A 57,671-nucleotide genomic window follows, 5' to 3' on the forward strand; every position below is an offset into this window, starting at 1 on the left:
CTCCCTAATATTGTTACTCAAGAAAGTAGATTCTATTGCCTTAATGACTTCCCACAAACCATTACTTTAACTGGTGGAATCATTGATGACCTACCAAGTAACTACTACTACCAATGGTCTTCTGGTCAAAATACCGCTGAAATTACAGTCAACCAACCTGGAACCTACACTGTTAGAGTTACCAATACTGATGGTTGCTTTAAAGACAGAACCATAGCTGTTCTTGCTTCTGATATTGCTACTATTACTGATATACAAATCACTGATGCTACCGCTAATAATATTATCTCTGTTTTTGTAGATGGTGAAGGTATTTATGAATATGCATTAGACGATGTCAATGGCCCTTATCAAGAAAGCAATATTTTCCAAAATGTAGACTACGGTTTCCATACTGTATACGTAAGAGACATTGAAAACGATTGTGGTATTGTAGATCAACTTGTGTCTGTTATTGGCTTCCCTAAGTTTTTCACACCTAATGGTGATACTTACAATTCGCATTGGAAAGTAAATGGCATCTCCGAACAATTTCAACCCGGTTCCCAAATATTAATCTTTGACCGCTATGGTAAACTAATTGCCGAAGTAGATCCTATTGGTCCTGGATGGGACGGAACTGTTAATGGCTATACTATGCCTGCTAGTGACTATTGGTTTGTAGTAACGCTACAAGACGGTAGAATCTTTAAAAGTCATTTCGCTCTTAAACGTTAAAAAATATTTTGTGTAAATTGTACGTTCAAAATCACATACAATGAGGTTTAGCAAAATTGCAATTCTTTTATTCATTTTCGCTTTTCCATATCCCTCAGTTGGTCAAGATATTTCGCTATTTCAACAGTTCAATGGTAGATATGATTATACTGCTATAGGGAATACAATGAATGTATTAGAAAATGGCACATTTGTACCATGCAATATATTGACCTCTTCATCGGCAGACCTATCACTTAATAATAATCAAAATATAATTGCAGCATACTTGTATTGGGCAGGTTCTGGTACTGGAGATCTTGATATTGAAATCAACGGTATTGCCGTATCTGCTAATAGGGTTTTCAGTGATGCTTTGGATGCAAATAGAGTCTTTTTTGCTGCTTTTGCAGATGTTACATCAATCATCCAAAACCAAGGAAACACGACATACACTATCTCTGAACTAGATCTTACAGGTGTTATCACACCATATTGTCCTAGTGGAACTAATTTTGCGGGTTGGGCAATAACCGTGATTTATGAAGATGCAAACTTACCATTAAATCAACTTAATGTTTATGATGGTTTGCAAAGTGTTCCTACCAACCTTACTGTAACTTTAGACAACCTTAATGTTCTAGATAACGATGGTGCCAAAATTGGTTTTGTGGCATGGGAAGGTGATGCTAGTTTAGCTGTTAATGAACAATTAACGATTAATGGAAATGTGATTGGAAACCCTCCATTAAATCCAAGCAACAATGCTTTTAATGGAACGAATAGTTTTACTGGAGCTTCAAATTTGTATAATATGGATATTGATGTATATGATATCCAAAATAATATAAATATTGGAGACACTTCAGCATCAATATCACTTACTTCGGGTCAAGATTTTGTGATGATCAACAATATCATCACAGTTTTGAATAGTCAATTACCTGATGCAACTATAGTTGTTGATGATTATATTTTAAACTGTGAAAACAGAAGCGTTACGCTAGATTACACTGTTTTCAATACCAATAGCACAGACCCATTACCTGCTGGAACTCCTATAGCTTTTTATACAGACGGAATACTATTAGATTCTGAAGCCACAGAAAATCAAATTCCTATTAATGGTTCTGAGAGTAATACCATAACACTTTCTATTCCTGAAATCATAGGTGATGGCTTTTCAATACTAATAGTTGTTGATGATGACGGTAATGGAAATGGTGTAGTTACAGAAACTAATGAAGACAATAATACGTTCGAAATTGATATTGAATTGTTAATTATTCCTCCAGTTACGTTTTTACCAAGCATATTATCATGTGACGAAGGTTTTAATTCGGCATCATTTGATCTAATTGATATATTAGAATCAAATATTGAGATTGCAATAGAGGAAGTAACATTCTATACATCTCTTACAGATCTTGAAAATGAAACAAACGAAATTCTAGACCCACAGAACTATTCAAATACTGTAGTGCCACAAACCATATATGTAAGATTAGATGATACTCCATGTTATTTCATTTATGCTTTTAATCTACTTATCGAAAACTGTCCACCTTACATCCCACAAGGATTTTCACCAAACAACGACAATATAAATGATTGGTTTAATATTCAAGGGCTCTATAATATTTTTGAAATGCATGAGTTAAAAATTTTCAACCGTTATGGTACGCTTATTTTTGAAGGAAATAATGAAAAGCCTTGGGATGGTTTGGTGAATCGTGGCTTAAATAATCATGGCAAATTAGTTCCTGTTGGCACTTATTATTATGTACTTCATTTTAATGACCCAAATTATGAATCAAGAATGGGTTGGGTTTATGTAAACTACTAACCATAAATACATTACAAACATCATTTTTAAGTAATTCATTTTACATCCATCTTTATTTTTATTTTCAAGTATAGTGCCTAAAAGGGCTCGATGAACTGTTTAACATTTGTAAGATATTTCTTAATTTTGTTAAAATTTAAATCCATTCGTCTTATTTTTTTGTCTTTTAGCACATCAAACTCTAATTTTCTTCTGAATTTAACCGCTTAGCAATCTTCAATCCCTCTTCATAATATTAAATTGTGAGTGGTAACTAACCTACTGAGTATGAAAAGATTTTTACACTGCCCCATTTTTATTGTTATAAATCTATTTTACTTTGCCAATGCGCAACAAGTGACTATAAACAATTCGTTTAATGCTCAACAACTTGTACAAGATAATCTTGTTGAAGGTTGTGTAGAATTAACTAATATTACATCATCAGTTAATGGCAATATTAACGGTTTTGCTAGTTATGGTGATTTTGAAAGAGGAAATTCAGATTTTCCTTTTGAAAATGGTATCGTATTATCAACAGGTAATGTATTTTCGGGCGGAAACGTACCAAATGGACAAATTCTAAATGAAGGTGAAACGAATTGGGGAACAGATCCAGATCTTGAAGCTGCTCTTGGCGTATCAAATTTATTGAATGCAACATCCATTGAGTTTGATTTTATTTCCATAACCAATCAAATTCAGTTTAATTATATTCTAGCCTCAGAAGAGTATTTTGGAAACTTTCCATGTCTTTACTCTGATGGATTTGCCTTTTTAATAAAACGAGCTGGAACTACAGACCCATATCAAAATATTGCATTGGTTCCTGGTACTACAATTCCAGTAAATACAAGTACTGTACATGACGAGATTGTAGGGTTTTGTCAAGCTGAGAATCCTGAATATTTTGATGGTTATAATGTAGGTGACACCAACTTTAATGGTCGAACCGAAGTATTAACTGCAACAGCAGTATTAATTCCTAATGTTCAATATCATATAAAATTAGTGATTGCAGATCAAACCGATGAAAATTATGATTCTGCAGTATTTATAGAAGGTAAAAGCTTTAATGCTGTAGTAGATTTAGGTGAAGATATTACAACCTGTGCCAGTGACATTACTCTTGATGCTGATGTACAGAACTCAACAGGAACCTACTCTTGGTACTACAACGGTACAGAAATCCTAGGAGAAACCTCTCCAACCCTTAACGTTAGTCAGTCGGGAAATTATACTGTTGTAGTCCAGATTCCTGTATCTGGAACCTTATGTCCTATAGAAGATAGTGTCAATGTAAGTTTAAGTGCTACACAACCTGCTGATGTAATTATAGATTATGAATTGTGTGATGCCATGAATGCGGATGGTATTGAACAATTTGATCTTACTTTTCATGACAATGAAGTCTTGAATGCTGTCCCAAATGGAAGTTACACCATAAGTTATCATTATTCAAACAATGACGCCATAAATAACGTCAATCCAATATCTGGACCAATAAATAATACCTCAAACCCACAGACTATTTATGTACGAATCGTTGATGTAGATAATGGATGTTTGGCGTATTCAAATTTCGATTTGATCGTCAACCCTTTACCAGTGCTTACTCAGCCCACAGATATAGAACAATGTGATGATGCTGATAGTGATGGTATTACAGCTATAGATTTAACTCAAAAAGATACTGAGATTATAAATGGACAACCTAATTTAGTAATAAGTTATCATTATACGCAAGCCGATGCAAATTCTGGTAACAATCCAATACCATCACCATATGTCAATACAAATCCAGTTGAACAATTATTTGTTCGTGCAATAAATACAGCTACAGGTTGTGTAAGTACGACAACACTTATAATTAGAGTGTATCCTAATCCAGATATTAATCTAGACCCTATTTATTTAGATGCTTGTGATCAAGATCAAGATGGTTTTGCTACATTCGACCTGACTTCAATCATTGGTGATGTGCTTAATGGCTTAACAGGTGTTACCGTGACTTTTCATGAAACTTATGATGATGCTTTATTGGGCGTTAATGCCATTACTGATCCAGCAAATTATGTAAATATTGTATTAAATATGCAAACCATCTACATTCGTGTAGAAGATGATGTGTCAGGTTGTTTCACGATAAGACCATTTGAAATACATACTAATTTACTGCTTACTGGAACAGCTATACAAGATTTTGCACTTTGTGATGTAGATAATGATGGTTCAGAAGCCTTTGATCTCAATTATATAGAAGGTGTTATTGTTAATGGTTTACCAGGTGTGAGTATTGAATTTTATTTAACTGCTAACGATAGAGATAACAACATCAATCCAATAAATAAAGCGATTCCATTTATACCCTCTACAACGCCTCAAACACTATATATTACATTAATTAGCGCAGACTGTACTGAAGTATCTGAAATAGAATTATCATTAGATCCAGTTGATAGTTTCACGCCTATTGGACCAATAGATTATTGTGATACAGATCAAGATGGATATACAGTTATAGATCTAACAGAATTTAATTCTAACATTACTAACGGTCAATTAGGCTATACAGTAACCTATCATGAAACGCAAACTGATGCAGAAAATGGTACAAATCCGTTACCAGATTTTTATACCAATGTAAACAATCCACAAACCATATATGTACGTGTCTCTTCAGACACAACAAATTGTGGTAGTGTAAACGATTTTGAAATTACAGTAATTCCAGCACCTTTTACAACTACTCCAAATGACATCTATATTTGTGATGATGATATGGATGCCGTTTCAACAGTAGACCTCGATGCAGTTGTACCTCAACTGGTTGGTGATCCAACAGACTTGAACATCACTTTTCATACGTCATTACTAAACGCTGAAATCAACGCCAATGCCATTCAAAACACAGCAAGTTATATTACTGGTACACAAACATTATATGCAAGAATCGAAAGTGCCATTACTAGCTGTTTCAGTACTGAAGAATTTACAGTTACAGTAAGTACATTACCTGTTTTATCACAAATCTCTAACTTCAGAAATTGTAATGCAGCGAATAATGGTATCGGCAGTTTCATTTTTAACACTAAAGACAATGAAATTCTGAATGGACAAAATGACAAAGATGTTCTGTATTTTACATCTCAAACAGATGCTGATAACCGAACAAATAGCATTGATAAGAACAACCCTTATCAGAATATATCAAATCCGCAAACCATATTTGTTAGAATAGAGAATATTGTAGATGAGAACTGTTTCCTAACATCTTCTTTTGAATTAGAGGTTGGTAATACACCTGAATTTAATGTCCCTGATAATATTTTTGTATGTGATGACGTGTCTAATGATGGTCAAGAATTCTTCGATTTATCTGCTAAGATTACAGAAATAGAACAAGGTATTCCAGATAATTTAAATATCACATTCCACACCTCTTTAGATGCAGCTCAAAATGACAATGCGCCATTACCGTTACAATATCTAAATACTTCAAATCCACAACAACTCTATGTAAGAATTGAAAATGGCACCTATTGTTATTCAATTACTGAGTTTGAAGTGAATGTGATTCAGGTACCTGAAGTGAACGCTACAACAGTAACGCTAACCGAATGTGATGTGGATTATGATGGTATCGTAAATTTTGATCTTACAGAATCGGAGTTTGAGATTCTAGATGTGCGTTTAGATAATATCTTTATTAGCTATCATGAATCGTTTGAAGATGCAGAGCAGAATACAAATATCATATCAGACCCTGAAAACTATTTAAATACATCGAACCCGCAAACGGTATATATCAAAATAAACAATGTTGTATCAAATTGTTATGTCATTATTCCAATTACATTAATTGTGAATTTACCACCTGAAATCAACGATTTTGGTTCAGTAGAAATATGTGATAATGATACAAATAGCTATAACCTTGGGCAGATTAATTCTATAATTACAGATAATAATATTGATGTTGTGTTTAGCTACCATGCTACTCTTGCCGACGCTCAAAATGATGTAAATCCATTAAATACAGATTATACTTATATTACTAATAATGACATTATTCATGCGCGTTTAGAATATGAAACGACACAATGTTTTACTACCTATTCATTTGAATTGATCGTAAATGAAAATCCAATAGCAAATATGCCACCAGATTTACATGATTGTGATGACATTTCTAATGATGCCAATGGTGAATTTGACCTTTCAATACAAACACCTATCATTTTAGGAAATCAAAATGCTATTGACTTTACTGTAACCTATCATGCAACACAAACTTCTGCAGCAGATGGAACTAACCCTCTTGATGAAGTTATTGATTTAGAACATCAACAACTAATACATGTAAGAGTAGAAAATAATACTACTGGTTGTTATTCATTAACATCGTTTGGAATAGTTATTCATCCTTATCCAGTATTGAATGAACCATTAGTAGAGTGTGATATCAATTATGATGAGATCACTACTATGGACTTAACTCAAAAAGAAGCGTTGATAGCTGCAAGTACAACAGGTGGTCTCGTATTTACATATTTTGAATCTGAAGCTGACCTTCTTGATAATACCAGTGTGATAGCCAACCCTACATTATATACCAATTATGAAAACCCACAAACAATTTTCATTAAGGTATATAATCAAACAGCAGATTGTTTCTCAATTGTACCTATGGAAGTCATCATTAACCTCCCTCCTGTTTTAAATGATCTAGATACCATTGAAATATGTGATAATAATACAAATAGTTTATTACTATCTAACATAAGTAACCTGTTGGTCGATGATACAGCTGGAATTCTGTTTAGCTATTTTACAACACTCAATGATGCTCAAAATGACACTAATAGTTTGACCAATAACTATACCTACACAAGTAATAGTGATACATTGTTCGTTAAAGTAAAATATGCCGCTACACAATGTGAAATTATTCATGAATTCCAAATCATAGTAAATGACAATCCTGTCTTAGATCCACCTCCTAGTCTAGAAATATGTGATGATGCATCTAATGACCAAACAGAAATTATAGATCTGAGTATTCATGACATCAATGTTTTAGGTAATTTGGATGCGGCAAATTATAACGTAAGTTATTATTATGATGCTGCCTCGGCAATTACTTCTACAAACCCTATAAGTAATGAAATTTCAGTAACACATAACCAAACCATCTATGCACGTGCTGAACATAATACATTCTCTTGTTTTGATGTGGTGTCATTTACCATTATTATTCATCCAAAAGTTAATTCTGTTCCAGAAATCATAGTTTGTGATGAAGATTACGACGGACTTACGAGCTCTAATCTTACCATTTTTGAAGCAGATATGCTAGCTCAAACTACAGGCACTAATGTGTTTACATATTTTGAATCTATTGCCGATTTAGAAGATAACTCAAACCAAATAGCTACACCAAACAATTACAGTAACTATGAAAACCCTCAAACTGTTTATATTAAAGTAGATAATTTATCAGCTAACTGTTACAGTGTGGTACCATTAGATATCATCGTAAATCTACCTCCTGAAATAAATACCATTTCTGCTGTAGAAATCTGTGATAATGACACTAATACTATTTTACTAAATGAAGTAACAACGCAACTTGTTGATGATTTAACAGATATATTAGTAAGTTACTATTTAACACAAACAGATGCTGAAAATAATACGAACAGTTTAGGAACAAACTATGCCTATACATCATTAAATGAAACCATATATGCAAAAGTTAAATATGCATCTACACAATGTGAAATTATTTATCCGTTTGAATTGATTATTAACGAAAACCCAGTATTGAGCACACCTCCAAATATGGAGTTTTGTGATGACGTATCCAACAACCAAACCGAAACCATAGATTTGTCTAATCACGATGCTATAGTACTTGACGGGTTAAATGCTTCAGAATATGAAGTAAGCTATCATATTGATAACAGTTCAGCAATATCTGGAACCAATGCTTTAGACAATTCAACTAGTGTCATACATGATCAAATTATTTATGCTAGAGTAACCCATATTTCTACTGGTTGCTATAGTGTAACTAATTTTGGTATAACGATTCATCCGCATGCATCAGCACTACAAGAACTTGTAGTTTGCGATAATGATTATGATGGCCTTACTACATTTGATCTTACCGTGTTTGAAGCACAAATGGATCTAGAGTTAACTGGAACAAATTCCTATACCTATTTTGAATCTATTGCTGATCTAGAAGACGATACCAATCAAATTTCAGCACCTGAAACATATAATAATTTTCAGAACCCTCAAACCGTATACATCAAAGTGAATAATACATCTGCTAATTGTTATAGTAGTGTTCCATTAGATATTTTTGTAAATATTCCACCCATTATCAACGATATCGAAATTGTTGAGATTTGTGATAACAACACCAATAGTATCTTATTAAATGAGGTTACTGCACAATTGATCGATGATGATACAGATACGCTTATAAGTTATTACCTATCTGAACAAGACGCTATAAACAATATAAATAGTTTAGGAACAAATTACAACTATCAATCAAATTCAGAGATCTTGTATGTAAAGGCAAAATTTGCAACTACTCAATGTGAAATTATTTACCCATTTGAATTAATTATATATGAAAATCCTATAGCCAATGAAGCGCCTACTTTAGAAGATTGTGATGATGATCAAGACAATGTCGGTGTCTTTAATTTAGGTGATCAAACCGATTTCGTATTAGGCAATCAAGACCCACAAAACCTTCAAGTTACATACCATTCAAGTTTTGATGATGCAGACAATGGTCTAAATAACCTCAACGAAATCCATACAGCCGAAAACGAAGATATTATATATGTACGTGTAGAAAATGTATTTACAGGCTGTTATGCCATCTCAGATTTCTTGATCTTGGTGCATCCACCACGCTCTTTGGCTAATATAGTAGACCAAGTTATTTGTTTAGAAGATTTACCATTAGTCGTTAGTGCCGAAAGTGGAAACAGTAACGATACTTACTTGTGGTCTACAGGTGAAACTACTCCAGAAATTACAATTACTGAAGTTGGCACCTATTCTGTTACGATCACTACACCATTTGGTTGTACATCTACAGCTGTTTTTTCAGTCACAGAATCTGAACAAGCAATAATTGAGTTTACTGAGGTAATAGATTTCTCAGACCCAAATAACGTTACAGTAACGGTTAGTGGTATAGGCGATTATGTATACATTTTAGATGATGGCGAACCTCAAATCTCAAATGTTTTCACAAACGTTCCTTTAGGGTATCATACAATTACCATAAGAGATGTTAATGGTTGTGCTGAAGTTACTAAAGAGATCTTAGTAATTGATATTCCTAAATTTTTTACACCAAACAATGATGGGTATTTCGATACTTGGCACATCGTTGGTGTAGAAACTTTACCTGGAACAATTGTTCATGTTTTTGATAGGTTTGGAAAACAACTAGATCGCTTAACTGCAGACTCTGATGGTTGGAATGGTACTTATAACGGCAAGTTATTACCTGCTAGTGACTACTGGTTTGTTGCAGATGTAAAGCGAGACAATATTGAGTTTCAAGTAAAAGGTCACTTTACATTAAGACGATAAAAACTAAACAACAACATTCAACAGCCTTAAATATTAATTTATTTAAGGTTGTTGAATTTAACTAAACTTAATAATAAAAGCCCCTAGCCTATGATTTATGTGATGATCTATTTATTTATTTTTAAGCCAAAAGAACGAAAATTAATCATTAAACGTGCTCAAGATATAATGCTTAGCAAAAAGCAAAAATGTTAATATTTTATGTATTTAATCGTAAATATTTGCATTTCATCTAAATCAGTTCTATATTCCCACCAAAATAAGGTCAAAAGCCATAGTCCCAAACCTTCATGAGCATAAATGTGCCATGAACTTAACCGCTTTAGAATGAAATTTTGCAAACAATCCCTCGCCTTAGTGTTGAGCTTATTTTGTAGCTTAATCTATGCGCAACAAATAAGTGTAAATGACACTTTCACAGCACAACAGCTTGTAGAAAACAATCTTATTCAAGGTTGTGTTGAAACTTCCAATATCAATTCTCCTGTTAATGGCTCTGTAAATGGTTTTAATAGCTTTGCCTATTTTGAACGCTCTGGATCAAATTTTCCATTTGAAAATGGTATTGTGCTTACTACTGGGAATTCGCTCTCAGGTGGTAACGTTCAAAACAATGAAGTTTTAAATGAAGGTGAACCGAACTGGGGAACAGATAGTGACTTAGAAACTGCTTTAGGTATTTCTGGGACTTTGAACGCAACTTCTATTGAGTTTGATTTTGTTTCGGTATCAAATCAAGTTCAGTTTAATTACATCTTAGCCTCTGAAGAGTATTTTGGTAATTTCCCATGTGAATATTCTGATGGTTTTGCGTTATTAATAAGAGAATCTGGTACAAATGATCCATACACAAATATTGCTGTACTACCTGGCACAGCTACTCCTGTGAATACAAATACCATTCATGATGAAATCGTAGGCTTTTGCGATGCTTCTAATGCACAATTCTTTGAAGGTTACAACTTAGGAGATACAAATTACAATGGTCGTACATCAGTAATGACAGCAACAGCAAACATAACGCCTAATGTACAATACCATATAAAATTCATCATTGCAGATCAAACAGATAATAATTATGATTCTGCTGTATTTATTGAAGGTAATAGCTTCAACGCAAATATAAATCTAGGCGAAGACATTCAAACCTGTGCTAGTACTGTGACATTAAATGCAGATACAGAGAATCCTTTGGCTACCTACTCATGGTTTTTAAACGATAACCTTATCAATGGAGAAATACAACCTACATTAGATATTTCACAATCAGGCACCTACCGAGTTGTAGCAGAAATTCCATTATCTAATTCTATTTGCGAAATTGAAGATACCATTAGCATTACCTTAAGTTCAACACAACCTTCTAACCCAATTACTGACTATGAACTTTGTGATGACGCAAGTGCAAATGAGGTTGAAACTTTTGACTTATCTACTAAAGATACTGAGGTGATTGCCTCAGTTCCTACATCAACGTACAGTATTTCTTATCACCTTACTTCTAATGATGCACAGAATGGTACAAATACAATCACAAATCCTATTCAAAACACATCAAATCCGCAACCCATTTTCGTTAGGATCGAAGATGCTATTAATGGTTGTCTTGCATTTTCTCAATTTGACTTAGTAGTGAATCCATTACCAATTATTACCAATCCAACCGATCTATTAGTATGTGATGATGTAAATGCTGACGGTTTTACCACTATCGATCTGTCGCAAAAAGATGACGAGATAACAAACGGACAAAGTAATCTGATAGTAACATATCACAACACACAAAACGATGCGAACTCTGGTTCAAATGCAATTCCGCAACCCTATGTTAATACTAATGCTATCGAACAACTATTTGTCAATATAATCAACCCTCAAACTGGTTGTTTTGTAACAACTACCTTAAACATTGAAGTGCTATCTAATCCAGTCATCAATACTAATGATCATTATATTGACGCATGTGATACCGATCATGATGGCTTCGCTACTTTTGACCTCACTTCGATTACTAATGATGTATTACAAGGCTTAACTGGAGTTACTGTTACATTCCATGAAACTCAACCAGATGCAGAATCTGGAACGAATCCTATAATAAATGATACAAGCTATGACAATGTTGTTTTTGAAGAACAAATCGTTTTTATAAGAGTTGAAGATGATACAACGGGTTGTGCTTCTGTAACACCAATAGAAATTCATAGCAATCTATTATTAACAGGAACTAATATTAGAGATTTTTCGCTATGCGATTTTGGAAATGATGGCATTCAACAATTTAATTTGAATAATGTAGCTGAGACTATAATAAACCTTTTAGAGGATGTAACTGTAACTTTCTATTTAAGTGAAAGTGATAGGGATAATGCCATAAATCCAATAGATATAGATATTCCTTTTGAACCAACTAGCAATCCACAAGAAGTATTTATCACACTTAACAGTCCTACATGTGAAGAGTATGCGTCATTCAACTTTATACTAAACTCAATTATCGAATTTCCACCAATAGATCCAGTTAGTGTTTGTGATACAGATGATGACGGTTTCACTCCTATTGATCTCTCTACATTTGATGATCAAATTACAGGTGGTCAAGCAGATTTTGTAGTTACTTACTTTGAAACTGAAGCAGATGCAAATTCAAATAGCAACCCTTTACCAACGATTTACACCAATATCTCTAACCCACAAACAATCTATACAACCGTACGTTACACAGTAACACAATGTGCAGACGTAACCTCGTTTGAAGTAACGGTATTACCAGCGCCTACGACAACTGCTGCCAGCGATATTATAATCTGTGACGATGACCAAGATGGCATCTCTACTATTGATCTTGAGGCTAAAGTTTCTGAAATTGTTCCAAATACAACAAATACATCAACGACATTTCATATTTCACAAGCCGATGTAGAAAGCAATTCTAATGCAATAACCAATACAAGTGCCTATGTAACTAGCACACAAACGATTTTTGTGCGTGTTGAAAATGCTCTAACAGGCTGTTTTGCTTCAGAAAATTTTGAAGTGATTGTAAATACACTACCTGTATTTAATTCCATAGAAAACTATAAGATATGTGAAAATCAAAGTGATGGTATTGGCGACTTTCTATTTTCTACAAAAGATACAGAGATACTTAACGGACAAACCGGTAAAGAAGTATTTTATTTTGAAAGTCAAGTAGATGCTCATAATAATACCAATGCGATTGATAAGACTACAGCATATCAAAATACATCTAATCCGCAAACAATCTTTGTTCGCGTAGAAAACACCTCTGATACGAGTTGTTATGACACGTCATCATTTATTATTGAAATAGGGACCAATCCTCAATTCAATATTCCAACAAATTGGTTTGTATGTGATGACATTGCTAATGATGGCAGTGAGCTTTTTGACCTGAATGAAAAAATAACCGAGATCTCACAGGGTTTTAATGATATAGAAGCTGTAAGGTTCTACACTTCACAAGCAGATGCAGAAAACAATGTTAATGAAATATCGCTTTTGTTTAATAATACCGTGAATCCGCAACAACTCTATGCAGTAATAGACAATGGAACCATTTGTAATTCTGTAACCAGTTTTGAACTTAATGTGATTCAATCACCAGATGTAAATCCGTCTGTACCTATTGAATTATGTGATACAAATTATGATGGAATTACTGTATTTGATATTACAGATGCAGAGTTTGACATTCTAGATGTAAGACAAAATAATATTACTGTCACCTATTTTGAAAATGAAGCAGACTTAGTCGCTAACATCAATGCAATACAAAACCCAAATTCATATACCAATTTGAGCAATCCTCAAACAGTTTTTATAAGAGTGACCAATACTATTTCAAATTGTTACCTTTCAATACCATTAGAGCTAATTGTAAACTTACCTCCTACTGTTAATGATTTTCAAACCTATGAAATTTGTGATAACTCAGCTAGTAATTTTAACCTGAGCACTATAGAATCTATAATTGTTGATGATGCTACCGATATTATCTTTAGTTATTATTCAACCCTAAATGATGCACAAACAAATACAAATAGTTTAGGAACCAATTATACATATCAAACAACTAACGATGTTGTTTTTGTAAGATTAGACGATAGCATAACCTCATGTTTTGCTATATATCCATTTGAATTAATCGTTAACCCATTACCGATTGCTAATCAACCACCAATATTAGAAGCTTGCGATGATAATAGTAATGATAGCATTGAAAGTTTTAATTTGTTCGCACAGAACAATCTTGTTTTAGGAACTCAAAATGCTACAGACTTTACAATAACCTATCACTCATCACAATTATCTGCAACTACTGGTATTGATACATTGCCTAATAATTATAATGGTTCAGATGGAGAAACCATATTTGTTAGAATAGAAAACAATACCACTGGATGCTTTAGTTTAACACAATTTAATTTACTTGTAAATCCATATCCAAATGAACCAAGTCCTATTGATAATTGCGATACAGATTATGATGGTTTAACAACTTTTGACTTAACTCAAGCAGAACCCGAATTGTTAGCAGTATCAAACCCAAACAATATTGTCTCTTATTTCAGTTCTATTGCAGATTTGGAAGCAAATATTAATGCAATTCAAAACCCTACGAGTTACACAAATACGGTAAATCCGCAAACAGTATATATAAAAGTTTATAATACCTCAGCAGATTGCTTTAGCTATGTGCCATTATTGCTTGACGCAAATTTACCACCAGCTATTAATCAGATAAATACATACGAAATCTGTGATAACACAGAAAACATTGTTGATTTAACTGAAATAAATTCTACATTACTTGTACAAACTGCAAATGTTATAGTAAGCTACTATGCCACACTACAAGATGCAGAAAACCAAACGAATATTTTAGCAAATGATTATAACTACCAAACGAATAATGATACTCTCTTTGCTCGTATAGAATTTTCAACAACACATTGCTATTATATTCACGAATTTAATCTACACGTAAACCCATTACCTATTGCTAATCAACCAAATGATATGATTAGCTGTGATGATGATTTTGATGGACTTTTCGAATTCAATCTCAATCAACAAACAACACAAATATTAGGCGGACAAGATCCAACAAATTTTACCGTAGGTTACTATCAAGACATAACATCTGCTGAATTAAATGAAAATCAATTAACAACCACTTATAGTGCTAGTAATGGAGAACTAATTTATGCTAGGATTGAAAATAACATAACTGCCTGTTATGCCATAACACAATTTACCACCATAGTCTATCCAAGACCTATTGTGAACATTGGAGATCAAGTATTATGTATTGATAATTTACCGCTTCTTGTAAGTGCAAATACAAATGAAATTGAAGACACATATCTTTGGTCTACAAATGAAACAACTCCAGAAATTGAGATCACAGAAATAGGAACATATTCTGTAACTGTGACTAGTCCGTTTGGTTGTGAGACAATAGAGATCTTTAATGTTACGGCTTCAGAAACAGCTACAATAGAAATTACTGAGTCTATAGATTTTTCAGATCCTAATAATATTACTGTGACCATTAGTGGTATTGGCAATTATCTTTATCAACTAGACAATGAAGACCCTCAATTTTCAAACGTTTTTCAAAACGTAAGTTTAGGCTATCATACCATTACAATAGTAGACTTGAATGGATGTGCCGAAATAACTAAAGAAATTGTAGTTATTGATGCTCCCAAATTTATGACACCTAATGGTGATGGTTATTTTGACACCTGGCACATTACTGGCGTTGAAACATTACCTGGCACAATAGTATATGTTTATGATCGATATGGTAAACTATTAAAGCAGCTAGATTCATCTTCAAATGGTTGGGATGGTACTTATAATGGACAACTGATGCCTGCAACTGACTATTGGTTCTTAGCTAAAGTTAGAAAAGATAATATTGCATTTGAAGTTAAAGGTCATTTTGCTTTAAGGCGATAGTGAAAAATAATTATCTCATAATACAGTTTAACCCATAAAAATTCCGTTAAACTTTAAAAATTACTGTTAATGAGTATTTTTTCCTACTTTAATAGATTATATATTTTATAATTCCCAAACTACCCTTTAGACTCGACCTGTTTTTATGACTAATTGTTATAGATGAAGGCAAACACTCTTTTGAGCTTTTTATTGATTTTAAGCTCTTATATTACTATAAATGCGCAACAAATTTCAACTGACAGTACTTCTGCCCTTGAAGCTTTGATACAAGCTAATTTAGGTCAAGGCTGTGTTGACATCTCTAATATTTCTTCAAATATTAATGGAGAAATTAACGGGATTTCAAGTTTTGGGGCTTTTGATCGTGATGACTCTAACTTTCCATTTCAAAATGGTATTGTACTTTCTACAGGCAATATTAATTCTGCAGGTAACTCTTTAAATACAAGTCCTTTGAATGAAGGGGAAGAAGATTGGCTTACCGATCCTGATCTGGAAAATGCTTTAGGTATTAGTGAAACTTTGAATGCAACATCAATAGAATTTGATTTTATTTCTGTTGCAAATCAAATTCAATTCAATTACTTGCTAGCTTCTGAAGAATACAATGCTAATTTCCCTTGTCAATACTCAGACGGTTTTGCTTTTTTGATTAGAGAAGCAGGCACTTCAAATCCGTATACAAACATTGCACTCATACCAGGTACTACTATTCCTGTGAATACAAATACAATTCATGATGAAATTGTTGGGTTTTGTCCAGCAGAGAATAATGCCTATTTCGAAGGTTATAATATTGGAGACACTAATTATAATGGAAGAACTACTGTACTAACTGCTACTGCTTCCATAGTGCCCAACGTACAATATCATATTAAACTAGTCATTGCAGATCAAAATGATGAAAACTATGACTCTGCAGTTTTTATTGAAGGCAATAGCTTTAATGCCACAGTAGATCTAGGTCCAGACATAGTCACTTGTGGGCAATCAGTTATGTTAAATGGTGATATAGATAATAGTTTAGCCAGTTATGAATGGTTTCAAAATGGTGTTCAAATTTCTGGAGCTACGGGAACGACATACGAAGTTACCGAATCTGGAACCTATAAAGTTGAAATTAGTATTCAGCTTAACAATACAGCTTGTGTGATCGAAGATGAAGTGATGGTTACGCTCAACTCTGAACAGTCTTCTGGTACGATTTCGGATTATTTACTTTGTGACGATATCTCGAACGATAATACAGAAATTTTCGATTTGACAACTAAAAACTCTGAAGTATTAATTTCTGTTCCTCCTTCTAATTATAATATAAGCTATCATCCAACTGAAAATGATGCTTTAAATAATACAAATACCATAACAAATCCGTATCAAAACACTACTAATCCTCAAATCATTTATATTAGAATTGAAGATATAGATAATGGCTGTCTAGCCTTTTCTACATTTAATTTAGTTGTCAATCAAGCTCCAAATATTAACGACCCTTCAGATTTAACTGTTTGTGACGACGATGTTTCTGATGGTTTCACATTAATAGATTTAAACCCAACAAGTATAGAAGTCACTGGAGGGAATCCTAATCAGTATGTAAGTTACCATTATAACCAACAAGATGCTAACTCAGGAACCAATCCTGTTTTTTCACCATATAGCAACACTAATTCTAGTGAAACTCTGTATATTAGAGTCTATGATGCTACTACTGGCTGTATCAATACAACTAGTGTAAATATTGCTGTTTTAGATAACCCGATCGTAAACCAAGATGATCAATGGATTAATGCTTGTGAACAAGATGTTGATGGTTTTGAGGAGTTTGACTTAACTTCAGTAATAGACTCCGTATTACAAGGACTTACAGGAGTAAGTGTCTCTTTTCATGAAACCTATGAAAATGCACAAACTGGTAATAATCCAATAGCAGACACAACCAATTATCAAAATATTATTCAAAACTTTCAAATTGTATACATAAGAGTTGTTGATGACACTACTGGTTGTTATACTATTGTTCCTTTGGAATTACACTCTAATATTATTCAAACAGGTTTTGATACCAGTAATTTTGAAGTTTGTGATGATGTATCAGAAGATGGAATAGAAGATTTTAATCTGAATGAAATAGAAATAAGATTAGTGAATGGATATGATGATTTTACCATCACGTTCTATGAAACCCAAGATGATCAAGATAATGAAACAAACCCATTAAATTCATCTCTTCCATATACAGTTAACTCAAGTCCTACTGTTATTTATGCCACTATTGTTAGTGATGTTTGCACTGAGTTTATTACGGTGAATTTAGTGATTAATCCTCCTATAGATATTCAAGGTCTAGGTACTGTTGATTATTGTGATGAGGATACAGATGGGTTTACTTCTATATTTTTAGAAACTTATAACACTTATGTAAGTACAGGTGTTAATGGTGCTAATGTGAGGTATTTTTCTACTGAACAAGACGCAATTAATAACGAAAATCTTTTACCACCATTTTATTACAATACTGTAAATCCAGTTACGGTTTATGTAAGAGTAACTAACTCAATAACTGGTTGTTTTGATATTGCACCCCTAGAAATAAATGTAACTACGGCTCCAGTTGTTACGCAACCTACAAATATCATCATTTGTGACGATGATCAAGATGGTATGTCTATTGTAGATCTTGAAACTCGTATTCCAGAAATGGTAACCAATACTAATGGCCTAGATTTTTCATTCTTTACAGATTATTGGGATGCTTTCAATGCTACAAATGAAATCATTGATCCTGAAAACTATAATACCACAACACAATACGTTTATACTAGAATTGAAGATAGTGCTACAGGTTGTTTTAGCCTTATTGGTTTTTATGTTTATGTAAATACACTTCCAGAATTCGTAGACATAACAAATTTTGAGAATTGTGAAGCAGATGGCAATCAAATTGCTGATTTCTTTTTTTACTTAAAAGATGCCGAAATATTAAATGGTCAACTAGGTAAAGAAGTTCTGTATTTTGAAACGGCTCAAGATGCGATAGACCGAACAAATGGTATTGATAAATACTCAGCATATCAAAACATATCAAGCCCACAGACCATCTACGTTCGTGTTGAGAATTTTACAGATATAGACTGTTATGGTACAGCGTCATTTGAATTAGAAGTTGGATCACTTCCACTCTATAATGACCCAACAGATATTTTTGTTTGTGATGATATTAGTAACGACGGAATTGAAACATTTGATTTAAATGAGAAGTTAATTGAGGTATCACTTGGAATCCCAGAGAACTTGACCGTCACATTTCATAATAGTTATTATGATGCAGATTTAGATTTAAACGAATTACCACTAAATTACACTAACATATCTAACCCACAACAACTTTTCATAAGGATTGAAAATGGCACCTATTGTCATGCAATTATTGATTTTGATATCAACATCATTCAGGTTCCAGAAGTGAATTATCCGTCAGACTTAATGCAGTGTGATGTTAATTACGATGGAATTGTAACTTTCGATCTAACAGAAGTTGAAGTTGAAATTCTTGATGTTAGACAAAATAATATAGATATTACCTATCATGAAACGCAACTTGGCGCAGATACCGATACAGAACTAATTGCAGATCCTGAAAATTATACAAATACAGCAAACCCTGAAATTGCTTATGTAAAGATCAATAATAACATATCTAATTGTTATGTTGTGTTGCCAATAAACATGGTTGTTAATTTGCCACCACCTGTCAATGATTTTCAAACTTATGAGATCTGCGATAATGAAAACAACAGTTTTGATCTATCTACTATAAATTCTGTTGTAACTAATGATACCAATGGAATTGTGTTTAGTTATTACAATTCTCAGACAGATGCAAACACCAATAATAATCCATTACCAATCAATTATACGTATTTAACCAATAGCGATACTATTTATATTCGCTTGGAAAATGCTACAACTGGCTGTTGGACGACATACAATTATAACCTCATCGTAAATCCATTGCCTATAGCTAATGCTCCAGCAACATTTTTAGCTTGTGACGATAGCTTAAATGATGGTGTCGAAAATATAGACCTAACATTGCAAAACAGTCAAGTATTAGGCATGCAAAGTGATTTACTTTTCAATGTAAGCTATCACATTGATGAAACATCAGCTAATAATAACGTTACAGCTTTACCAAATATGTATACAGCTAGTAATGGACAAGTAATTTACGTACGTATTGAAAACAATACTACAGGTTGTTATAGTATTACTTTTTTTGATGTATTAATCTATGAACATCCTCAACCTGCTGAAGCCATTGTTTTATGTGATGCTGATTACGATGAGACTACTATTTTTGATCTTACACAAGCAGCATCTGACTTATACCCAACACTGCCATCGTATATAACGTTGTCTTATTTTGAATCTCAATCCGATTTAGATGCAAATACTAATACTATCACTAATCCAAATTCTTATAGTAATCTTACTAACCCACAAACCCTATATATTAAAGTCTATAATACATTAGCAGATTGCTATGCGACAGTTCCGTTAGACCTTATCGTTAATTTACCACCTACTATTAATGAATTTGAAACCTATGAAATATGTGATAACTTAAGTAGTAGTTTTGACTTAAACGACATCGAATCGGTTATAGTAGATAATGATACAGATGTTATATTTAGTTACTATGAAACATTAAGCAATGCTCAAAACACAACAAATCCTTTAAATACAAATTACACCTATACGTCAACAAATGATATAATTTTTGTCCGAGTCGAATTTGGAACTACAGGATGTTTCTACATTTATCCTTTTGAACTTGTAATAAACCCTTTACCAATAGCTAATCAACCACCAGATTTACAGGTATGTGATGATACTTCTAATGATGCTGTTGAAGATTTCAATCTATTTTCTCAAACCAATTCAGTTTTAGGCAACCAAGATGCTAATGAATTTACTGTGACATACTATCTTACTGCTGCAGATTCAAATACTGCTACAAATGCAATCGTTAATTCATATAATGGGCAAAATGGACAAACCATATATGTTCGAATCGAAAATAACACTACAGGATGCTATAGTTTGACACAGTTCAATTTAATTGTAAATCAACATCCAGAAGTACCAAATGTGATTACGCTTTGTGATACAGATTATGATAGTAGAACAGCTTTTAATTTAACTCAAGCTGAGTCTGAACTATTTGACAGTATAAATCCGAATAATATCATAACTTATTTTGAATCGGTAGAAGATTTAGAAGCAGATACAAATAACATTCTCAACCCTGAGAATTACACCAATCTTTTTAGTCCACAAACAGTTTATATTAAAGTATATAATACTGTGGCAAACTGTTATAATTATGTTCCCTTAGTTTTAGATGTTAATTTACCACCAGCAATAAACGCCATAGATGTTTTTGAAATATGTGAAAACGAAAACGGTACAGCAACATTGTCTGACATTAATAATCAATTGCTAGTCCAAACAGCAAATGTTCTTGTATCCTATTACCCAACCGAAGGTGATGCCATCAATCAAACTAATGCTTTAGATAATAACTACGTCTACCAATCAAACAATGATACTGTTTTTGCTCGTATTGAATTTTCGACAACGCACTGTTATCATATACATGAATTTAACTTGAAAGTAAATCCACTACCAATAGCCAATCAACCTGATGATATTATTAACTGTGATGATGACTTTGATGGGACATTAACATTGGATTTAACAACTCAAAATTCAAGCATTTTAAATGGTCAGAATGCTAATGCATTTACCATTACTTATCATGATACTGAAGAATTTGCACAAGAAGGCATTAATGTACTAGAAAATCTATATGAGGCTACAAATGGAGACATTATCTATGTTCGTATTGAAAATAATATGACAGGCTGTTTTAGTTTAACTCAATTTACTATCATTATAAACCCAAAACCTATTGTAAATATTGGTAATCCTGTTATATGTTTAGATGATTTACCATTAATTATAAGTGCAAATACTAATAATCCTGGAGACACTTATTTATGGTCTACAAATGAAACCTCTCCGGAAATTGAAATAGTTGAAGTCGGCACCTACTCTATCACTATCACCACACCCAATGGATGTCAAACTACTGAATTCTTTACAGTTTCTGAATCTGAAGCTGCTACTATTGATGTTACTGAAAGTATAGATTTCTCTGATCCAAATAATGTAGTGGTTACGATAAGTGGCATTGGTAATTATCTATATCAATTAGATGATGGAGATCCTCAAATTTCAAACGTGTTCGAAAATGTATCCTTAGGGTATCACTTGCTTACAATTATTGACCTTAACGGTTGTGCAGAAGTGACTAAAGAAATAGTGGTCATTGATGCACCAAAATTTATGACACCAAATGGTGATGGTCGTTTTGATACTTGGCACATTACTGGTGTAGAAACCTTACCAGGAACCATTATTTATATTTTTGATCGTTACGGAAAACTATTGAAAACATTAACCTCTAACTCACCTGGCTGGAATGGTTTTTATAATGGCCATTTAATGCCAGCTTCAGACTATTGGTATTTGGCTAAAGTGAGAAAAGGTGATATTGCTTTTGAAGTTAAAGGTCATTTTTCATTGCGATTGTGATTCCAAGCTTTATAAGCTACCAGTTAGAAGAATTTAAAATTAAGAAATAAAAGATGTATATTTAGTTCTCTCCCTTAATAAGTATACGATTAATATCATTTCAAGTTTTTGAAACTTATCGTTGTCATCGATAAGGCTTCAAGTATTGTTTAAAACTAATTAATTCATAAACTATGAGTGTTTTTGTAAAGGATATTTACATCCAATTACCAGAGTATAAATTTTCGTATGATGATGCAAATTTTTCAAAATTTATTGGCAGAAAAGAAGAATTAGAACGCTTAAAACGTAGAATAAAGCCAGAATCAGACACCAATAATAAAAAAAGGGCATCATATAAAGGTGCTTATCTGATTACCGGATATCGTGGTATGGGTAAATCCACCTTGGTAAAAAAAGCAATTCATGAAGTAAATGAAGATTATGAGAATGAAACTGGCAAAAAAGAAAAATTAGTTAACGAAATAAATATTTATCTCTCGCAAGATCAACTTACAGATTATGATCTATTAAAACAGTTATTTATTAATCTAAATGCTGAAATTGAAACTATAATTAAACGCAAAAACCCTATAAAAGTTTCTACCCCTTTGGTAGCTCTTATTGTTCTTCTACTTCTTGTAGCTTTTATTAAGTATGGTCATAGTAACATTTATCCGTTGCTGTTTGAGTCATTTTCAATTAACATTGGAGCTACCAACATTGAAGGTGTTACTAATGAATTACTCATGTTTTTTGTCTTTTCAATCATATATACTACTAGTGTAATTTTAGCTAAGAAGGGTATTGAGTCTTTATATAATTGCTTTTATTATAAAAAGGATAGAAGACAATTGGTTCAGAAACTAAATCAAATTAATAGAAGAATCAATTCTGGTCTTGAGGTAAATAATAATTCTGGTAATTATGCATCATCAAATCAAGATTCGGGTTCTCCAATAGAACCTATATTAAATGCATTAAATACTAATAACAATACAGATAATCCATTTAAACAAACTTTTGAGAAACTTACTGCAAAAGAGCTAGAATTTGAAATATTGAAGATTTTAAAACTATATAAAGAGTATAATGGTAGCCAAAATAGACACTTATTATTTGTTATAGATGAGCTCGATAAACTTGAGCCTGAGTTTAATGAAGAAAGCATTGGTTTTTTTGAGTTAGGCAAATCAAAAATACAATCGAGAAGAGAAACCATTTCAAAGCTTTTAGCCAATTTAAAAAGTTTTATTCATGCTTCAGAGGCCAAGTTTATTTTTATAGGTGGCGCAGAAATGTATGATGCAAGTTTAGCAGATATTGCAGACCGAGAGTCTTTTTATGGAAGTATATTTCATGAAGTTATATATCTTAATAGCTTCTTTAGGGATTTTGTTAAAGAAAAGAGAGGACTCAGTCAAATGACAGAAAATTACTTGATTAGACTGTTACTTCCTAAACACTTTAATGAAAAACCAGAAACATGCACCCTAAAAAACTATTACCAATTCTTATCCAATAGCAATATTGAAAACAGAGATATTATTATATATCACCTTCATCGCTTTATTATTTATTTAACCTATAGAAGCAATGGTAGTCCTAAAAAACTTAAAGAATTTATTGAATACTATTTGGTAAAAGAAGGAGATACATCATCAAACTCAAAACCAAAGATCATTCTTGGAATTGATTCTAAAAAAAAGGATAAAAATATATTTTTAAATGCAAAGCAACTCCTTAAAGAAGAGGTCTTTTTACGGTTGGAGTATAGACAACAACATAAAATTGGTCTATTGGCTTCAATTGTACTTCCATATCTTATTAATAATGAGACGCATCTCAAAATATTCAATGATAAAAACCTCTATTTATCTGCTTTCCTTATTGATCATATATTAAAATTTCACAAGTCTGCTTTCTCATGGCGAGAACTAGAATTGCTACCAGATATCATAATGGGAAGTAAAGGTCCCAATTTGAGAAATACATTATCAGATCTTACAACATACTTATCTTCTAAACACATTAGAGAGACCACAAATGCTATGTTTGAATATAAATTTAGAAGCAGGTCTTCCATGGAATTGAAATACATCTCAAAAGTGTCTGATGAAAGTGCAGCAGCATTCAATTTCACATTTGATGAATCGTATCATCTAAAGTCTTTTTTCAAAAGAAAATTGAGACAAAAAATTGAAGCTTATAGTAAAGACAAATCATTTTCAAACGATTCATTTATTCACACCATCTCTAATTTAAATGCAACTATTGCAGATATACACTTTTATGATGAAGAATATGATTCTGCTATCCGTTATTATGCAGATTCTATTCAACCCATTAGAACCCTAAAACAACAAAATGCAATTCTTAATGCACACCAAAAAATCCTCTACATAAGAAATAGGCTTTTACTTTCATTATGTCTTGAAAAAATGAATAATTACAATTCGGCCTATTCAATTATAAGAAGTGTAATGCTAGACTCAAATCACTGGGTCTTTGGTTTTGATAACAAAGAAAATAATGAAAATAAAAACCCAAAAGAAAAGACATGGGAACAGCCATACAAACGTATGCAGCTATTTTTAAGACCTCACCTGTCGCTTTTGCTAATCATTGAAAAAAAGAGATCTGACGGGATTACAATAAGCAACCTGAGAAAAAATATAGACGAATACTCCTCCTTCATGGGACTAGTAAATCTCTTCCCTTTTAAACCCTTTAATAATGATTTGGAATATAGAGGTGCGTTTCCAGATCATATAGATGGAGATCATAAACGAATAGAAACACTATTAGCAGATTATTATCAAAATATTGGTTCGCTACTATTTTTTAAAAACAGAAATTACAAATCTTTACATGAGCTAGGCGCTTTTGGTGTATGGAATCAATTTTTAAAGATTGGTCCTCTCAAGTTTCCTAATCTAATGCAAACATCAATTGATAATTGGATGAAAGAAAGAAATTTTACTATAGGGGATAAAGATTTAGATGATGATAAAAAAATAAACTACCTGTGTCTTAGCAATATAAGAAAAATGATGGAAGAAGCTAATAATGGCAAAAAGAAAAGATTTTACTTTCCTTCCTTTAGTGCTTCATTTTATTACATCACTTCATTGAATCATATTGTAAATCCTTACATAGAGAATGTTGCATCAATCTTTATAAAAAGATATAAAAATTACCATGATACACCTTTTGTTATAGAAAGTTTGTTATTCAAGGATGAAACGCGCCATGTATTAAATGGTAAACAAAAAAAATTATTAGGACTAATAACCTCAAAATTGGCTGATACAATCTTAAGCTGTATTGGAAAAGTAAAAATTGATCAAAAGCAAGCTGACAAAATTAAAAATATTGACGTTATAGAAAAGCTTGATCGTATATTCTGGGGTTTTGTATATCTGAAAGAAGTCAAAGTAGAAACTAAAAACGGAACTAAGACCAAAGAAGAAATTTATAAGATTCCTTTCAATACTTTTTTTTCAATACAAAGTGTATTTTATTTATGTTTGCTTAGTAGTAGAGCCTACCTACTTGCTGGATTGTATTATGATGCCTTATTTAGTTTAAAAAAATGTCTGTACATCATTAAAACACATTTTAAAGAGTTAGGTGAAGATGGTACTACTACTAGTAATAAATACATTTTTGTTGAAAAATTCGCTTCGCTTATTGAAGAAAAATGCAAAAAAATAATTACAAAATTTCTTGAAGAAAGCTCTAACGAAGATCATTATAATTTTGATGATCTAACAAACTCAACTTTTTCGATTAAAGACGATATAAAAACTGTTGATACCGAAGAAATTGATTTCTTAATGAAAGAGATCACATTTAACATTAAAGAAGAAAGAAATGAAACTTTAAATATATATAACCAGATTGAAATTCTAAACCAAGAAAGTAATTTACTTAAGAATATATATACACGGATTCAAAAACTGAGGTACACAGCCTTTATTAGACATAAATTTATAGATCATGTTTTAAGTTTTAAAACCATATCAAAAATTGAGCTAACCAAAAAGAACCTGGTCGACAAAAAAATGAGTATCACCAAGTTAAAAGGAGATAAGGATATAGATAAGGTTTACAGTATTCAAGGTGTAGATCAGGACAACAAGCCTAACGAGATATATGTAACACCATCAATAATCAAAGAATTGATTAGGTCTGTTTGTGAATTAAACCTCTGTAACAAGAATTTAATAAACATTATTAAAACTTATGGCTACACCTATATTATGAGTTACTCATATATGGCTACATTATATAAAAACATATACGATTGTTGTGATAAAAACAATTCTTTACAAATCGCTTTGAATGAGGCATCCAATAATTCAGACGAAGAAAATAAGGAATTGTGCTATAAAAATCTTTTTCCAGAATATAAAGAGTTCTGGTCTTTCAAAAACATGGAATCATATCGAATAAAAGCTATCGATTTTTTCTACAAAAGTATAGGGTTACATTCTGAAGGTTCTGAATACAGAGCCATTATAAAAGACATGTATATTTTAGAAGACGATTTTAATGACTCACTAGTTCATTTTTGTGCAGCTTTAGAACGAAGTGTTATCAATACCGGAATTATTGAAAAAAAATTACAAGACATAGAAAGCAACAATTCATAAATGACTTATATTAACACTTTTTTGGTAATATAAAACTGAGCTATGCGTATCTTTGCACTCGGAAAAATTGCAAATGAACCGAGTTATAATTTTTACTTGCTTTCTTTTAAGTTTAGCTGGTTACGGACAAAACATTCAAGTAGACAGTCAAAGTTTTACGCCTCAGCAACTTATTGAAGATATACTCATTGATAGTGACTGTATTGAAAATGTAGTTGTAACCAACGTTGTTGGTGGTGATTTCAACGGATCTGATCAAAGTTATGGATTCTTCGATGCAACTGGCACCTCCTTCCCTTTTCTAAGTGGAGTGGTATTAAGTACTGGACGTTTGAATAATGTTGAAGGACCAAATACAACATTGAGCGACGATGACGCTCCTAATTGGTCTGGTGATTCAGATCTTGAGACAGTTCTTAATGAAACGAATACCTTAAATGCCACTATTTTAGAATTCGATTTCACTTCTGTTGCATCTCAAATAAGTTTTAGATATATTTTTGCTTCCGAAGAATATCAAGAAGGCAACCCTAACACATGTCAGTTTTCAGATCTATTTGGATTTTTAATCCGACCAATAGCTGAACAGCAATATACTAACATTGCTCTTGTGCCAAATACGCAAACTCCTGTTAAAGTAACCACTGTACATCCTGAAATACCAAATGGTTGCGAAGCAGAAAATGAATTTTATTTCGAAAGTTTTAATGGGAGTAATGTTCCTATAAACTTCAATGGTCAAACTAAAATATTAACTGCAACGGCAGATGTTATTCCAAATCAAACGTATCATGTAAAATTAGTAATTGCTGATGAACAAAACTTTAGATTTGATTCGGCAGTGTTTCTTGAAGCTGGTAGCTTTGAATTATCAACAGATCTTGGACCAAATCGTTTAGTTTCTACCAATAACCCTATCTGCGAAAGTGATACTTTAGACCTAAATGCTGGTCAAATCAATAGTAACAGTTTTAAATGGTTTAGAGATGGGGTCGAACTTACCACAGAAACTAATGCCATATATACTGTTACAGAACCAGGAACCTATACTGTTGAAGTTACTCTAGATAATAATTGTATTTCTTATGGTGAGATCATTATCGAATACTCAAATAATCCCATAGCTTTTAACTCTGTATTAGTCGAGTGTGATCAAAATCAAGATGGTTTGACCTTATATAATCTTTTTGATATAGAATCTAATGTCACTAACAACGATAACACCATTTTTATTTCAGATTTCTTTTTTACTGAAACGGATGCACTTCAGAATATAAATGCCATAGTTGGTGCAAACAATTTTCAAAACACCGTTCCTTTTCAAACACTTTTTGTAAGAGTCGAAAATCAAGCCCAATGTTTTGACGTAGCCGAAATAGAATTACAAATATCTAACAACGTTTTAGTCATACCTACCATAGAATCTTGTGATGGCGATCTTATTGATGGCTTTGCAGATTTTGACCTCACTCAAATTACAGACGCCATTCAAAATCAAATTCCGTCAGGAGCTTCAGTCATGTTTTTTGAAACTGAAATTGATGCCTTTTTTGAAACTAATAGTTTAAATACTACTTATCAAAATATCCAACCTAATACACAAACCATATTTGTAAAAGTAGTTAGTAATAATCAATGTTACTCGATCACATCTGTAAACTTAGAAGTTCTATATACACCAACACTTGTAGGAAATGAGGAGCTAATCTATTGTCAAAACGCTTTCCCTGAAGCTATTAGACTAATTGGTGGTGTGCAAAACGATTCTCCAAGTAATTATTATTATGAATGGCTGTTTAATGGTGTCACCACTACAGTAAATACTTCGTTTAACGATATCAATGATCCAGGCACTTATACAGTTATAGTTACAGATCCAAATGGTTGTTCATCAAGTAGGACAATAACTGTCAATTCTTCAAACATTGCTACGATAGAGAATATAATTGTACAAGAAGCTACAACTAATAATACAGTAACTATAGAAATCTCTGGTGAAGGTTCGTATGAATATGCTATTGATACCTTAGGAGGCGTTTATCAAGACTCAAGTTTTTTTGGTAATGTTGCTCCAGGATTCCACACTGTTTTTGTTAGAGACATCAATGGTTGTGGTGTTACAGAAAAAACCATTTCTGTCTTAGGGTTTCCAAAATTCTTTACACCTAATGGTGATACCTATAATGAACGATGGCATGTCTATGGTGTTAATACAGAATTCAATCAAGGCATAGATATTAAGATATTTAATCGTTATGGAAAATTACTTACGCAATTTGATCACTTAAGCAATGGTTGGGACGGAACACTTAACGGGCAACAACTTCCAAGTGATGATTATTGGTTTCATGTTACACTCGTAGACGGCAGAACATTTCAAGGCCATTTCTCTTTAAAACGCTAAAGCCTTCGATTGTACCAGAAACGTTAAATTTCTCAAAAGCAAACACCACAAATCGACTAGCATTTTCTATATTTGAGTATTAAATAAATAGCTAAAACAATTACAACTCAGGAATGCAGTTTAAACACCCAGAAATTCTTTACGCGCTTCTCCTACTTATCATTCCCATAATTGTTCATTTATTTCAATTACGAAAATTTAAAAAAGTAGCATTTACAAATGTTCAGTTTTTAAAAGAATTAACATTACAAACACGTAAGAGTTCACAATTAAAAAAATGGTTAACGCTTTTAACTCGTATATTATTGCTGGCTTGTGTAATATTTGCTTTTGCTCAACCCTATATTTCAAACTCTGAAAATTTTAATACCAAAAGTGAAACAGTGCTATATCTAGATAATTCATTTAGTATGCAAACACAAGGTAATAATGGCACATTATTAAACAGAGCTATTCAGGATATTATTGAGCATGTTGATGAAAACGAAAAAATTTCATTATTTACAAATGATGTGAACTTTTATAATACGAGTATCAAAGCCATCAAAAATGATCTTATTCAATTGAAACACTCCCCTAGTCAATTAGACTACGATGCGATTATTTTGAAAGGGAAGCAATTATTTTCTGAAGATGAAAGTAGTATAAAAAATTTAGTGCTCATTTCAGATTTTCAACAAAAAAATAACACATTCACCACAGAATTAGATAGTCTTACTAATTTAAGACTCGTTCAATTAAAACCTACTAATACAACTAACATAAGTATAGATACTGTATATGTCTCTAAGTATGCTATTGAAAATCTTGAGCTTACCGTCAAAATAAAAAACCAAGGCCAACCTATTGAAACACTGCCTGTTTCTCTATATAACAATGACAATCTTATAGCTAAGAGTGCTGTAGAAATAGATACTGAAGTAGAGACTGTTTTCACTATTCCAAGTAATACAGTATTCAATGGAAAAATTATAATTGATGATCCAAATCTTCTTTATGATAATGAGTTATTTTTTAACATAGACCAAAAGGAAACTATAAAAGTTCTTGCCATCAATGAAGCCGATGATACATTCTTAAGAAAAATTTATACAAACGACGAATTTGATTATACTGCTTCACCATTTAATGCGTTAAATTACAATTTCATAAGCGATCAAAATTTAATCATTTTAAATGAATTAAAACAAATTCCTTTATCATTGACGACTGCTCTTAAAGCGTTTACAAACGATGGCGGAAGTGTGTTAATCATACCTTCAAATGATATTGGTTTAAACACTTATAATCAATTTTTTAAAAATCACATATTATCTAAATTTAATACATTAAATTCTGTAGAAAAAAAAATCACTACAATTAACTTTTCACATCCATTACTACGCTATGTTTTTGATAAAGAGATTCAGAATTTTCAATACCCAAAAGTTAACTCATATTATACCAATGACTTGGGCTTTGGAGCTTCCATACTCAGCTTTGAAGATGGCTCTTCGTTTTTATCGCAATCAGGGAATGTATATCGCTTTTCAGCGGCTCTAAATGAAGAAAATTCCAACTTTAAGAACTCACCACTTATAGTTCCTGTACTCTATAACATTGGCAAACAAAGTTTAAAAATTGCGCGATTATATTATGTAATTGGAGAAGAAAATACCATAGACATAGCCACCAAGCTACAACAAGATGACATACTAACTTTGGTAAATGGTGAAAATTCTGTCATACCCTTACAACAAACGTATACTAATAAAGTTGAATTAACAACCAACTCATATCCAAACTCATCAGGCATAATTTCTGTACAAAACAAAGCAACCTTCTTAAAAAATCTAAGCTTTAATTTTAGTAGAGATGAAAGCAATCTAGTCTACATAGATCCGACTACTATTGCTAATGCAACAGTTAGTAATTCTGTAGCTATAACAATAAACGATATAAAAAGTGACACAAATGTTAACGAGCTATGGAAATGGTTTGTTATTTTTGCACTAGTATTTTTATGTATCGAAATGCTCATCTTAAAATTCTTGAAATGAATGCACTTGTAAAATCTGCAACTATAGTAGATCCCAAAAGCAATTTTCACAACCAAACTGTTGATATTTTAATTGAAAAAGGTTTTATCTCAAAAATAGCTAAGCGCATTTCAAATCCTAAAAACTATAAAGAGATTAAACGAGATAATCTTCATGTTTCGCAAGGTTGGTTTGATAGCAGTGTATGCTTTGGAGAGCCTGGATACGAGGAGCGTGAGACGATAGAAAACGGGCTTAAAACAGCAGCCTGCTCAGGTTTTACGGCGGTTGCCCTGAATACCAATACCAACCCAGTTATAGACTCATATGCTGACATTTCTTTCTTACTATCAAAATCAAACAAGCACGCAGTTAACATTTACCCTTATGGTGCCTTAACTAAAAATAGTGATGGTAAGGAATTAGCTGAACTTTTTGATATGAAAAGCGCTGGAGCAGTAGCCTTTTATGATTATCAAAAGCCTATATCTAATTCTAATTTAATGAAATTAGCATTGCAGTATGCTAGTAATTTTAATGGATTAGTTTGCTCTTTTCCACAAGAATCACAAATTAGTGGTTTAGGTGTAATGAATGAAAATATTACAAGTACTTCTATAGGTTTAAAAGGAAACCCTTCATTAGCTGAACAGCTACAAGTGGCAAGAGATTTATTTATTTTAGAATATACTGAAGGCAAATTACATATTCCAACTATATCAACTGAAAAATCTGTAGCACTTATAAGAGCTGCTAAGAAGAAAAAACTAGACGTTACTTGTAGTGTTGCTATTCATAACTTATTATTTACTGACGAGCAACTAAAATCATTTAATACCAGTTTTAAAGTATTGCCACCATTGCGGACGCAAAATGATATTAACGCATTAATTGAAGGATTAAAAGATGGTACTATAGATATGGTTACTAGTGATCATAACCCAATAGATGTAGAGCATAAAAAACTAGAGTTTGATTATGCAAAATATGGAACGATTGGTTTAGAAAGTGCATTTGGAGCTTTAAATTCTATCTTAACAACTAAAAAAACTATTGAACTGCTAACAAAAGGGAAAGAACGATTTGATATAGAGCCTACTCCAATCACTGAAGGCAACAAAGCCGATTTAGCTTTATTTAACCCAAACGGTAATTATATTTTTACTAAAGATAATGTGATATCAACTTCTAAAAACACAATCTTTGAAAATAAAGAATTGACTGGAAAGAGTTATGGAATCATTGCTAATAACCAAATCGTTTTAAACAATTAGAATTGAGTCATGCAACAAAATTCATCCAAACAAAATAATAATTTAGCCATTGTGGCTTACTTGACACTTTTTGGAACATTAATCGCATTCTTCATGAATCGAGATGTGCGTAACCCGCTCGTTTCATTTCATGTAAGACAAGCTTTGGGACTTTGGTTATTACAATTACTTTTAGGCTACTTCATTGGTGGCTTTAATAGTTGGATGGTTACCATTTCATTTTGGGTGTTCTTTATCGTGCTATTTCTTTACGGTATCTTTGGTGCCTTAGCTGGAAAAATGAATGAAGTTCCAGTTCTAGGATCTTTTTTTCAAAAACTTTTCGCATCTATAGGCGAATAACATATGAGTTTATCACTATATCATATCACTAAACCTTCTTCATTAAAAGAAAATGCACCATTACTCATTATGTGTCATGGTTATGGAAGTGATGAGAATGATCTATTCTCCTTTGCTCAAGAATTACCAGACGAGTTATTTATCATTTCTGTAAGAGCTCCATATCCTATGCAGCCATTTGGAAACGCATGGTATGCAATAAATTTTGATGCCAATCAAAATAAATGGAATGATGTTGACCAAGCTATTGAATCTCGTGATAAAATTGCGAATTTTATTGAAGAAGCATGTGCTACTTATCCCGTCGACAAAACCAAAGTAACTTTGTTAGGTTTTAGTCAAGGCACGATTTTAAGCTATGCTGTAGCGCTCACTTATCCTGATAAAGTAAAGAATATTATAGCATTAAGTGGTTATATAAGCCAAGATATGCTTTCAGAAGATCTTGAGACTAAAGACTATTCGCATTTAGATTTTTATTGCTCTCATGGAAGCGTAGACCAAGTAATTCCTGTAGATTGGGCAAGACGAGCACCTCAGTTTTTAAACCAATTTAACATCAAAAACACGTATTCAGAATTTCCCGTAGGTCATGGTGTGGCACCTCAAAATTTTTACCAATTAAAAAACTGGTTAGAACTACGTATCTAATTAGTTATGGTCGATATAGTGAAGACTCAACAACTCTAAATTTCAATTCTTTTTCTTCTCCAACATTTTCAATATCATAAGCCAATAACATTTCTCCCCAATATGTACCATCCGTAAAACTAGCTATAATCCACTTGTGATTTAACATTCGTATTTGATCTATGAGCATTTTATTCCCTGTCATAGAGGCATAAGGCACTAAAGGATGATCTTCAGTTTCATATATATTAAGACTCATCAATTCATCTTTTATAAACGGAATAAATTCTGATATTCGATAACCTTGGTCCTCCCAATACTGCATCGCATCGTCATTAGTATCAAACTTAAATGTATATAAATCAGTTATCTGATTGTCTTTCATTAATTGCAATGTATCCTTAACAGCCATTTCACGGTCTAAAGCGTTAGTCAACTTCTTATCATAATCTTCAATAATATTTTTGGAATTTACAAACTGAAATATGACCAGTAATAATGCAAAAATGAATAAGTACATAAAAATTCTATTCTTCATAATCTATAAGTGTATTTGTAAGTTATCGTATGCTAAAAAAACGTTATCAGGCAATTTTTGTTGTACCTCATCATGAAACCCTAAATAATGACTAATATGGGTTAAATAAGCCTTCTCTGGTCTAACCTTAAGGATAAAAGCTAGTGCTTCTTCAATGTTGAAATGAGATATATGTGCTTCCTCACGTAAAGCATTAACAACCAGAATTTTAACATCTTTTAGTTTTTCAATCTCTTCTTCTGCTACTGTTTTCATATCTGTTAGATAAGCAAAATCTTTAAATCTAAAGCCAAAGACTTGTAATTTATGGTGATAGCCATTAATAGGAATTACAGTTAAATTCCCAAGAGTAAATGGTTCATTTTTTATTTCATTCTGAACTACACTAGGCACACCAGGATATTTAGCTTCTTTAGTGAAAATATAATTAAACCGCTTATTCAGTTCACCTAATACGCGTTTATGTGCATAAAATGGGATATCGCCTTGTCTAAAGTAAAAAGGCCTAATATCATCTAAACCCGCAGTATGATCGGCATGTTCATGAGTAAACACTATCCCATCAATTTTATGACAATTTGCCCTTAGCATTTGTTGTCTAAAATCTGGACCACAGTCAATCACATAAGTATAATCTTCCCATTCAACCAATACAGAAACGCGCAAACGTTTATCCTTAGGGTTGCTACTCAAACAAACCGGATGATCACTTCCTATTACAGGAATTCCTTGTGAAGTACCAGTACCTAAAAATGTGATTTTCAATTTAAAATGGTTTGAAACAAAAATAAACTTATTTTTTTGTTTAACATGCTAATTTAATACCTTTGTAAGAACGTATAAACCCAGACTAGAAGATGGAAATAACCTTAAAAGGCGATAGAGAATTTGATGAAATTCCTTCATTAAAAACGAAGTGCCTTCGTATTAACCTTAACGAAAACATTTACGGTACTTTTGCAGAGATAGGTGCAGGTCAAGAAACTGTACGCCAATTTTTTAGAGCTGGTGGAGCTTCAGGGACTATTGCAAAAGCAATGTCTGCCTATGACAAAGCATTTAGTGATGCTATTTATGGTATTGAAGATGATAAGCGTTATGTAACAGAAGCTAGATTGCGTAAAATGTTAGATCATGAAGTTAATTTAGTCGAAGAACGGATTAAAAGAGAAATCCATCCTAATAAAATGTTCTTCGCATACGCGAATACTGTAGCTACTATTGATTTTGCAAAAAAGTATAAAGGTCATGGTTGGGTAGGTATTAAATATCAAGTAGACCCAAATCAAGGTTATAACGAAATCGTTCTTCATATACGTTTTAAAGAAAATGATGCTAGGTTACAACAAGAAACACTTGGTGTATTGGGTACCAATCTCATCTATGGTGCATTTTACAAGTATAACGAACCAAAAAAATTATTGCGATACCTCTATGACCATTTAGACAAAGATCAAGTTGAAATAGATACCATAAATTTTGAAGGTCCAGTTTTTGAAGATGTCGACAATCGTTTAATGAGCTTACAACTAGTAAAAAACGGAATGACCGATGCGGTGATGTTTGCGCCTGATGGGAATAACGTTCTACCAGCTAGAGTTTTATATAAAAAGAATATCTTGGCACTTCGTGGGAGTTTCAGACCAGTAACCAAAGTTAACATGGACATGTATAAGAAATCTTATAATATGTTCATTAAAGAAAATAAAGTAGATCTTGAAAAGACACAAGTGATTTTTGAAATCACATTATCCAATCTTAGAGCTGAAGGTGAAATTGACGAACAAGATTTCATGGATAGAGCACGATTATTATGCTCGCTAGGTCAAACAGTGTTGATTTCAAATTTCCAAGAATACTATAAACTTGTAGAGTATTTCTCTCAGTACACTAAAGCTAGAATGGGGTTAGCAATGGGTGTTAATAACCTTGTAGATATTTTTGATGAAAAATATTATCGCCATCTAAGTGGAGGAATCTTAGAGGCTTTTGGCAAACTATTCTTTAAAGATTTGAGAGTTTACCTCTATCCAATGCAAAATGATGATGGATCTTTAACTACAAGTGAGAATTTAAAGGTGCATCCTAGAATGAAAGAACTTTACAAATTCTTTAAGTACAATGGTAAAGTTGTAGATATTACTGATTTTGACGAATCAACGCTTACTGTATTCTCAAGAACAGTTCTAAAAATGATTGCCGATGGTAAAGATGGCTGGGAAGGCATGTTACCAGAAGGTGTTGCGAAACTGATCAAAGAGAAAAGTCTTTTTGGTTGCGAAACAGAACAAGTACATTTAGGAGATTGATCATTTTAATATATAAAAAAAAGTCACATGTAACATGTGGCTTTTTTTATTGAATTTAGCGCTAAATACTTTAACCCTCTAAAATTTGATCGGTATGAATTTTAGCTTTTACTTTATCGATAACACGTTCAACTTTGCTTTCTTCATCAACAATAAACGTTATGCGATGAATACCGTCAAATTCACGTCCCATAAACTTTTTTGGTCCCCAAACTCCAAAAGCATTGATTACCTCTTTTTCAGTATCTGCTAACAAAGGGTAAGGAAAATCAAATTTGTTTTTAAAATTAGATTGTCGCTTTTCTGAATCAGCACTTACACCTAAAACCTCATAACCTGCTTTTTGCAAAGCATCATAGTTTTCACCAAGATTACAAGCTTCTACTGTACATGTAGGTGTATTAGCCTTAGGATAGAAAAAAACTACTAATTTTTTTCCTTTATAATCTGATAACGATATTGGATTACCATCTTGATCGTTTACGGTAAAATTTGGAACAGTATCACCAGCTTTTAATGTTTTCATATTATGTATTTTTGTAATCAAAGATACGACAATGACCAAACAAGAGAAAGTAGATTTTGTTATAAGAACGTTAAACGAACTATATCCAACCATTCCAATCCCATTAGCGCATAAAGACCCATACACATTATTGATAGCTGTGCTGATGTCTGCACAAAGCACAGATGTACGCGTCAATCAAATCACACCGCTTTTATTCGCTAAAGCAGATAATCCTTATGACATGGTCAAGTTATCTGTAGAAGAAATTAGAGATATTATAAAGCCTGTAGGATTGTCACCAATGAAGAGCAAAGGTATTTACGGATTATCGCATATATTAATAGATAAACATAACGGAGAAGTGCCTAAAACCTATGAAGCACTAGAAGCACTTCCCGCTGTAGGGCACAAAACAGCAGCTGTAGTACTATCACAAGCATTTGGAATTCCTGCATTTCCAGTTGACACACACATACATCGCTTAATGTATCGTTGGAATTTATCAAATGGTAAAAATGTAGTCCAAACAGAAAAAGATGCAAAACGATTGTTTCCAAAGGAATTATGGAACGACTTACATCTTCAGATCATTTGGTATGGACGAGAATACTCTCCTGCTAGAGGTTGGAATATAGAAAATGATATCATTACTAAAACTATTGGACGTAAATCTGTACTTAATGAGTATTACAAAAAACAAAGATAGCGTCATTAAACTGTGGTATAATAATTGTGCATGAAAACAAAATATTTTTCATGAAAACAATCTTTACTCTAGCTTTTCTTTTACTTATTACATCTTGCATTCCAATTAGAGTTGCTCCAAAAATTGAGCATCAAAAAATAATGGTAGGCAAAAAATTTAGGCGCACACTTCCCAAAGCATATGTATTCATTTTTGAAGATCCGAAAGATGCCAATGAATTCTATGATTATATAAACACTAAGTTTCAATTAAATAACTTTGATGTTGATTATGATGTACCTATACAACTGAATGGAAAACCGTATTACATGTCATTTTATGAAGCTGAAATTCCAACTAAAACTTTAAACTTAGCGCCAATAGTTGTTGATGCTGCCCTTGCTGTTAATCAACTAGATCCACTATTGATCGATCATCATATGTCTAGAGTTGGCACATGGTATGTAGCAATATCAATTTTAGATAAAGAGTCGAATAATTGTCTAGAACCAAATTATAAAGATAGAACTATAGTCATAGATTATTTGAAATGCTTAAAGAACGAATACTTAACGACACATAATTACATAGAAATTCTATTTAAGAAGAAAAGCATTGAAGATTATTAAAATAAAAAGCCCTGATGACTAACAAATCAGGGCTTTTCAAAATTTAGTTTTGAAGTGCTTCAAACTTCAAATTATTACAATGTATAACACTTAAAGCCTTAGAATAATTCAAAAGAAAATCAATTGTCTCTTCTTTTGGATTTAGGTTTTCTTTTTTTTGGGGACACTCAGAGTAAAGTTTTGCCATTTTACGTTTTTTAGTTTGTTATAATCACATAAACGCAACAAAACCATACTTATTGTATTAATTTGTTAAAATTATATTATTCTTATCAATTACTTTCCTCAAGTTAATGAGCGCATAACGCATTCTACCTAAAGCTGTATTAATACTCACTCCTGTTCGTTCGGAAATTTCTTTAAAACTCATATCCTTGTACATACGCATCATAAGAACCTCTTTTTGATCTTCAGGAAGTTCTTCTATAAGCCTTCGTAAGTCACATTCTACTTGGTCTTTTATAATCCTTTTCTCAGCATTTAGAGACGGATCTCCTAGCACAGAAAAGATACTAAACTCACCAGAATTATCAAATTTTGGCATTCTGTTATTCTTTCTAAAGTGATCAATAACTAAGTTATGAGAAATTCTCATGACCCAAGGCAAAAACTTACCTTCTTCATTGTACTTTCCAAGCTTTAAATTCTTAATCACTTTGATAAAAGCGTCTTGAAAAATATCTTCAGTAACATCTCTATCAAATACTTTAGAATAAATAAAACTGTAAATTTTTTGCTTGTGTCTGTGAATTAATATAGAAAGAGCACTCTCGTCTCCATCGATATAATTTCTTACTAAAACAGCGTCTGTGATAAGTTCGTGTCTCATAATTATTACTTTAATGGCAAAGAAAAAATCTTAGCTTGGGGTTAAACTTTATAAAGTAATATTATGAAATAGGCATCTCTGTTTTAACGGGTTATGTTTCCAAATATAACAACAATCATTCCGAAATTCCAAAAAAAAGTATTAAACTTTAACATTTTAATGTATAATAATCCATTTTACAAGATGAAATACTTATAGTATCTTTGCACATCTTAATTTGCTCAAACTCCTATGAACACTAATATTTTAGATGTCAATCCTAAAGAAAATATCATCATCAAAGGCGCTAAACTGCATAATTTAAAAAATATTGATGTCGTAATTCCAAGACAAAAACTTGTCGTGATTACCGGATTATCAGGTTCAGGAAAATCCAGTTTAGCATTTGACACATTGTATGCTGAAGGACAAAGACGCTATGTTGAGAGTCTTTCTAGCTACGCAAGACAATTTTTGGGTAGACTTAATAAACCTAAGGTAGACTTTATTAAAGGTATTGCTCCTGCAATAGCTATAGAACAAAAAGTAAACTCAACTAATCCTAGGTCAACAGTTGGTACTTCTACAGAAATATACGACTATTTAAAATTATTATTTGCTAGAATAGGAAAGACTTACTCTCCTATCTCTGGCAATCTCGTAAAAAAGCATCGTACTAAAGACGTTTTAGATCTTATAAGAACATATAATGAGCGTGAAAAGCTATTATTGATTTCTCCTATTATTTTAGAAGAAGGTAGAACAATGAACGATAAACTCAATGTACTAAAACAGCAAGGTTATGCAAGAGTAAAGCATAAAAATGATGTATTAAGAATTGATGACGCCATCGAAAAAGATTTGAAAAAAGACCTCTTTTTGGTTGTAGATCGAATTGTAGTGAAGCATGAAGACGATTTCTATAATCGGTTAGCAGACGCCATAGAAACTGCTTTTTTTGAAGGTAAAGGCACATGCTTTATTGAAGCCATTTCTGATGGTAAAAAACATGAATTCAATAATAGGTTTGAATTAGATGGAATGTCTTTTTTAGAACCTAATGTTCACTTGTTTAGTTTTAATAACCCATATGGCGCTTGTTCAAAATGTGAAGGTTATGGTGATGTTATAGGCATTGATGAAGACTTAGTCATTCCTAATACTGGACTTTCTATATACGATAATGCCATTTTTCCATGGCGTGGAGAAAGTATGAGTTGGTATCGTGATCAATTGGTAAACAATTCTCATAAATTTGATTTTCCAATCCATAAACCATTCTTCGAGCTAACACAAGAGCAAAAACAGTTAGTCTGGGATGGCAATCAATACTTTGAGGGCTTAAATTCATTCTTTTCCGAACTTGAGTCTAAAGCATACAAAATTCAAAACCGTGTAATGCTATCACGTTACAGAGGCAAAACCAAATGTAATGTATGTAACGGAAAACGCTTACGTGACGAAGCAAATTATGTTAAAATTGCGAATACTACCATTACAGATTTAGTAGAAAAGCCGTTACATAAACTCATAAACTTCTTCAAACAGATAGAACTTAATGATCATGATACTAAAATTGCTGAACGTTTGCTAAAGGAAATCACTAATAGACTTTCCTTCTTGTCAAACGTAGGCCTTGATTATTTGACCTTAAACAGAAAGTCAAATACATTGTCAGGTGGTGAAAGTCAACGTATAAACTTAGCAACATCATTAGGTAGTAGTTTGGTAGGGTCAATGTATATTCTTGATGAACCAAGTATAGGACTTCACCCAAAAGACACAGAAAAGCTTATTAAAGTTTTAAAAGCATTACGTGATATAGGCAATACTGTTATCGTTGTAGAACACGATGAAGATATTATGCAAGCCGCAGACGAAATTATTGATATCGGTCCTGAAGCTGGAACTCTTGGAGGTCAAGTCGTTGCAGTAGGTTCTTATAATGATATTTTAGTTTCACAATCATTAACAGCCAAATACCTAAATGGAAGTCTGGAAATTGAAGTTCCTAAAAAACGTAGAACATCAAAATATCATATAGATATTGTCGGTGCTAGAGAAAATAATCTTCAAAATATTGATGTGCATTTTCCTCTAGAAATGCTAACTGTAGTTACAGGTGTTTCTGGTAGTGGAAAAAGTACTTTGGTAAAAAAGATTCTATTTCCAGCTTTACAAAAAAAAATAACGGATTTTGGTGATAAACCAGGTCAATTTACCGACCTAAAAGGTAACTTTAGTACCATTAAGCATATTGAATTTGTAGATCAAAATCCTATTGGTCGTTCATCAAGATCTAACCCTGTTACCTACATAAAAGCATATGATGAAATTAGAGCATTATATGCCAGCCAAAAATTAAGTAAAATTAGAAATTATCAAGCCAAACATTTTAGCTTTAATGTAGATGGTGGTCGTTGTGAAACTTGTAAAGGCGAAGGTGAAGTTACCATTGAGATGCAATTCATGGCAGATGTACATCTTACCTGCGAAACCTGTAACGGTAAACGCTTTAAAAAGGAAGTCCTAGAAGTCTCATTCTTTGATAAAACCATAGATGACATCTTAAACCTTACAATTGATGAGGCTATCGGTTTTTTTAAAGCAAATAATCAAACTAAAATTCAAAATAAATTACAACCTCTTCAAGATGTAGGTTTAGGTTATGTAACTTTAGGACAAAGCTCTTCTACCCTTTCAGGTGGAGAAGCTCAACGTATTAAACTAGCATCATTTTTGGGTAAAGGAAGTAAAAGTGATAATGCATTGTTCATTTTTGATGAACCTACTACTGGTTTGCACTTTCATGATATTAAAAAATTGCTTAAATCGTTTCAGGCATTAATCACTAAAGGACACTCAATTATTGTTATTGAGCATAACATCGATCTTATTAAGTGTGCCGATTATGTTATAGATCTTGGACCTGAAGGAGGCGAACGAGGCGGACAACTTATTGCGCAAGGTACACCTGAAGAAATTATAAAAAATAAAAGTTCTATTACTGGACAATTTTTAAAAGAAAAACTAAAATAGTAAAATCATTTAATTTTTATTCTCGATTCTATTCAAGTTTTGTTCTATGAATTTTTGAGGTGTTATTCCTATTTCACGCTTAAAAGCTGCATAAAATGCTGATGGTGTATTAAACCCTACACTGTACGCTATACCTTCGATTGTGTAATTGGTCGTACCAAACTCTTCAAGCTCTTTTTTAAGTTCTTCAACACGATAATAATTTACAAATTCAGGAAAGGTCTTCCCATATGTTTTATTTATGGCCTGAGAAATTAAATAAACTGGTTGATCGATATGGGCAGAAAGCTTTGTTAACGTAAGTTTTGGGTCTCTGTAGATTCTTTCTTCCTTAAAGCTAAAGTTAATAGCTTCTATAACCCCTTTGATTCGCTCAACTGAGATGTGCTTGGTTTTGTTTAATCTGGTCTTCTTAACTGTAAATATAGTCAACCTATAATTGAGCACATATAATACAATTACTGCTATTATTGTACCTATCAAATACATATTAATAGTTTGAGAAAATAGTTGAATAACAAAAGTCATCCAAATCATAGTCACACCAATCAAAACTGTTTTACTCAATACAAATGATGCATTTTTTTCTTTTAGTTTATTATGAGATCTATAAAGATGCCAAGCGCATAAAATATACGCAGTTAGCATAAACGTGCCCGACCAAAATAAAAATGTCAATTGCTCTATAGTCAATTGCCAACCAACACATACTGCAATTAGAGATGGTAATAAATGTAAGTAGTTGGTTAATTTTATAACTCCATCTTTTGTTTCACTTTTTGTAAAGAATAACAAAAATGGACCTATAGCTAGCTTTCCCATTAACCCAATTGAAATGTAAAAAGGAGAAATATCATAGAATAGATAAAAAAATATAGACTTACTTATTCTGAGTGCTAGTGCAATTAACAATAATGAAATGAAAATATTTCCATATGGATTAAATGGTTTACGTTTTAAAAACAAAAACACAAGAAATAATGCATTAACTATTGCGATCAAACAAAAAACCGAAATCCATATACTAAATGAATTAATCATAAGTCAATTTTAAATAACGGAGTAAATCTAGTTGATAAATTAAATAAAAGATAAAAATTTATTAGTTATTCTATTCAGATTTAATGAATCAAGAGGCTTAAAAACAGTATAAATGATAGTTTTAGCGCAACTATAAATTTTCACCTTATGCTAAAAAGATTCCTTATTATCGGTTCACTTTTATTAATTACAAATTCTGCATTTCCGCAGTTTCATACATTAAAAATACCTCAAAGAAGCAATCAAGTTATCGAGTCACAGCGATTGGCTGTTACAGATATCACTATCAATTATAGTAGTCCGTCAGTCAATAATCGAGACGTTTGGAACGACACAAATGTCATTCCACAATCTGGAAATCCAATACCATGGAGAGCTGGTGCCAATATGAATACAACCATAGCATTTAATACAAACGTAAAAATTGAAGGAAAAACACTTGAAGCAGGCACATATGGTTTACATGTTATTCCAAAAGGGGACACATACACACTTCTATTTGCCCACAACAGTAATCAATGGGGAAGTTATTATCTAGATATTGAAAAAGACGTAAGCCTTAGTATAGATGTTAAAGCTGAACCATGTGCTTTTAGTGAAAAAATGGATTTTGAATTTTTAGATTGGACTAAAAACTCTGTGAAAATTGGTTTAGAATGGGCTGAAAAAAGAATTCCTTTTAACGTCTCTATAGATCTTAATGAAACTGTTCTAGCAAGCTTTAGAGATGAATTAAGAGGCATAAATACCTATCATTGGCAAGCATGGGACGATGCGGCAAATTGGTGCTTAAACCAAAATACAAATCTAGAAGAGGCCTTAGAATGGGCTAACAGATCTATAAATGGTGGTTACAACGGTTTTGCTTCAAATGAAAACTTCACTAACACGTCTACCAAACTAAAATTACTAAAGAAATTGAACAGAACTGAGGAAGCAAATAAAACAGTACAACGTTTGGCATTGTTAGACTACAAAGATTATGAAGCTTATGACCTAAGTAGATATTTTCTGGAAAATGAATCATTTGTAGAAGCCAAAGCCATAGCTACTGCTGCAAACAAAAAACACCCAAAAGTTTGGTTCTTACTTTTAAATGAAAGTATTGCAGATTATTTCTTAGGAAACAGCCAACAAGCAATTAAATCTATTAATAAATTTAAGTCGCTAGTTCCTGAAGGTTATCAATCACGTATTGAAGAGATCATTGGCGAAATGAAGGCTAAAACATACGGCTTACCAAAATAAGCTAGTAGAATAAAAATGCAAATACAGCTAGTATGGCTACTGTTGATGGTATAACTATTGCTATAAACGAAAAAGTAGCAACACCACATTTAATAAAACTTAAAATCCAACCTTGACCGTAGAATCGTTTTAAAGCTATGTATAGGTAAATGAAAGTAGACGTTGCTATGAGAAAGTCTATCGAATCAGAAATATCATAAATCATATTTATACCAAAAATGATGCTGAAAACCGTAAATAAAAATGAAAAATAATAGAAACTAAACACCAAATGATGTGCATAATGGCCTTTCTTTCTATAAAGCAGTTTTATAATAAAAGCAAAAATTGGCAATAAGAAAAATAAAGCAATAGGTATGGTGTCATAAAATGCACCAAGTATGTTTCCACCATCTCTAGTTCTATAAAATTTCAAAGCTTGCGCATAAGCTTTTTTTGTCATCCAATTATCGTCATCTTTCATTCCCATAGCTTTATATATTTCGGCATTTTGAGCATTTATTTTAATTAATGAATCAACCTTCTTTTCATTAAATCCAAACGATAAATTCTCTTCTCCAAATTCTTCAGACGCAACAATTGAATCAATTTCCTTATCGTTTACACCTATTAATGCTTGATTCTGTTCTAGGGTCTCCTTGAGCTTAGCTCTAGTGATCGAATCTGCTTTGTGCATATCAACAGAATCAATTAAATTGACCTTATCTTTTTCAAGGGTCTTGTGCAATGCTGTATTAAGTGCATCGGTATGTTTTCTGGCTGTAAAGGAAAAAAGAAAAAAGAAAATTACAGAAACAAATAGATACATTTGAGCTGGATGCAAATACAATAAACGCTTCCCTTCTAAAAACTTTCTAGCCAAATAACCTGGCTTTGTCATTAAAGGAATGAAACTCTTTAAAAATCGCGCATCAAAGGAAAAATAGTTGCTTATGGTGTTGTAAAACAGTACGCCAATAGTAAGCTTGTCATTGGTTTTTTGCCCGCAATTAGGACAAAACTCAAATTGCGATTCAAGCTTAGATTCACAATTTTGACACTGTAATGCCTTCTCCTCCATAAGCTGAGTTTGGTTAGTGATATAAAAATACTAAAAATAAAGATTCATTATCACAATTATAAATGATCTCTTACAACTCGAAATAGAATCAATCATTAAAAGACTACTAAACAAAAACAAATAAGAATCTGTATTTCAGCTGTTTATAGTTTTTGGCACAGCTCTTGTTTAGTCCTTAATCAAATAGCGTAAGCCGAAAAACTTTCAAATGAGTTGTAAGTGAAGGCAAATCTAAAAACCTATAAATTATGAAAAAGCAATTACTTTTTATTGCAGCGATGTTAATAGGATTAACATCAGCAACAGCTACAACAGCAGGACATGCTGTTTCCGATAGGGAAGATTTAAATGTATCATCACGCTATCGTTTTGCAGAGCCAATAGTGTTCATTGAACGTGGTGTAGAATTTATGATCTTTCCAGATGGAAGCTTTGATTTCAATACAGAAATTCAAAACAATGTTTCTCAAATGTACTACAGAAGAAACTCTAGAAGACATTCTGTAAACACTACTTATGGAGCTCCAGGAATGGTTAACAGAGTGTATTACACAAACACTAGACCTAGAGGCGTAATCATTACTCACGATAGTAATGGACAAGTACGCAGAATTGGCAATGTATTCCTCAACTATGATAGACGTGGTCGAATAAAACGAGTTGGATCAGTCTACATGAGTTACCAAAGAGGTAGCGGACTTTTAAGACAAGTTGGTGGATTACGAGTTAATTATAATCGTTGGGGAGAAATCGTACATATCTCTGGTGTGGTTAACCAATACAATACTGAACTGAATTGTGGTGTTGGATCTGGACTTGGACTAGGAAATTATCATCCAAACGATTTTGATGATCTAGACGACTATGACAATAATTTTTATTACTACAGAAAAAATGGAAAAATAAAAAAGAGTAAAAAAATAAAACGATAAAAAGTTCATTCCCTAAATACTAAGATGAACTTACACAATCCCAAAGTGCTTCCCCAAGCCTTTGGGATTTTTAATTTATTTTAAAAAAATAAAACATAAAGCTTCTATACAAAGCTCTTTTGTTTGACTATCAGTATATTATATTTTTTGGCACACTAATTGTTTTAGAGTAATTGTATTAACAAAAACCCTTACGATTATGAAAAAATTAGCACTTTTAGTTACGGTTCTGTTTCTTTCGGGAACAGCTGTAAACGCATCAACCACCAACATTATAAATACAAGCTCATCTTACAACTTTGTTAGAGGTTATGGCAATTCTTTCATTTTTGTAGAAGGTGGAGTTGAATTTTCTGTATTTCCAGATGGTCAGTTTGATTTTTACATGCAAAATTATGGCCCGAATGTGAATGTGGCTGTAAACACACCAGGAGTATCGATTAGCTTTAATTCAGGATATAATTATAATCCTTATGTACAGTATGATGACTTTGGTGCCATCATCCAAGTTGAAAACACACCAGTATTTTATGATTTTTATGGTCGTGTGACCCAAATTGGAAACGTTAATATCAATTACAATAGTTTTGGTCGTGTGGCACGTGTAGGAGGCCTTTTTGTTCACTACAATGGCTATAGAGCATTTACACACTGTACAGGATTTATAAACATTTATAACAGAGCTTATGTATTTAGACCATGGCATAGATTTTATGTGGTTCCGCCTGTAAACTATTGTGTTGTCTATAACAGACCATACAGACAATTCTATACACCAGTAAGACACACGTATTATAGACCTTATAGAAATAATTACAGAGAGCCAGTACGAATTAACAGTAGACGTGGCACAGTAGCAACAACTGGTCGTCGTGGTACAAGTGTAAATACAAGATATAGACAAGAAGCAACAACAACTAGAAGTATGGCTAACACGTCTTCAAGAAGAACTAGTAATACTACAGCTTCAACCTCTAGAAGAAGTAACACTAATGCCACAAACAGAAGTATGGCAAGCAGAAATACAACTGCTACACCAAGAAGGACTACTAATGCAAACTCGAACAGTAGAAGTATGACCAATAGAAATGTGAGTTCAAATAACAGAACTAACAATACAAGAGTTACTAATTCTAGGGTTAAGAATTCAAATCGATCTATGACTAGTAGCACGAATAGAAATGTGACTACAACAAATAGAGCTGTGTCAAATGAGAGAGGGCGTTCAAATATGGTTAGAAATAATAATTCGCAAATTAGAAAACCAAACACATCTAATACTCGTATATCTAGTAAGAAGCAAAATGAACGATCTTCAAAACGTGTGACTCAATCTAGAAGTAGAAGCAATTCGCAAGCTAGAAAAGCGACATCAAGATCGACGCAAAATCGTTCAAGTTCAAGAACAAAAAGAACGAGATAACAATATATAATTTTTTGGTTGGTTAGTTGGAACGTCCCATAAGCAGTATGCCTCAAAGCACCTTGTGGGATTTTCCCTTTTTATGAAATTAATCCTTTTTAAGTTTTAAATATTTCTCTAGCGTTTCTGATATGTCTTCAGATAATTTAAGCTTATAAATTACAAATACATATGCGACGGCTACCACTATTGATTTTAGAATAATATTTATATAAGGGTTAAAAGAAAACTCCCAAAAATAAAACCCTAAAACAAAAATTATAAGTAGTACTAAAACTTTGAATGTTTCAGACGTAAAAGGAAACATATTAAATTTATGCTTTACAAAAAACACCTTAATAGTATTATACAATAAGATAGATATAAACGTAGCTAAAGCTGATCCATTTATACCATACAGTGGAATCAAAATCATATTAAGCACTATGGCACAAACAGCTAAAACAACACCAAATATTAATACCATTCTGTAATAATCGCTATTGAATAAAATGGCATTATTGTTTCCTATAAGATTATCATAGAGCTTAGCTAAGCTAATTAAGAAAACCACGATCAAACCTCCCGAAAACTCTTTAGGAATTATGAGATATAATTCGTTAATATTAAGCACTATTAATAAAAAAATAAAACCACTTACTATAAGCAATGTCAACGAACTACGTTGATAAAGATCCTTTAGTGCGCTTTCATCGTTATTGTTTAAAAATTGGGCTGTCAATGGCATCATGATTTGGTGCATTGCACGCTGAGGCACAGCGATGACTGTAGCAATAAAAACGGCTACACTATAATAGGCCACCACTTCTATTTCTGGTAATAGTTTTCCAATCATGACCTTATCTAAATCTAATATAAGTGTAGATATTGAGCCTGCTATAATAATTAAACCTGAGTATTTCAAAATAGAAGCGAGTTTATCTATCTTATCAAATCTAAAAACGGGTAGCATAATATAAAATGCACTAAACAACATGATTAGCATTCGAATAGCATATACTAAAATTAAACTCACTAAAAATGCGTCAACCGTTAGCCAACGAAAATATACAGCGAAAAGCAAAATCATAATAGCCACACGATGAAATACTTCTTTCATGAAATTGCCAAAAACAGTTTGCATTTGCACTTTGGCCCAAGCAAAGAATACTTCAAAATAGGCCATTGAAAATGCAGCAAAGAAAATATACCAAAGGTAATCTTTGATAATTACATTTTCTGAAGCTAACCAATTTGCAATCATATCGTAACTAAAATAACCGATAAGACTTACTGGAATAGCTATAATCATAGGCAAAAACAACATTAACGTGAGAAAACTATTTAATGAGTTTTTGGTTTTGAATGTGGAATAGAATTTAATAATTGTATTGTGTACACCAAAAGCCATAAGTGGCATCATGATATTTGCAGCAGACAGAATAAACGCAACCAGACCATAATATTCATCAGATATAAAGCTCGTGTAGAGAAAAAGTGTATTAATCGCACCAAGACCAAAACCAATATATGTGGTTATAGTATTCTTAAATGATTGGTTGATGACTATTCCCATAGATAAACTTCAAACTTTAAAGCAAATCGCTAAGTGTACTCGTTAGAGATCTTCTACTGTATTGTTGCAACCCAATAGCACTAACAGATAAATTGTTGTTTTTATAAGCTTCAAAATACGATAAAATCTGAGATTTCATGGCTTGCTTTTCATGGTAATAGAAATATTGGCCTGTATTGGTAGATTTTAAAATATCTTCTACATCCGAATCTTTTGGACCAATAGCAAGAATCGGCGTCTCTGATACCATGTATTCAAACAACTTGCCAGGAATAATTACTTTGGTATCGTTTGAATCAATTTCAATCAGCAACAACACCTGCGAACGCATTTGTGCATCTATAGCTTTATCATGAGAAACATAACCCATTGTTTTCGTATAATTGATTAGCTCATAATCCTGAAGTGTTTTTATAATAGTATCGCTTACAATACCAATCAGGTTCAACTGAAAATCCTCTGCAAATGATTTATTTTCATGAATCAATTCACGTAAAGCTTCCCAAAGTTGTTTGGGGTTGCGTTCAGACAATAAAGAACCAATATGAGCCATTGTGAATTTTGAATCCTTTACTGGTTTCATTATTTGATGTGTATCATAGCCGTTAGTAATTACAGAAACTGGTTGGTTTGTTTTTAATGCAAATTCTTTCTTGGTATTATTGCTTGTCACAATCATGTGATCAGCTGTTTGTAGCACTTTAGACTCAAGATCGTTATGCTTTTTGGCTGAAGAATTGCTTAATTTCAATTGTTTATGATAGCCAATGGTTGTCCAGGGATCTCTAAAATCGGCTAACCACTTCACTCCTAGTTGTTGTTTTAATTGCAAACCTATTAAATGTAAGCTGTGTGGTGGTCCAGTAGTAATAATGGTTTCTATATTATTCGCCTCTATATATGTTGAAAGAAATGCCACTGAAGGCTTCACCCAGTATTTTCGTGCATCAGGAATAAAGAAATTACCACGAATGTAAAGCATTAACTTTTGAATAACTGTTTGCTTCTTTTTCTTTGGAATCACGCCAGCGCTAATTTGCTTTGAATTTTTCTTAGATAATAGATTAGCTATACCGTAGGGTTCTTTAATAGGTTGTCTCAAAACTGTGATTGTATCAGAAACCTCATCTAATAGGCTTTTATCTACAATTGGGTAGCTAGGGTTTTCTGGGCAATATACAATAGGTTCAAAACCAAATTCAGGCAAGTATTTTACAAATTTTAACCAACGCTGTACACCAGGCCCTCCAGCTGGTGGCCAATAATACGTGATAATGAGGATTTGTTTCATTTATTAGTTATTAGAAACTCAATCAATAGTCTAAATGTAATAATGCTATTCGTCTTTATTCCTAATCTTGACGAAAATACCACCTAATAAAAGTAATCCAAATAATATAGAGCTCATTAACGAAATTGTACTCCCTGTTTGTATTACTTGAGGTTCAAACTTGAATTCAATATCATGCGTTCCTGCAGGGATAAACATTCCTCTAAGCACATAATTAATACGATGGTAAGGTACAGCTTCTCCATTTAAATAAGCTTGCCAGCCTTTTGCATAATAAACTTCGGAAAAGACTGCTAAGCCTTCATTAGGGTTAGTAGATCTATACTTTAAATAGTTTGGTTTATGTGCTTCTAAACTAATTGAAGCCAAAGAGTCTACAATAAATTCAGTATTAGAAATTCGTGCCTCTTTATTCTCTAACTGCTCATAAATTGCTTCAACCTTGGTGTTCAAACTATCAAGGGCAGTAATAGCTTCATCTGCAGAATCAACAACTCTTAATTTAGACACAAACCAAGCATTACCATTAGTATCTTCGTTCAAATAAGAAAATACCTGTCCTTGTTGATCTTCTGCGATAATATACTTAGTGTTGAGCATGTTGAGAACATTCATGTTGTTTCTTGCAATATGAAAATCGAATAGCTCATCAAAACGCTTTAGTTTAGCCGCGTGATAACCGCTTAACGAATTATGAAAATATGAGGCCTTAGCAGGTGCTCTACTACCTTCTGCAGATAAATCGAAAACTCTAAAATGACCTTTATCCTGCATGATTTCTTTATCTGCCGCATTGGCTTGATAAGGTTTGTTAACTTTTAGTGCTGAAACAAAGTTTTCAGTATTTACATAACGTCTATCTACACCTACTAGATCAAAAAGGATAAGTGCTGCAAAAATCACGACCACTAATGTTTCAGAAAGTTTTTTCTTCAAAAACATGAAGATAGTTCCAGATGAAAGCAAAACTAATAGCAGTGTTCGCAAAGTGTCCTCTATAAAAAATGCCTTTCGGTCTTCTTGTAAAGCATCGATGAACGCTTCTCCAAATTGACCATAGACTTGTCTATAATAACCATCATTAGCTCCAACAAAATCAAAAGAACCTTCAAATATTAAAAACAAAACGGCAAAACCACCAGCTATTACAGCAGAAAATTTTAAAGCCTTGACTTTATCTTCGTCTTTCTCGTATTGATTAAATAGGCGAACCAATCCAAAAATAGCTAGCACTGGAATACACAATTCTAAAATTACTTGTATGGAGCTTACTGCTCTAAACTTATTATATAATGGTACATAGTCGATAAAGAAATCGGTTAAAAAGCCCAAATTCTTACCATAGGATAATAATAGTGATAATAGCGTTCCAGCTACAAGCCACCATTTTAATCGTCCTTTTACTAAGAACAGTGCAAACACAAATAAGAATATAACAACTGCACCAACATAGGCTGGAGCTTCTACTATAGTTTGATCTCCCCAATATGTTGGTGAATTTTTGACTTCGTTCAATGCTTCAATAGGACTAGCTCCAATACTAGTATAAAACTTAAATAAGGCAGAATCTTTACCTACATCTTCTCCACTGCCACCACCTAGAAACCTTGGTATATATAGGTTCATCGTTTCTAAAAAACCATAACTATACTCTGTAATGTAATCTTTACTTAAACCTGTTGTAACTTCTCTAGGAGAACCATCAGAATTAATGGTTAATTCACTTTGACCACGCGTGCTTTCTTTAACATATTCTTGTGTTGCCAATACATTGGTTGCATTTAAAGCAATAGATAGCATTACAGCAACCGAAAGAATTCCAACCGTTTTAAAGAAATGTGGCAGTACCTTTTTCTTATAAGCATCTACTAAATACGCAATACCTAATACAAGAACTAAAAGCATCAAGTAGTAAGTCATTTGAAAATGATTAGCTCCAATTTCAAGCGCTAGCGCTATTGATGTTAGTAGAAAACCAAAGATATAATGTTTACGAAATGTTAGTAAGATTCCACTCAGCACTAAAGGCATGTAAGCAATAGCATGCGCTTTGCTATTATGTCCTACGCCTAATATGATAATTAGGTATGTTGAAAAACCGAAGGCTAATGCGCCTAGAGCTGCCAATTTAAAATCAACTTTTAAAACTAAAAGTAAAATATAAAACCCCAAAAAATAAATGAAAAGGTAATCTGCAGGTCTAGGCAAGAACCGCAAAACAGAATCTAACTTTTTTACATAATTATGAGGGTAGCGAGCACCAAGCTGATAGGTAGGCATGCCACCAAAAGCACTATTGGTCCAATAGGTTTCTTCTCCAGTTTGTAATTTAAAATCCTTTTGTTGCTTTGACATACCAGTATAATGCATGATGTCGCTTTGAAAGATCTGTTTTCCTTGTAAAACTGGACTAAAATAAGCCAAAGAAACAACTACGAAACCTACTAAAACTAAAAAATGTGGTATAAATTTTTTAAATGAAAACTGCATAAAACAAAAGACTTTCTGTAAACACGAAAATTAGTCAATTTCTTCGTAATCTATATACTCTCCTACCTTTTTATTTGCAGATGAATTTTTATTTGGCATTTTATCTATAACCGTTTCACCTTCTCTATGTCGTTGATCTTGACTTTGTTGTTGCTGAAACTGTCCACCAAACTTTTGTTGCATTTTTTTAGATACATATCTAGCAAAATATGGTGCAAAAAAACGTGAAAGAATTTTAATTCCGTAGTACACCAAAAGTATAATAAGTATGGTTCTAATAAAACCATATAATGATGCTTCTTGTAACATTAAATTAAATTTATTCAAAAATACAATTATATGCATTTAAAAACAGTTATAAATACTTAAAAAAAATATAAAATCTCTATATTTGAACTAAATGCTAAGCCTATGAATTTTATTAAAGCATCGCTTACAATTGTACTTATATTTGTAACACAATGCCTATTTGCCCAATATACCGAAGTCATCAACTCAAACAGACCAGGAGTTTCTAGAAGTGCTTTTTCCGTAGGCACAAATGTTGCTCAATTAGAAGTTGGTCCATATATCTTAAAAGAAGAACATACTCCTTTGCAATATGAAGTGTCGGGTTTTGGTATAGATTTTTCAGCACGATATGGTTTATTATTTGAAGAGTTGGAATTAAATATTGAAGGAACGTATCAAAATGATACACGTACAGACAATAGAAGTTTCATCGCTCTTGAAGACAAACGTTCCAACTTTAAAAATTTTACTGTTGGTGCCAAATACTTAGTATACGATCCCTATAAAAATGCCGAAGAAGATAAGCCAAACCTCTACAGCTATCATGCAAACAGAAGTTTTAAATGGAAATCTCTAATTCCAGCTGTTGCTGTTTACGCAGGTGCCAATTTTGATACAAAAAACAATTCATTAACACCTCCAGATGTTGAAGGTTTTAGCCCAAAAATTATGGTTGCAACACAAAATAATTTTAATGGCGGATGGGTATTTGTAATGAATCTAATCAAAGATAGAATTGGAAGTGATTTCTCCGAGTTTCAATACATACTTACATTAACACATTCGTTCAGCCCACAATGGGTAATATTTGGTGAAACTCAAGGTATTCAAAGTGATTTTTATGCAGATAATTTATTTCGTTTTGGAGGTGCATATCTAATGAGCAAAGATTTTCAACTAGACACAGCATTAACCTTTAATACCAAAGACACACCTTCTGTATTTAGTGTAAATTTTGGTGCGTCTTATCGTTTTGATTTTCACAAAGACAAGGAAGATAATGGGACTTCTAGAGATGATGCTGATAAGAGAAAGCCTAAAAAGAAAAAAGGCAAAAAGAAGAAAAAAGATGTTGATTTTGATGATGACGGAAGTCTTTAAGCCATTACATACATGATTACTGTTAAAGAAATACACTCAAAAAAAGAGCTCAAGCAATTTGTAAAGTTTCCCTTTAATTTATATAAAGATTCAAAATATTGGGTACCACCAATTATTAGTCAAGAGTTACAAACCTTTGACAAGAAAAAAAATCCAATCTTTAAAGATGCCGAAGCACGCTTCTTCTTAGCTTATAAAAATGATGAAATTGTTGGTCGTATTGCTGCCATAATCAATTGGCTAGAAGTTAAAGAACAAAACCAAAAGAAAATGCGTTTTGGTTGGTTTGATTTTATTGATGATTTTGATGTGTCTCGAGCTTTACTAGAACAGGTTGAAGCGATTGGAAAATCTAATCAACTTGAATATACTGAAGGCCCAGTAGGCTTTTCAAATCTAGACAAAGTTGGGGTGATGACTGAAGGGTTTGACTCAATTGCGCCTATGATCACTTGGTACAATCACCCATATTATGTTGAGCACTATAAAAAGCTAGGATACACCATTGAAAAATCATATTCAGAAAGCAAATTTCCATTTAAAAATGTTAAGCCAGAAGCTTTCGCTAAAGCACAAGAACTTATCAAACGACGTTATAATTTAAAGGCTCTAAAGTTCACAAAAACTGAAGAAGTCATGCCTTACGCAGACAAAATGTTTGATTTGTTTAATGAAAGTTATGCTTCGTTATCATCATTTGTAAAAATCACAGATGCTCAGAAAGAGTATTTCAAGGAAAAATTTATCAGCTTTGTAAATCCAGAATATATAAAATTTGTAGTTGACAAAAATGACGAACTTGTTGGTTTTGCAATTGTAATGCCAGCCTTTGCAGAAGCTTTACAGAAAGCTAAAGGAAAATTATTTCCGTTTGGATTCAATCATATTCTAAAGGCTAAAAAAAGCAGTAAAAATGTCATTTTTTACCTCATAGGGATTCATCCAGACTATCAAAACAAAGGTGTACATGCTGTAATTTTTAATGAATACTACAATACTTTTACTGATAAAGGTATTGAAACATGCTTCAGAACTCCTGAATTAGAAGACAACGAAGCAATACATAAAATTTGGAAGCATTTTGATCCTGTTGTCTACAAACGTAGAAAAACCTTCAGGAAGAATCTAAATTAAAGTTAAAAATCAACCTTTAGGTCAGTTATTTTTTATTTTTGAATATGACACCACGTTTGTATCTTTTTTTCGTTGCATTGATAGCACTTTGTTTAAGTAGCTCTGTTCTCTTTGCACAAGACCTTGCTATAATTAAATATAAAGGTGGAGGCGATTGGTATAGCAATCCAACAGCTTTACCAAATTTGATTAGTTATTGCAATGCAAATATCAATACCAAAATGAATACTAAACCAGAAACTGTAGATGTTGGTAGTATAGATATCTTTCAATACCCTTTACTACACATGACTGGTCATGGTAATGTTTTTTTAAGCGATGAAGACGCCAAAAATCTACGAAACTATCTAATTTCAGGTGGTTTTCTGCATATAGATGATAACTATGGAATGGAACCTTACATAAAAAAAGAGCTCAAAAAAGTATTCCCAAATCAAGAACTTGTAGAATTACCAGCTACACATAAAATTTTTAATATTGCCTACCCTTTCCCTGATGGTTTACCCAAAATACATGAGCATGATGGTAAGCGTCCACAAGCACTTGGGCTTTTTTATGAAAGCAGATTAGTTCTGCTATTTACATTTGAGAGTGACTTGGGTGATGGCTGGGAAGATCCTGAAGTACATAACGATCCTCCTGAAATAAGAGAAAAAGCCCTTAAAATGGGAGCTAATATTGTAAAGTATGCTTTCGAGAATTAAATTACTTCAACTATGAAACAATTTAAAATGCGTCATAAACTATTTGCTATTATGATTGCGTCATTTTTCATTTTCAATTCCATGAATAAAATTAACAGCCATACTTACACTATTGGAGTAGACAGTTTTCACTATACTTGTGGTTGTCTCGGATGTTGGAAATCTCATTTAGCAATTAGGTGTGATAATAGTAATAACCTACACTTCTTTTAACTTGCAACTTACTCACTACAATACAAATTTTATTAAACGTACATTTCCAATTATTTTAGTATGTCAACATATTTCTAATGCTCCAAATGTTGGAAGCTTATTTAGAGCTGCTGATGCCTTTGGCGTTGAAAAATTAATCTTTTGTGGTGAGTATGTCCCGTTAGGTAGGAAAATGACAAAAACTTCAAGAGCTACTGAAAAAGTTGTAGACTTTGAAATAACAGATAATGCTTTTGAAGTTGTTTCAGAGCTAAAAGAAAAAAACTATCAAATTATTGCATTAGAGATCACTACTAATAGTCATCCTACTCACTCAATTCAGTTTTCAAAAGATCGACCTATAGCTTTAGTTGTTGGTGATGAAAATTTTGGAGTTTCAGAAGTCATCTTAAACTTAGCTGATACCATTATACATATTGATATGTATGGGCAAAATAGCAGTATGAATGTGGTACAAGCTACTAGCATTGCTTTATATGAAATGACCAAACAATTGTTATAACAGTTTTTATATCTTTACTTCATGAATTCAAAAACCATAGCAAATGGTATTTTAA

34 protein-coding genes (1 of these 34 running past the window's edge) are annotated in these 57,671 nt (G+C 32.4%); 23 read left to right on the plus strand and 11 right to left on the minus strand.

From position 1 onward, the window contains the following. From Q0876_RS14455 to Q0876_RS14505, 11 genes are all read left to right on the plus strand, one after another. A partial coding sequence (locus tag Q0876_RS14455; RefSeq protein WP_299229183.1) for a T9SS type B sorting domain-containing protein occupies positions 1–717 on the plus strand: 717 nt, incomplete at its 5' end. A 40-nt stretch (positions 718–757) separates the two neighbouring features. Then, on the plus strand, positions 758–2,542 hold the full coding sequence (locus tag Q0876_RS14460; RefSeq protein ID WP_299229185.1) for a gliding motility-associated C-terminal domain-containing protein: 1,785 nt from the start codon (positions 758–760) through the stop codon (positions 2,540–2,542). Between the two features lie 267 nt (positions 2,543–2,809). Continuing rightward, on the plus strand, positions 2,810–10,153 hold the full coding sequence (locus tag Q0876_RS14465) for a T9SS type B sorting domain-containing protein (protein ID WP_299229189.1): 7,344 nt from the start codon (positions 2,810–2,812) through the stop codon (positions 10,151–10,153). A 327-nt stretch (positions 10,154–10,480) separates the two neighbouring features. Further along, entirely contained in the window at positions 10,481–16,144 is a 5,664-nt protein-coding gene (locus Q0876_RS14470) for a T9SS type B sorting domain-containing protein (RefSeq protein ID WP_299229192.1), read from the plus strand. A gap of 162 nt (positions 16,145–16,306) precedes the next feature. Beyond that, entirely contained in the window at positions 16,307–22,810 is a 6,504-nt protein-coding gene (locus Q0876_RS14475; RefSeq protein WP_299229197.1) for a T9SS type B sorting domain-containing protein, read from the plus strand. A 173-nt stretch (positions 22,811–22,983) separates the two neighbouring features. Next, on the plus strand, positions 22,984–27,447 hold the full coding sequence (locus Q0876_RS14480; protein ID WP_299229200.1) for an ATP-binding protein: 4,464 nt from the start codon (positions 22,984–22,986) through the stop codon (positions 27,445–27,447). A 73-nt stretch (positions 27,448–27,520) separates the two neighbouring features. Continuing rightward, the gene (locus tag Q0876_RS14485) at positions 27,521–29,851 is read left to right on the plus strand and encodes a choice-of-anchor L domain-containing protein (protein WP_299229202.1); all 2,331 of its coding nucleotides are present in this window, start codon (positions 27,521–27,523) and stop codon (positions 29,849–29,851) included. Between the two features lie 113 nt (positions 29,852–29,964). After that, positions 29,965–31,890, plus strand: a complete 1,926-nt coding sequence (locus Q0876_RS14490) for a BatA domain-containing protein (protein WP_299229204.1) — start codon at positions 29,965–29,967, stop codon at positions 31,888–31,890. Further along, positions 31,887–33,143, plus strand: a complete 1,257-nt coding sequence (locus tag Q0876_RS14495) for a dihydroorotase family protein (RefSeq protein ID WP_299229207.1) — start codon at positions 31,887–31,889, stop codon at positions 33,141–33,143. Before Q0876_RS14490 ends, Q0876_RS14495 begins: the two co-directional genes overlap by 4 nt. A gap of 9 nt (positions 33,144–33,152) precedes the next feature. Then, the gene (locus tag Q0876_RS14500; protein ID WP_299229210.1) at positions 33,153–33,485 is read left to right on the plus strand and encodes a hypothetical protein; all 333 of its coding nucleotides are present in this window, start codon (positions 33,153–33,155) and stop codon (positions 33,483–33,485) included. Positions 33,486–33,488: 3 nt separating this feature from the next. After that, entirely contained in the window at positions 33,489–34,136 is a 648-nt protein-coding gene (locus Q0876_RS14505; RefSeq protein WP_299229213.1) for an alpha/beta fold hydrolase, read from the plus strand. Positions 34,137–34,140: 4 nt separating this feature from the next. Here the strand turns inward: Q0876_RS14505 and Q0876_RS14510 are convergent, their stop codons facing one another. Both Q0876_RS14510 and Q0876_RS14515 read right to left on the minus strand, forming a co-directional pair. Then, a complete protein-coding gene (locus Q0876_RS14510) occupies positions 34,141–34,653 on the minus strand; it encodes a hydrolase (protein ID WP_299229216.1) in 513 nt (170 codons plus the stop codon). Positions 34,654–34,656: 3 nt separating this feature from the next. Then, positions 34,657–35,418 carry an MBL fold metallo-hydrolase gene (locus Q0876_RS14515; RefSeq protein WP_299229219.1) on the minus strand — a complete coding sequence of 254 codons (762 nt, stop codon included), beginning with the start codon at positions 35,416–35,418 and terminating at the stop codon, positions 34,657–34,659. Positions 35,419–35,510: 92 nt separating this feature from the next. On the opposite strand from Q0876_RS14515, the gene Q0876_RS14520 reads away from it, so the two are divergent. Further along, the gene (locus Q0876_RS14520) at positions 35,511–36,962 is read left to right on the plus strand and encodes a TonB-dependent receptor (protein ID WP_299229221.1); all 1,452 of its coding nucleotides are present in this window, start codon (positions 35,511–35,513) and stop codon (positions 36,960–36,962) included. Between the two features lie 70 nt (positions 36,963–37,032). Here the strand turns inward: Q0876_RS14520 and bcp are convergent, their stop codons facing one another. Further along, complete coding sequence (bcp, locus tag Q0876_RS14525; RefSeq protein ID WP_299229223.1) at positions 37,033–37,488, minus strand: thioredoxin-dependent thiol peroxidase; 456 nt, start codon at positions 37,486–37,488, stop codon at positions 37,033–37,035. Positions 37,489–37,519: 31 nt separating this feature from the next. Here bcp and nth point away from each other — a divergent pair, with 31 nt between their 5' ends. Both nth and Q0876_RS14535 read left to right on the plus strand, forming a co-directional pair. Further along, positions 37,520–38,176: an endonuclease III gene (gene nth / locus Q0876_RS14530; protein ID WP_299229226.1), complete on the plus strand. Its 657-nt coding sequence runs from the start codon at positions 37,520–37,522 to the stop codon at positions 38,174–38,176. A 50-nt stretch (positions 38,177–38,226) separates the two neighbouring features. Further along, on the plus strand, positions 38,227–38,784 hold the full coding sequence (locus Q0876_RS14535; protein ID WP_299229229.1) for a hypothetical protein: 558 nt from the start codon (positions 38,227–38,229) through the stop codon (positions 38,782–38,784). A gap of 43 nt (positions 38,785–38,827) precedes the next feature. On the opposite strand, the gene Q0876_RS14540 is transcribed toward Q0876_RS14535, so the two are convergent. Together Q0876_RS14540 and Q0876_RS14545 are read right to left on the minus strand one after the other, a co-directional pair. Continuing rightward, positions 38,828–38,971: a hypothetical protein gene (locus tag Q0876_RS14540; protein WP_299229231.1), complete on the minus strand. Its 144-nt coding sequence runs from the start codon at positions 38,969–38,971 to the stop codon at positions 38,828–38,830. 57 nt (positions 38,972–39,028) lie between these two features. Further along, positions 39,029–39,613: a sigma-70 family RNA polymerase sigma factor gene (locus Q0876_RS14545; RefSeq protein WP_299229233.1), complete on the minus strand. Its 585-nt coding sequence runs from the start codon at positions 39,611–39,613 to the stop codon at positions 39,029–39,031. A gap of 231 nt (positions 39,614–39,844) precedes the next feature. Between Q0876_RS14545 and uvrA the strand changes: the two genes are divergently transcribed. Then, a complete protein-coding gene (gene uvrA / locus Q0876_RS14550; protein ID WP_299229235.1) occupies positions 39,845–42,631 on the plus strand; it encodes an excinuclease ABC subunit UvrA in 2,787 nt (928 codons plus the stop codon). A 9-nt stretch (positions 42,632–42,640) separates the two neighbouring features. Here the strand turns inward: uvrA and Q0876_RS14555 are convergent, their stop codons facing one another. Beyond that, complete coding sequence (locus Q0876_RS14555; RefSeq protein WP_299229240.1) at positions 42,641–43,672, minus strand: AraC family transcriptional regulator; 1,032 nt, start codon at positions 43,670–43,672, stop codon at positions 42,641–42,643. A gap of 147 nt (positions 43,673–43,819) precedes the next feature. On the opposite strand from Q0876_RS14555, the gene Q0876_RS14560 reads away from it, so the two are divergent. After that, complete coding sequence (locus tag Q0876_RS14560) at positions 43,820–44,920, plus strand: DUF2911 domain-containing protein (RefSeq protein WP_299229243.1); 1,101 nt, start codon at positions 43,820–43,822, stop codon at positions 44,918–44,920. Position 44,921: 1 nt separating this feature from the next. Here the strand turns inward: Q0876_RS14560 and Q0876_RS14565 are convergent, their stop codons facing one another. Beyond that, a complete protein-coding gene (locus Q0876_RS14565; protein ID WP_299229245.1) occupies positions 44,922–45,980 on the minus strand; it encodes a DUF3667 domain-containing protein in 1,059 nt (352 codons plus the stop codon). Between the two features lie 248 nt (positions 45,981–46,228). Between Q0876_RS14565 and Q0876_RS14570 the strand changes: the two genes are divergently transcribed. Next, a complete protein-coding gene (locus Q0876_RS14570) occupies positions 46,229–46,912 on the plus strand; it encodes a hypothetical protein (RefSeq protein WP_299229247.1) in 684 nt (227 codons plus the stop codon). Between the two features lie 199 nt (positions 46,913–47,111). Next, entirely contained in the window at positions 47,112–48,335 is a 1,224-nt protein-coding gene (locus tag Q0876_RS14575; RefSeq protein WP_299229248.1) for a hypothetical protein, read from the plus strand. An 88-nt stretch (positions 48,336–48,423) separates the two neighbouring features. Here the strand turns inward: Q0876_RS14575 and Q0876_RS14580 are convergent, their stop codons facing one another. Genes Q0876_RS14580 through Q0876_RS14595 form a run of 4 tightly spaced genes read right to left on the minus strand, consistent with a single transcriptional unit; the run spans position 48,424 to position 53,980 of the window. Further along, positions 48,424–49,890, minus strand: a complete 1,467-nt coding sequence (locus Q0876_RS14580; RefSeq protein WP_299229250.1) for a polysaccharide biosynthesis C-terminal domain-containing protein — start codon at positions 49,888–49,890, stop codon at positions 48,424–48,426. Between the two features lie 16 nt (positions 49,891–49,906). After that, positions 49,907–51,181 (minus strand): glycosyltransferase family 4 protein, encoded by a 1,275-nt coding sequence (locus Q0876_RS14585; RefSeq protein ID WP_299229253.1) that lies wholly within the window; start codon positions 51,179–51,181, stop codon positions 49,907–49,909. 45 nt (positions 51,182–51,226) lie between these two features. Beyond that, positions 51,227–53,671 (minus strand): YfhO family protein, encoded by a 2,445-nt coding sequence (locus Q0876_RS14590; protein WP_299229255.1) that lies wholly within the window; start codon positions 53,669–53,671, stop codon positions 51,227–51,229. A 30-nt stretch (positions 53,672–53,701) separates the two neighbouring features. Next, on the minus strand, positions 53,702–53,980 hold the full coding sequence (locus tag Q0876_RS14595) for a DUF4834 family protein (protein WP_299229258.1): 279 nt from the start codon (positions 53,978–53,980) through the stop codon (positions 53,702–53,704). Between the two features lie 102 nt (positions 53,981–54,082). On the opposite strand from Q0876_RS14595, the gene Q0876_RS14600 reads away from it, so the two are divergent. The 5 genes from Q0876_RS14600 to Q0876_RS14620 form a co-directional block, all read left to right on the plus strand. Further along, positions 54,083–55,063 carry a transporter gene (locus tag Q0876_RS14600; protein ID WP_299229261.1) on the plus strand — a complete coding sequence of 327 codons (981 nt, stop codon included), beginning with the start codon at positions 54,083–54,085 and terminating at the stop codon, positions 55,061–55,063. A 12-nt stretch (positions 55,064–55,075) separates the two neighbouring features. Then, positions 55,076–56,197 carry a GTP cyclohydrolase gene (locus tag Q0876_RS14605; RefSeq protein ID WP_299229263.1) on the plus strand — a complete coding sequence of 374 codons (1,122 nt, stop codon included), beginning with the start codon at positions 55,076–55,078 and terminating at the stop codon, positions 56,195–56,197. A gap of 44 nt (positions 56,198–56,241) precedes the next feature. Then, positions 56,242–56,901: a DUF4159 domain-containing protein gene (locus tag Q0876_RS14610; protein ID WP_299229265.1), complete on the plus strand. Its 660-nt coding sequence runs from the start codon at positions 56,242–56,244 to the stop codon at positions 56,899–56,901. A gap of 214 nt (positions 56,902–57,115) precedes the next feature. Beyond that, complete coding sequence (locus tag Q0876_RS14615; protein ID WP_299229267.1) at positions 57,116–57,616, plus strand: TrmH family RNA methyltransferase; 501 nt, start codon at positions 57,116–57,118, stop codon at positions 57,614–57,616. A gap of 21 nt (positions 57,617–57,637) precedes the next feature. After that, positions 57,638–57,671: the 5' end (the start) of an AI-2E family transporter gene (locus tag Q0876_RS14620; protein ID WP_299229269.1), read on the plus strand. Its footprint extends 1,055 nt past the window's final position; the window shows 34 of its 1,089 coding nt (coding positions 1–34); its start codon is at positions 57,638–57,640; the stop codon falls past the right edge of the window.

Origin of the sequence: uncultured Psychroserpens sp., assembly GCF_947503375.1 — a bacterium.
Lineage (GTDB): Bacteria > Bacteroidota > Bacteroidia > Flavobacteriales > Flavobacteriaceae > Psychroserpens.

Excerpts from the sequence above, each read along its gene's own strand:
- Q0876_RS14580 (WP_299229250.1), bottom strand. The coding sequence starts at position 49,890 with ATGGGAATAGTCATCAACCAATCATTTAAGAATACTATAACCACATAT.
- Q0876_RS14480 (WP_299229200.1), top strand. The coding sequence starts at position 22,984 with ATGAGTGTTTTTGTAAAGGATATTTACATCCAATTACCAGAGTATAAA.
- uvrA (WP_299229235.1), top strand. The coding sequence starts at position 39,845 with ATGAACACTAATATTTTAGATGTCAATCCTAAAGAAAATATCATCATC.
- Q0876_RS14595 (WP_299229258.1), bottom strand. The coding sequence starts at position 53,980 with ATGTTACAAGAAGCATCATTATATGGTTTTATTAGAACCATACTTATT.
- Q0876_RS14585 (WP_299229253.1), bottom strand. The coding sequence starts at position 51,181 with ATGAAACAAATCCTCATTATCACGTATTATTGGCCACCAGCTGGAGGG.
- Q0876_RS14575 (WP_299229248.1), top strand. The coding sequence starts at position 47,112 with ATGAAAAAATTAGCACTTTTAGTTACGGTTCTGTTTCTTTCGGGAACA.
- Q0876_RS14570 (WP_299229247.1), top strand. The coding sequence starts at position 46,229 with ATGAAAAAGCAATTACTTTTTATTGCAGCGATGTTAATAGGATTAACA.
- Q0876_RS14605 (WP_299229263.1), top strand. The coding sequence starts at position 55,076 with ATGATTACTGTTAAAGAAATACACTCAAAAAAAGAGCTCAAGCAATTT.
- Q0876_RS14560 (WP_299229243.1), top strand. The coding sequence starts at position 43,820 with ATGCTAAAAAGATTCCTTATTATCGGTTCACTTTTATTAATTACAAAT.
- bcp (WP_299229223.1), bottom strand. The coding sequence starts at position 37,488 with ATGAAAACATTAAAAGCTGGTGATACTGTTCCAAATTTTACCGTAAAC.
- Q0876_RS14475 (WP_299229197.1), top strand. The coding sequence starts at position 16,307 with ATGAAGGCAAACACTCTTTTGAGCTTTTTATTGATTTTAAGCTCTTAT.
- Q0876_RS14465 (WP_299229189.1), top strand. The coding sequence starts at position 2,810 with ATGAAAAGATTTTTACACTGCCCCATTTTTATTGTTATAAATCTATTT.
- Q0876_RS14565 (WP_299229245.1), bottom strand. The coding sequence starts at position 45,980 with ATGGAGGAGAAGGCATTACAGTGTCAAAATTGTGAATCTAAGCTTGAA.
- Q0876_RS14500 (WP_299229210.1), top strand. The coding sequence starts at position 33,153 with ATGCAACAAAATTCATCCAAACAAAATAATAATTTAGCCATTGTGGCT.
- Q0876_RS14495 (WP_299229207.1), top strand. The coding sequence starts at position 31,887 with ATGAATGCACTTGTAAAATCTGCAACTATAGTAGATCCCAAAAGCAAT.
- Q0876_RS14555 (WP_299229240.1), bottom strand. The coding sequence starts at position 43,672 with ATGATTAATTCATTTAGTATATGGATTTCGGTTTTTTGTTTGATCGCA.
- Q0876_RS14505 (WP_299229213.1), top strand. The coding sequence starts at position 33,489 with ATGAGTTTATCACTATATCATATCACTAAACCTTCTTCATTAAAAGAA.
- Q0876_RS14535 (WP_299229229.1), top strand. The coding sequence starts at position 38,227 with ATGAAAACAATCTTTACTCTAGCTTTTCTTTTACTTATTACATCTTGC.
- nth (WP_299229226.1), top strand. The coding sequence starts at position 37,520 with ATGACCAAACAAGAGAAAGTAGATTTTGTTATAAGAACGTTAAACGAA.
- Q0876_RS14610 (WP_299229265.1), top strand. The coding sequence starts at position 56,242 with ATGACACCACGTTTGTATCTTTTTTTCGTTGCATTGATAGCACTTTGT.
- Q0876_RS14470 (WP_299229192.1), top strand. The coding sequence starts at position 10,481 with ATGAAATTTTGCAAACAATCCCTCGCCTTAGTGTTGAGCTTATTTTGT.
- Q0876_RS14520 (WP_299229221.1), top strand. The coding sequence starts at position 35,511 with ATGGAAATAACCTTAAAAGGCGATAGAGAATTTGATGAAATTCCTTCA.
- Q0876_RS14540 (WP_299229231.1), bottom strand. The coding sequence starts at position 38,971 with ATGGCAAAACTTTACTCTGAGTGTCCCCAAAAAAAAGAAAACCTAAAT.
- Q0876_RS14545 (WP_299229233.1), bottom strand. The coding sequence starts at position 39,613 with ATGAGACACGAACTTATCACAGACGCTGTTTTAGTAAGAAATTATATC.
- Q0876_RS14485 (WP_299229202.1), top strand. The coding sequence starts at position 27,521 with ATGAACCGAGTTATAATTTTTACTTGCTTTCTTTTAAGTTTAGCTGGT.
- Q0876_RS14590 (WP_299229255.1), bottom strand. The coding sequence starts at position 53,671 with ATGCAGTTTTCATTTAAAAAATTTATACCACATTTTTTAGTTTTAGTA.
- Q0876_RS14490 (WP_299229204.1), top strand. The coding sequence starts at position 29,965 with ATGCAGTTTAAACACCCAGAAATTCTTTACGCGCTTCTCCTACTTATC.
- Q0876_RS14600 (WP_299229261.1), top strand. The coding sequence starts at position 54,083 with ATGAATTTTATTAAAGCATCGCTTACAATTGTACTTATATTTGTAACA.
- Q0876_RS14460 (WP_299229185.1), top strand. The coding sequence starts at position 758 with ATGAGGTTTAGCAAAATTGCAATTCTTTTATTCATTTTCGCTTTTCCA.
- Q0876_RS14510 (WP_299229216.1), bottom strand. The coding sequence starts at position 34,653 with ATGAAGAATAGAATTTTTATGTACTTATTCATTTTTGCATTATTACTG.